This window comes from Pseudogracilibacillus sp. SO30301A (assembly GCF_037072025.1).
GTDB lineage: Bacteria > Bacillota > Bacilli > Bacillales > Amphibacillaceae > Pseudogracilibacillus.
On sequence record NZ_JAXHDD010000026.1, the window covers coordinates 1 to 57,671 of the forward strand.

Sequence of the window (57,671 nt, forward strand, 5' to 3'; positions counted from 1 at the left end):
AGAATACTTTCAATTACACTAATTTTGCAAATAGATTTTTCTCGACTTTTTACTGAAAATACATTTGTTTCGGATGACCCTCAATGTCTTTGCCTAAAATGCTTACCAATATACAAAAAAGTTGAGTGGTGCGGATAGGATAGAATGAGCCAGCTGTGTAAAGTTTTGAGGCACTGCTTGAGGACATTATTGCCAGTAAGTGCAGGAGAGAACCTCTATTAAGCATTAAAGTGTCTACCTCTACATATTTTAGGTAAAAAGGATAGTAACATGATGTGTTCACCATGTTACTATCCAATATCAAATAAGTTTCACTCCCCATACCCCGGTTTCCCCAGCATCTCAAACATATTCTGCTTATATGCTTCCACCCCTGGTTGGTCAAATGGATTAACACCAAGTAAATACCCACTTACTGCACAGGCTTTTTCAAAGAAATACACCATATACCCAAATGTGTACGCGTCGATGATTGGCAAATCAATCACTAGGTTTGGAACTCCACCATCGATATGTGCCTTTAATGTTGCTTCGCTTGCGGTTATATTTATTTCATGTAACGATTTTCCAACGAGATAATTGAGGCCATCGAGATCGTTTTCTTCCCGTTCTACATAAAGATCTTTTTCTTCGAACTGTACTCGTAATACCGTTTCAAACAAATTCCGTCGTCCTTCTTGGATGTATTGTCCTAAGGAATGCAAGTCGGTTGTAAAGGTAGCGGCTGTTGGAAAAATGCCTTTTCCTTCTTTCCCTTCACTTTCTCCGAATAACTGCACCCACCAATCGGAAAAGAAGCGCAACTTCGGATCATAGTTTGCTAGAATCTCTGTTGTAAAGCCTTTTTCATATAAAATATTTCGAATCGCCGCATATTGATAAGCAGGATTCTCGGAAAGCTCAGACACACTCAAATCCTCCGTCGCTTCCTTTGCGCCTCTTAAAACATCATCAATCGCAATGCCACTCACAGACATTGGTAATAGACCTACAGGCGTGAGGACAGAATAGCGTCCTCCAATATCGTCAGGGATAACAAACGTTTCATACCCTTCCTCATCTGCGAGTGTCTTTAAGGCACCTTTTTCTTTATCTGTTGTCGCATAAATTCGTTTACTTGCCTCTTCTTTTCCGTACTTCTCTTCCAAAAATTTACGGAAGATCCGAAAGGCAATTGCCGGTTCCGTTGTTGTCCCACTTTTTGAAATGACGTTAATGGAAACATCTTTATCCTTAATGACCGATAATAATTCTTGTTTATATGTAGCACTTATATGTTGACCAACGAAAAATACATGTGGTGTTTTTCGTTCTTCTTTTGACAGCATATCACTAAATGAATGGGTTAACATTTGAATCGCTGCTTGAGCCCCTAAATAAGATCCGCCAATTCCGATCACAATTAAAACATCCGAATCTTGTTGAATTTTTTCTGTAGCCGCCTTAATCCGCTTTAGTTCAGCAGGGTCTTGTTCCAAATGTAGCCATCCTAGATACTCATTTCCCTGGCCGGTTTTTTTATGTAACTTTTTATGCGCCTCTAACACACGATTACGATAATTTTCTATTTCTTTTTGTTCGATAAAAGCTGATACACCTTGATACGAAAAAGATAAACCTAACATTATTATTCTCCTTATTTAAACTTCAGTTTAGTTAAGAACTAATACTCCCACTCTTTCCATCACTGCTGCCTGCAACTCTTGCAACGCCTGCTCACTTTCTGCCAGCGATGCTTCTTTTACTCCAAAGTAAAATTTGATCTTAGGTTCAGTTCCTGATGGTCTAATACAGAACCAAGCACCGTTCTCTAACTTATACTTTAACACATTAGATTTTGGCAAAGTAATGGTTTCTGTTCTTTCTTCTTCTAATACTACTCGTTCGCTGCTTAAGTAATCTTCCGTCGCCAACACTTGTTTACCTGCAATTTCTATTGGAGGGTTTTCACGGAAGTCATTTAAAATATACGAAATTTTCTCCACGCCTGCTTTTCCTTCTAACGTAAGTGATGTTAGTCCTTCTTTATAGAAACCATATTTCTTGAAAATTTCATTCAACGCGTCTAACAATGTTTTATTTTTCACTTTATAGAATGCAGCAGCTTCTGCAATTAATAGACATGCTTGGACTGCATCTTTATCACGGACAAAATCACCGATAAGGTATCCATAGCTTTCTTCGTAACCAAGTAAAAATGTCCGATCGCCCGTCTCTTCAAATTCTTTAATTTTTTCACTAATGTATTTAAATCCTGTCAAAACATCTATCGTTTCTATTCCGTGTGCCTCCGCAATGTCTCTTCCCAGTTCAGAGGTTACGATTGTTTTTAGAACCGCCCCATTTTGGGGTAGCTCATTTCTCGCTTGTTTTTGTGTAATTAAATAATGTAGTAAAAGTGCTCCAATTTGATTTCCAGTTAATAATTTATACCCTGTCCCACTTTTCACCGCAACTCCCATTCGGTCCGTATCCGGGTCTGTGGCAAGTAAAATATCGGCATCATTTTTTTCACCATATTTCATCGCCAAGGAAAATGCAGCAGGTTCTTCCGGATTCGGATAATCTACCGTAGAAAAGTTCGGGTCTGGTAATTCCTGTTCTTTTACTATTTGGACATTTGTAAAGCCAATTAATGCTAATCCTTCTCTTACGGGACGATTTCCTGTGCCGTGAATTGGTGTATAAACTATTTTAAAATCTGCAGCTACTTGTTTGATTACTTTTGGATTAGCAACTAATGTTTGTAATTGTTTTAAATACGCCACATCAACAGTTTGTCCAATCATTTTTAAAAGTCCCGCTTCAAGTAAAGCCTCTTCGTCAGCAACTGGAATCTCCAATTCATTTTCAACCTCATTTACCTTCTGAACAATAACATCCGCATCCGCTGAGGCAAACTGTGCACCGTCCGTGCCATATACTTTAAAGCCATTATACTCTGACGGGTTATGACTGGCCGTAATGACAATTCCACTATAGGCATGCAAATATCTTACAGCAAAAGATAATTCAGGTGTTGTGCGCAAACTTTCAAAGACATAAACTTGAATACCATGATAACCTAGCGTTTTTGCTGCTTCCATCGCAAATTCATATGATTTATGTCGTGAATCATACGCAATGACAACCCCACGTGTTTTCGCTTCATCACCGTTAGCCTCGATATATCGTGCTAAACCTTCTGCAGCTTTACGAACCGTATAAATATTCATCCTGTTCGTACCCGGTCCAATGATACCTCTCATTCCACCAGTACCAAATTCTACATGTTTATAAAAGCTATCTTCTAGTTGAATAGGATCATCTTCAAGTTCTTGCAGCTGTTGTTTTAATTCAGCTTCTAAACCGGAAAAACCGTACCATCTTTTATATTCACTTTCCCAATTCACTGTAAAACCCCCACTAACTTAGTAACTCCATTCATTATATATCATAGGCAGCGTTTTTAAAATGCAAAAAACGTAAGATCCATAATCTGATCCCCTAAGCTTTTTAAGGTGAGCTGCCTCTTAATTTAAAACTTATACCTTCATTAAAATATTCTGTATCCAAAAAATCACCCATACTAAGACAGAGTGATTGCATACATCTAGTTATTAAAAAATTCCGCATTGTATTTCATATTTGTTGTCGATCACAAAAAGATCGCATCGACTTTCTTCTTCCAATCCTTCCAAAGGAAATTGTATTTATTAATGTAGCATATTGTAAAAGTGTTCTTAAAATAAATTAGGGAGGTGGATTTGGATTCTATTTCTACTCCAATTCCTGTAAAATTTAAAAATGGATGATATTACTGAAATAATACACATCAATTTCATAAAGATGTATCAGAAATCGATCAATCTTTAAATCTTAAAAAACGTGGTGTATATCACGCCATTGTAACATCATAATTTATAAAAGAACTATCTAATCGCTAACATTATTTCGATTAGATAGTTCTTTTCATTTCCCATTTTCAGCAATTCTCTAAAGAAGAAACGGGCGAGGGAATGCACAACGCACGGATTCATGCTATTACTGGGCGAAGGAGCGCCCAACGAACGGATTCATGAGAGTCCCAATAAATCTGACCTCTTCACCCAACTATACAACTCTTTTAACAACACCCGATCCGCTTTCACTTGCTGAACGGTATAGCTTTTATTTTTATACCGAGACGGGATCTTTTCCCCTGTTGCGTACCTGCTCGCAGATTTACGTAACGTAACCTTACTCCCTACTTTTATTGTATTTACAGTCTTGTCCAGCTTCCTTAGTGCTGTACTTTCTATATCACGAATATGCACCCACGAATATAACTCCTTCAGCAACACCCGATTACTTCCACGCTGCATTACCGTATACGTTTTCCCTTTATACCGAGCAGGAATTCGTTCCCCTGTCGCATAGCGAGTAGCTGAATTTTTTAACACGACTTTATTATTCAGGCTCACACTTGTATTCGACGTTTGATAAGTTGATTTCCCGGCTCCCACCACTTTTTTCACCTTGGCGACATCGGCTTCAGCCCTTACTTTACGGATAAACTTATTCCAATTCATCCCTTTATGCCCCTGTCGCATTAACCTCGGACAATTTTTACCGCTCCAATGATTATGCTGCTTAATCTCTTTAATTGAAGGATACGTTTTCAACAAAAACTTGTACAATTCAATCGTATTGGCAATCGTTTTCAAGTAATCTCCATCCTTATTTACACAACGTTCCACCGCAATCGAATGATAATTGCCACTTCGAGTGCCCGCATGAAACGCCACTTCATCCACTGGTATCGACTGATACACTTCCGGCTCATCATCTACCTGAAAATGCCAACTTGCCTGCCGCCTATTCCCATTCTTCTGTAGCAAAGCATGCGCCCGCGCGTTCGCCCTCACATTCGTATTATCTGTTTCATGATCCGTGATCGACGTCGGCGTCATCTTTATCCCCGGGCGCGTAAACGTATTACTCTTCGGGATAAACATTTGAATAATTTCGATAGACATATAGAAATCCCCTTTCAATTACAATTTCTCCTTCGTTCTATCTATCGAATAAACGCCTACAAACGTGTCATCGTCCTTTGATTTGATTTTCTTTTTTATAAAATTCGCTCCTAACGAAGAACATTATAGAACGATAGAGTAACGCACCATCCAAACTTAATAGAACATTAATTGCCAGCTTAAATTTGAAGGTAAAACGACAGACATAAAAAGATAACATAATACAACCGCTCCCGTACAATGCCAAAAAAACCCTTTTTTCCAATGCTTAAGATGGTTTTCATGTTTTTAAAAAATTTTTTTGAAAGAAGCACTATTATTCCAATCCTGTCCTTATCAATTAACGTTTAAAGTGACGAATCAATTCATGTAATTCCAAGGCCAAGTATCCGTTTTTCGTATATATTCTAAATTAGCCTATCTATTATCTACTTTTTCCGGATACATATCATGCTTGAACATTCTTTCTCTCGCCATCTCTTCATAAATAGTATTTGGCTTTCCATAGTTGCAATAAGGATCAATAGAAATTCCACCACGAGGTGTAAACTTAGCCCAAACTTCGATATATTTTGGATCTAATAATCTAATTAAATCTTTCATGATCGTGTTAGCACAATCTTCATGATAACCCCCATAATTTCGAAAACTTACCATATACAGCTTTAACGACTTACTTTCTACCATTTTCACATCTGGAATATACGAAAGATAAATCGTAGCAAAATCGGGCTGTCCTGTTAGTGGGCATAGACTTGTAAATTCGGGAATATTGAATTTTACAAAATAATCATATTCCGGATGCTGATTCTCAAATGTTTCCAAAATATTGGGATTGTATTGATAATTGTAGCTAGTACCTTGATTTCCCAGTAATGTTAAATTCTTTGTGTCACTTTCTCGCATGTTTTATTCTCCTCCCATTTAATGTCTGTAATATTTGGTTCATAAAGATCCATTTTAATAACGACTTGTCTGATTCCACCAGCAACTACTAATTGCATCACTACTTTAGCAACCCATTGTCCTATAATGGCGTATGGCACTAATCCCCAGGGGACAAACGCTAGTCCAAGAGGACCAATTCCAATGATGACAAAAACTGCTGAGTCCAAAAATCCCGCTACGACTCCTGAATACATTACTCTTTTTACAAACGGGAATTTAAATCGTGTGTAAATTTCTGTATCAGCTGTCTCTGAAATAATAAAACTTAACATACTTGCAAATACGACCCATAATGGATCACCTAATAAATAACTAGAAAGCGCAGATAATATAAGCGCTAGTCCAATTAATAAATATGTTCTCAATCTACCAAATCTATTTTGCACCATGTCTCTCATGACAAGTGTTAACCCAATGAGCAAAGTACCATAAGGAATGATAAGTGGTCCTAGTTCTAAGGGAGCAAATCTTGCTGTAATAACGTTAGCTAAAATAATAGATAATAAATAGATTGCTATTCTAATCATAAAACATGCCCCCTTAAATAAGTTTGTAACCCTTCATTTCTTAGCTTACAAGCAGGGCATGTACCACAACCGTCTCCAATAATACCGTTATAGCAAGTCAACGTGTTTTCTCTAATATACTCTAGACGTCCCATCTGATCTGCCATTTCCCAAACCTCTGATTTGTCTTTCCACATGAGTGGCGTAATCAGTTTAAATTGCTCAGCCATTGCCAGATTTAATGTTTCGTTTAATGACTGAATAAATCCATTTCGGCAATCAGGATATCCACTGAATTCCGTTTCACTAACTCCTATAATAATATTTTTTATACCGATTGTTTTTGCATAAATAGCAGCAAAAGAAAGAAAAATATGATTCCTTCCTTCTACATATGTATTCGGAACTTCTCCTTCTTCAATTTCCATTTCCTTTCTTGTCAAAGCATTTTCAGTTAATTGATTCAGCAGATCCATCTGAATAATTTTCTGATTGACACCGAGGTCTTTTGCTATTTTTCCGGCACATTCGACCTCCAATTTATGTCTTTGACCATACAAAAAAGTGACGGTTTCTATCTTCTTGAATTCTTCCAATGCCCATAACAAGCATGTGGTTGAATCCTGCCCGCCACTAAATACAACTATTGCTTTTTCCATTATACATTCCTCCATAGTTTTTATTTAAGAGGGGATGGTTTCGAACCCTCTATGCGGAAATTAAGTGAATCCTAAATAGTAGATACTCCTATTAAGAAATCAACATTTTTATTCCAGCTAAAAATATACACGTAAAAGCTTATCTTTTCAAATCATTGCTTTATATTTTCGTTTAACTTTATTATATTATATTTCAAATATACTCAAACCCTTAGTATTTTAAAACTCGGAAATCTTTGACAAATTATTTAACTCTAGTTTTCTTCGTAATATTTCTTTTTTCAACATCAATTGAAAATCATCGTCTAGTTTAAGTTCAATCGCTTTATTATACGCTTCAATTATTAAGTCATTAGATAAGTTTTCCACGTTATACAATTCTCCTATTCTGATCATTTTTCTATAAAAAAACATTGTTTTTAACAATTATGTACTATTTCGTTGTAAAATTCAGATAATTGTCTTTAAATACTTACTTATTTTTACAGATCACATCCCTATTAACAAATAAATGATATTGTTATGTTATATAATGATACTATTTGTTATTTTTTCACTAACTAACACATTAACTGCATTATATATAAGTATTTATTCTTAATGTTAAATTACAAGTATTAATTGTTTTTATATTCTATAAACAATGTTTAGTTGTATAATTCCCCTATACAGTGAGGTTGTTGTAAATGCATTCATTTGGAGAAAGACTTAAAGAGTTGCGTGATGAATTTGGCTATGACCAAAAAGACATGGGGCAAAAACTAAATATGACTGCAAGTGCTTATGGTTATTATGAACAAGAGCGTAGTGAACCTTCTTTGGAAACGCTTGTTAAAATAGCCAATATTTTTAATGTTTCAACCGATTATCTACTTGGCTTGTCAAATATACGTAAATATCCAGTCCATCATTCAAAATCTGACAAACTATCATTTTCTGATGCAGAAATTGAGACGATACAAAAAATGATGGATATATCACTTCTTGAAGAACTAAGTAAAGATCCTTCCAGTAATGTTGCTCGTATTCACCGCTGTTGGCAATTTGTTAATCGTGAGCTGAAAATCCAAAACTAAAATTGGTAACTACAACACGACCACTATGTAATTAGATAGAAATAAAATCACAGTTAAGTGACAGAGAAGATACGGTTCTCATGCTTCGCAATCTGCACTTTATTTTCCAAAGAAACTTTAAACTTATTAGGGTTTTTACATCCAAAAAGACCGGCTCTACTAGTTGCACCACGCTAATAGAACCAGTCTTCACCTTTTCCTGAAGCATATCCATTCTTTTTATCTACCGATAAAGCTCCCTCATCACCGATTGCTGCCTCTTGCTGTATGGTGTAAACATTTCTTTGAAAACTTCCCCGAATCCGTTCACCTATCGCATTAACTTAAAAAAAGTGTTACCGCTAGCATGATACTAATGTTTTATCCCTTTGAAGGTGAGTTTTTTACAAAACTTAGACAATTCGAAATAGATTAATACTTTTCCAGCTCATCATCAAGTCGAAAATTCCATAAGCCCGTCCAACCGGTTAATCTCTTTTAATTTTGGCAATGCCGGTATTCCACCTTTTTTAGTAGTTGTCAAAGCGCCTGCAGCGTTTACAAAACGAATATACTTGAATAAACTAGTGCTATTTAGATCATTTAAAGACTTAGCATGCTTGATATCTTATAAATAATAGAACCAAAAAACTGTCTCCTGCAGCGGTAGTATCCACTACATTAACTTGATAAATTGGAACAACCCCCGTTTCATCATTAAATCTAAAGAAACACCCCTTATTTCCTACCGTTACGAATATTAGATTAATCCCGTATTTCTCATTTAACAAATTTGATCCTTCTTTAAACTCATTAGTTTTTGTTAATAAATAGTGTTCTTCTTCTGATAATTTCAAGATATCTGTATAATATAAACCTTTTTCTATTTGCTTCTTCGCTGACAGTCTGTCATCCCATAGACTCTGACGAAAATTTGGATCATAAGAAATTATTTTCTTTAGACAGCGATAAAAATTTCCCTGGGATTCTCTTTGAAATGAACTTAAATTAGACAAGGTAAAAGATTGGCTGTGGTGGGGAGCCGGCGAAGGGTATGGATCGAAATTCCGGTATCAAAGCGAAATTGATTATACGTCGCCTTTACTGTGAACGCTGTCATGAAATTCATCATGAATTACCGGATGTGTTAGTTCCTTATAAGCGTTACGGGGTAGGAAGTATGGAACAGGTTCTCGATGATAGGGTGGCAGATGTATCGGCAGATGAATCGACATTGAGGCGCTGGCGTGAATGATTTGGAATTTAGGGACCTTATGCAGTAAGGTCTTCATTTCAATGGTCGAGCGCTTTCAATTGGACATATCTGTGGGGTGCACGTCCAATCCTCCACGGACCGTACTCCAACGAATCAGACGTAAAGGTAAGTCAATAGGAGGATGGCTGGCAAAAGTTGTCCATCCCATTGTGAATGTTCTTTTATGAATACAGACCCGTTCTGCATTCCTGTCCAACAGCTCTTGAGATAGACTCATGTTAATTCGATGAAATGAGGATTATTTAACATGAGGGATCAAAAGAAAGCACAGGAAATCGCTGCTAAACGGTACAATTACTGTCCCCATTGTTGGCAGATAGCTTAGATGCTGCCAAAGCCAGACAAATCAGAAGGCAAATTTGTGAGACAAGCGGATTATCAGAACGAACGATTCGAATGTACTTGGCACAATATCGTAAAGCTGGCTTTGAAGGACTAAAACCAAAAGGAAAAGGCACAAAATCAAAAGAACATATTGTATCTAATTTATTTTAATAGATCATAACCCCTTAATAAACCAATATAAATCATATCTAACTATTGTTAAGAATTACATAAACTTTTGTGAAGAAACTGTAGATGTTATTACTCATTTTATCATAGGTACAAAAGATAAAAACGAAGCTATGAATAGTTTCCTAAACGAGACAATAAAGGAAAACTTTCAATTTCGTCTTTTGGTACAAGTTCCCTCTCCCTATGGTACATTGAATTAAAAAGGGGGTTTCTAAGATGAAGCAATCAAGCAGATTTTTGAAATTTATAGGTGGCCGTGATTTATTTTACATATTAGCATTTTTAATACTGATCGGTATTACCATTGCTATTTATAGGAATATTTCATTCATCTTTCATCCAATTGAAGTAATCTTTTCAACTGTTGCTCCACCAGTTATTTTAGCTTTTATTGCCTATTATCTGTTGAATCCAATTGTAAATCTCTTTGAGCACTGGCGCATTAAGCGTTTATGGGGAATTACCATTATCATTTTAGGTATAAGTGGGCTTTTGACTGGGATCATTCTACTTACTGCCCCGGCAATTGAAACGCAATCAAAAGACTTAATAAGCAACTTCCCGAACTATTTAAGTCAACTGGGGGCAGATATAACTTCATGGTTTCAAAACTCATTCCTCGGACCTTACTATGATGAAGGTTATAATTGGTTGGTAAGTACCTTAGGCGATATACTGCAAGTCATCGGAACTCATATAGATGGCGGATTTCAGGGAGTAAAAAATGTAGCGAACATTATTACAAGTATAGTAGTTGTAATCATTACATTTCCCATTATATTGTTCTTTCTCTTAAAGGATGGAAAAAAATTCAAAAGCTTTTCTTTGAAATTATTACCTCCTAAATTTAGAAAGGATGCAAAGGAAATTCTGGATACTATGGATACTCAGGTTGGTTCCTATATCCGGGGCCAAATCGTCGTGGCGACAGTTATTGGAATTCTTCTGTATATCGGTTATTTAATCATTGGCCTGGAATATGCCATTACACTTTCGGTCATTGCTGCCGTTACTAGTGTTGTCCCTTATCTTGGACCGACAATAGCTATTATTCCAGCAATTATCATTGCAATTATCGACTCCCCCTTTATGCTAGTTAAATTAGCTATAGTCTGGGCGGCAGTCCAATTTCTAGAAGGGAATTTCGTTTCACCAAATATTATGGGGAAAACCATGAAAATCCACCCATTGACCATTATTATCGTTTTACTAGTGGCAGGGAATTTATTTGGTATTGTTGGAGTTATACTTGGTATACCTGGCTATGCCATTTTGAAAGTGATCATTACCTATCTATTTGACAAGTTTAAGAGAAGCTATAACAAATATTATGGCGAAGATGAAGGTCCTTATGAGCTTTCAGAAAAGGGAATGAATGAGGAATGACGAGACGTTTGGAATAACTTCCCTGCGTCTAACCTTTTTCTAGTAACTGTTTTCGGTGTTTGTGATAGGTATCGTTTGTTTTGATTCGTAGTTCATCCATCATTATTTCAGCGCAAGGAAAGGCGCTTCTTTTCCCATCCTTTCCTACTCCTGCGAATGAACAAATGTATACGTAAATACGGCATACATAACGAAAATAAATCAGATAATTACCGTTCTAGACCTTAAATATCAGTTGCATTGTTTTTTTCCTCAGCAGTGTCTGCAGGGGAATTGCCTGTGGTTGGCAAATGTACTTCTTGTAGTTTTTTATTCTCTAACATAAGTGTTTGGTTTTTAGTGGTGAGACTTTTAATCTGTTTATTGAGATTAAATTGTTTTACAAGGGCAATCATTGTTGCTATTATTGCTCCAAATGCCGTTGTAATAATAATGATTAGAGCCAAGGAGATTTCATACTGTGTGAAAAAGACTGTCACAGGGACTGCTGCAGCGTTTGTAACCGCAAAAATCACTACTATAATTGAAACTATTAGAGATAAAATAAAGTATTTTTGCATAGACTCATCAACCTTCCTTATATATTTTCTTAATTTAATTAATTATGACCGTTTCTAGTTTTTAAATTCCCCTGGTTTTCTCTCTTATAATTACCTCTTTTCATTCATATTCCTCTAATCGGCAAAAGTATCTTTTTCCCTTTAATTATACTTAGCAAAACTACAATTCACCGCACGCAATTACGAAAAGAATATGGATTAATCCGCCCATTGTATATGCAGTATCTACGCCAAGAAGCCATAAGACTATGAATATTATAGTTATTGCCCATAAACATGTTTCAACATGCTCCCTTTAATTATGAATGTCCAGCAAGTGCGGCTTGCTGGACAAAATAGTCTATGAATTCCAGGTGCTATGTGGTGCACAAACCATAAAAGGTATTAGAACCTGTAATTAATGAAATTTCCTTTGTGGGTTTCTTATTTCACAGATCTTTTAAGTTCTTTCAATTATTCTTAGCAGTTTTATGAATATCCTCTGTGATTTCAACGTAACCGTCCTTAATGTCCTCTTTTACATCATCCGTTTTTCCCTGAACGTTTTTGATGACATCATTTACTTTCTCTTCAACATGTGCTTCGGAATCTTTCACTGTTTCAGCAATAATTACTGCGGTATCCTTTACCTTCTCTACAACATGACCTGCGGAATCTTTCACCTTGCCTGCAGTTTGTGCCACCGAATCCTTCACCGTCTCTGCGTTTTTCTGGATTGTATCCTTAATTGTTTCTACAGTGTTTACAGCTTTCTTTTTTAAATCTTGTCGTGTCTCCTTTCCTGATTTTCGTGCAATAAGAACTCCAGATATTACACCTGCAGCGGCTATGGCTACAGCTACGGTTGCAATACCCATTCCAGCTACTAATATCTGCGCTACTTTTACCTTCTCTATCTCTCCAGTTTCTTTACTACTTAAACCGTCTTGTTCATTTTTCAAAGTCATTAAAAAAACCTCCTCATTTAAACCCCGTAATTTTAACCAACACGGGCTCTATTTGCTTTTCACCAATTCAGAGCTGATATGCTAGTTTAATATAAAAAAAAGGGTGTTAACTCTAATATAAGTGTTCACCCTTTGATTTTACTAATTAATTCTAATGTGCTGTGATTTATACTATTTCCTTCGTTTTCTAATGACTCAATAATCTTTGCAATATCTTTCTCGTCAAGACTTTTCAGATACTCAATAAACACTGAAAGCTTTTTATATTCAGTAATAGAAAACAATACTGCATCCGGTTGGTTATTTTTCAAAATAAATATCTTACCTAAACCTTCTGCTTTTTCCCTGCAAGCTTTATAATTCTTTATCATTTCAGAGTTAGAGACGATTGCTTTAGTTGAAATATTCATTTTAATATCCCTAGCCTTTTCTTTAGTATAGTTATATCATATAATAATATTAACTATTTGTCAAATTATAATTAGAATAATAATTGGAGTGAAAGTTGGAACAAATATACTTTAAAACATCTTAATTTTTAACGAAACATCTTTATTGTCATCAAACAACCAAAAAAGGAAAAGTATGCCATTTTTATTTACCATTACATTTGCGATGTGGAAAAAATTGAGCGTAAGTTCAACATCTAGTTTGCTTAGCGTATGCTTACGCTTTTTGTTGGTACAACCCCAATTACTTCTCCAGTATCTGATACACCAATTATTATGTAGCAATCCCTGTCATGAACTGTATTTACAAAACAAAGAATATCATGTAAGGGACTTTCATTGTCTTTGTGCCATTCTTGCTTGGAACCCCAACAATTACACGAAAGGATAATTTTAACATTATCTAATCATTTTTGTAGTTTAAAAATTATATGATACAATAAACTAATAATTATTCAGTACATGGAGTTATTAATAGATACAAAAAGGGAGGCAAGCAATGAAAAGATTAGTACTCTTATTTTCCACGTTCTTGCTAACAGTATTTATTGTTAGTGCATGTGGAGACAATAAAAAGGAAATAACAGAACAAGCAGATCAATCCGAAGCGAACGATGCGGAAAATAATACCTCAGAAGGAAATACGTATAATGGTTACCCAGACTTGATCACTTATATGGAAAAAGAACTAGAAGGAAAAGCGAACATGCTTTATGAAAATAGCGAAGCCCAAACACATGAAATGGAAGATGTTACAGTCACATTAGATTCTTATGTATTAGTCGAATTAAATGACTTTAACAATACAAACGCTGATGCCTTTGATGGTGAAAATGATGGGGCTGTCATTATCGCTCATTATACAATTGAAAATGAGCTAGATCATGACACATATTATATGCCACATCCTTATATGGAAATTCACGGTGCAGATCAAACATATAGCGATTATTATAAACTGCTGCCGGAGGAGGAACGATTAACCGAAAAGCTAAGTGACGAAAACGATTATTTAATAAAAGCGGGAGAAACAATTAGTGGTTATTATGGCTATGCATTTGGAAAAGAAACGTTAGATAAAGCTTTAGATTTATCAACAGTAACCGTTTATATTGGCGAACCACACTCCGAAAAAGGGAATGAAGTTGATTCCGTCTTTGGCAAACCGACTCAATTTACATTAAGTGTAAATGAGGATGGCGCAAAAAAGACTACCCAATGAAGTGTTTTATCATTATAAAGTAATAGTTGATGGCATGGGTGAAAAAACAATGCTGAAGGAAAAAAAGGATATTCATCTAAGTGAGCAGTTTGATGAAGTCACCGTTACATTAGACGGATATCAATTTACAGTATTCACTCCGAATTCAAGGATAGAAGATCATTTCACATCCTTTGACAATGGTATTGTTCTATTAACCGTAATATTTTTGATTGATAATGCTGGAAAAGAAGAAATGGGATTAGCCTCCATTAATTCACGGATCCATATAGGCGATGGCTCTGCCTGTGAGCTTAGTGATGGCTTCCTCCTATAACTTGGTGCACGTGACATTGTAAAGGTTAAAGAATCCAGTGAATTATTACAACTATTTGAAGGAGATATTGCTGCAAAATAGATCAAAATGGAATAGAGGAAATGTCAATAATGATAGGGGGTTGGATAAAAAGAATGGATAGAAAAACCTCCATTCTTTGGGATGCGAAACTTAAGTAAGTTTATAATAAGCAAGTTACCTTTTGTCAACATTTTCTAATAATTATTTATCTGAATTTACTTACTAAAATCTAAAGCGTTACCTCTTCCCCACTCTCCAGCCAAACCTTCTCTCCAAAATGCCGAATTTCGAGGCCATCTCCCTCGATAATCAAATAAGTCACACTATCCCTATCCAGATGGACTTTTAGTAATCTTCCCCGAAACTGTATCTTAAACTCTAATGAATTCCATTGTTCAGGTAAGGATGGAGCGAGTGATAAGCCGTCTTCCTTCACCCGCACTCCTGCAAACCCATAAACAATTGCAAGCCATGTACCGCCCATATTTGCCATATGAAGGCCATCTTTTGTGTTCCCATGTGTATTATCTAAATCAAGCCGAGCAGTCTCTAAGAAATAATCATATGCTTTTTCTTTATAGCCGAGCTTCGATGCCATAATACTAAACGCACAATGAGAAAGTGAGGAATCATGCGTTGTTATTTCCTCATAATAATCGTAGGATCTTTTCATTGTTTCGAAATCCTGTTCATCCTCCAGCAAGAAATGAGCTAGGACAGTATCCGCTTGCTTGCAAACTTGATAGCGATATAATGTTAGTGGATGATAATTTAATAGTAATGGAAATTTATCTGCTGGCGTGTTCTCTAAAACCCAACGCTGCTTTTGTAAAAAGGTATCATCCTGTGCATTGATTTTTAATTGCTCATCATATGGCAGATACATTTTCTCGCCCGCTTCCTGCCACTCCCCTGCTTCTTTTTGCGATATGTCCAGTTGCTCAACAAGCTTAGCCAAAACAACCGGCTCCGTTTCCTCAAGCAGATTGTACACCTTTGAAGCCCATATTAAATTATGCTTCGCCATTACATTTGTATAATAATTATTGTTCACAATACATGTATACTCATCCGGCCCGGTTACATCATCTATACGGAACTGACCATCCAGCATATGCCCTGTATCCATCCACAATCTTGCTGTTTCGAATAAAACCTCTGCCATATTATCCTTTAGAAAGGCTTCATCCTTCGTTACTAAATAATACTGAATATAGCTATAAGCAATATCAGCACTAATATGATACTGGGCGGTGCCTGCCGGGAAAAATGCAGAGCTCTCTGGTCCAGTAATTGTACGCCATGGGAATAATGCGCCTTTATTATGTCCCATCTCACGTGCTCTTTTGCGGGCACTATCCAGAAGAGAGTAACGATGTAGTAAGAGATTTTTGGCAATCTCCGCATCTGTCATTAGGAAAACTGGAAAAATATAAATTTCCGTATCCCAGAAATAATGACCTTCATAGCCTTCTCCTGAAAGTCCTTTGGCTGAGATATTGCTGTAAGAATCCTTCCCGACAGACTGTAGCAGCTGATAAATATTAAAACGGATGCCACTTTGGAGAGCCGTGTCTCCATCAATTAATATATCCGCCTTTTTCCAGAATTGATCCAGATAAGCTTGCTGTGCTTGCAATAAATCTGCGAAATTTTTACCTTCAATTTGCCGATGAATAGCAATCGCTTCTTCAATTAATGTGTCGCCATGACGGAATGTATCTGTATAAACATTATATTTTGTAAAGCGAATCGTGCCACATGCAGTATAAGTTTCCTTTATGCTGCTGTTCGTTTGTGTTGTATGGCAGGTGAATGATGAAGCTTCTATTACAGAGGAGGAAACACATGCAACCTCTAGCTTTGTTCCAGTTGTTCTATTTTTGATGATACTCAAATGTTCTTCTTTCTTTATATCCGCAACCTCTAACCGCTTCGCATGTCCGGAAGATATACGAGGATCATTTGGGTCGACAAAGTTTTTTACGTCACCAGCTAGTGTAGAAACAATTTTAATCTCATCTATCACACTAATTGGCTCTACCTTTAAATCAATTGCAAATAATTCTCTCGTCACGAAAGAAACGATTCTTCTGAAATGCAGTTTCACTTCTTTTCCATTAGGGGATTTCCAGTGAATCATCCGTTCCGCAAATCCTTTATCCATATGTAAATTACGCTCAAATGCAAGTACTTCACCAGAGAATAAATCAAATCGTTCTCCATCAAGATAAACTTCAATCGTTTGTCCATCTAAAATGTTAACAATTTTTTGCTGTTTCTCAGGAAACGCATATAATTTTTCCCCATAACTGATTTCTGTTTCATCATGAAACGCATTAATATATGTACCCCGAATAGATTTGAATGCAGCATCATAGCCTTCTTCAAAGTTTCCTCTCACTCCGAGATATCCATTTCCTAAAGAGAAAAGACTTTCATTGGTGAGCAAATTTTCATTGTCGAGCTCTGATTTTGTCAGTTTCCAGGTCATCCTTCTACCTCCTTATACTGCCATCCATTGCTGATATTTCCTGATAATCTCTGAAAAATTGAGCTGGGAGGTATCACGTACAACATAATCCGCTTCTCCTAAATATGCCACATCTCCGACACCAACCGAAAACATTGCTGCTTGGTTTAATGCCTCAACCCCTGAAGCGGCATCTTCAATACCAACGCATTGATCGTAAGGGATATTAAAATAATCTGCAGCAGTTGTAAACGTTTCAGGATTCGGTTTCCCTTTCGTTACTTTCGCTGCATCAACGAGATAATCAAAATATTGGATTAGACCGAGCTGCTCCAGGACAGCTTTCGCATTTCTACTTGAAGATCCAAGTGCAATTTTGATATTATTTGCTCTTATTTCTTTTAATAATGTCTCAATCCCCGGTAAAATATTTGCAGAACCGAGTGAATTGATTAATTCCTGATAATGCATATTCTTTCTTGTCGCTAAAGCTTCCAGCTCATCTGCTGTTCGTTGTTTGTTCGTTTGATCAAGCTCTAGAATTCGGTTCAATGACTCGATTCTGCCAATACCTTTTAATTGTTCATTAAAGTTCCGGTCAATTTGAATCCCAATTTCACTCGCCAGTTTTTTCCACGCTAAATAATGAAATTCTGAAGTGTCGGTAATGACACCATCTAAATCAAATATAAAAACTTTTGGGTCATCTGCCACCATTCTTAATCATCCCTTGCTTCACTTTATTCATTGCTGCTTTTTTCGCTCGCTTCGTAGGTCCAATGCTCTCACACTTTCTCGAATCATTAGTTTATGACCAACAAATACATGACGGTTCTCAACATTATTTTCCATCAATTTCTGCAATAAAATTGCAGACTCCCGCCCGATTTCTTCAAAGTCCTGATACACAGTCGTCAGCTTCGGATTTGAATAGTTGCTGAAAACAAGATCATCAAAGCCAGTAACTGAAATATCAGCTGGTATAGACAGGCCAACCTCTTTAATTGCTTTCATGACACCAAAAGCCATTAAATCACTAAAACAGAGAAAAGCGGTAGGACGTTTATCCTGTAGTATTTTTTTTGCTTGCTCATATGCCTTTTCCTCGGAAAAATCTGCATAGTGCACTGCTTCGTCCTCGAGCTCTCGCTGGTAGGAAGCAAAAGCCTTCTTCACGCCTTTCATTCGTTCTACATTAACATAGGTTTCTTTTACTCCTGCCATCACCACGATGTCACGGTGATTTCTCTCTAATAAATAAATAGCTATCTCCTTACTGGCCTTCACATTATCAATCGAAACACTTCCGATAAACTGGTTCTCTCTAGCTGTTACAATATCAACATAAACAACAGGCATATTTGTATCGATTAATTCTTTAAAATAGGGATCATCTGTACGAATCCCTTGCAAAATTGCCCCGCCTATATTTCTTTCACGGCAAAATTGTGCATAGCTCTTTTGCTTTTGCTTCTGGCTGTCAATCAGGAAAATGGATAATTCATATTGGTTCTCTTCAGCAGCAGTATATACGCCTTTAAAAATATCTAACGCATTTGTATCTTTTTCATTATTATTCAAAACCCCTGAGGAAATTAATCCAATCGTTCGCTGTTTTTTGGATGATAAATTTTTTGCTACGATATTTGGTGTATAGTTTAATTCTTTTGCAATCTTAAAAATACGCATGCGTGTTTTCTCATTTATATCTGTATAATTATTAAAAGCTTTTGAAACAACACTTACGGATACCCCAGCTTTTTTTGCAACATCTTTAATTGTAGCCAATCTTTTTACCTCTCCCTAAAATCAATTATTCTTTTCTATTAAAATCAACCTTGACTCTCTACAGTTTTTCGTTGAATTTTCAAAGCAAAACGATAAAATACATAGAATGAAAGCATAGCACTGGCAGTCCCTAGGAAAAACGGTAATAAAAACCATATCTCAACTATCGACGTAATTAGTATAAAATGAATAATCAATATAGAAAGGCATAATAATGGACTACCAATTGTAACAAAAAAAGCATGTTTAAAATAATCCTTTACTTTCATATGATAGTGAGTAAATATAGAAAAATAGTTGATATTCATTATAAATAAGCCAATACCACCGATTGCGAAAAGGATGATTAACAATTCATTTTTTCCATAGAAATATACAATGTCAATCATCCATACAAACCAAATGATTGCCCAAGCTATACCTGATAGTAAACTCTCTTTATAATTATCTTTAAAATAAGTAAAATAACTTTTTATTATTGATGGCTGTTCCTGCCTCATTATCCAATCACGTACAGTTGCATACATGGCAATCGTGCTAGGAAACAGCAGCAAAGGGAAAAATAATAGTGCTGGTAATGAATAAAGGAGGTTTCCAGTAAAATATTCATGCTGCAAGGCACTTATCACAATAATGAAGATTGGTAAATTCATGATAAACCATATTATATTTATTATTGTCAGCCGCATAAACCAATTTGCAAGTCTATGAAGTCCTCCCATAAAGCCTGATGATAACCCCATCTTTTTTATCCCTCCCTGTCGTCAGAATCCTTCAAACAAATGATGCTTTCACAAGGTTATTTCACTGCACCTTCTCCAATTCCTTCAATTATATGTCTTTGTGCTGATGCGTAAAAAATTACAATCGGAATAATCGTCAGCATCAATCCGGCCATCGCTAAATTCCATTGAATCGTAAATTCTCCAAAGAAATAAAAAGTTGATAATGGAATTGTTCGGAGTGCCGTATCACGCAAAACTAATGAAGGCAATAGATAGTCATTCCAAATACTGATGACATTGATAATTAAAACAGTCACAGTAATTGGCTTTAATATTGGAAAAATAACCCTCCAAAAGATGCCGAATTTCGATGCCCCATCGATTGTCGCCGCTTCTTCCAATGAAATCGGAATCGACTTAACAAAACCATGATACAGAAAAACAGAAATTGCCGAATTAAAGCCGACATGCATAAATATTAACCCCTCACGGCTATTGAGCATTGGGATACCTGTCGCACCCATAATATTATTCATCAGTTGAATTAATGGCATCATAATTGTCTGGAACGGGATAAGCATGGTAGCAATAAAACCCATAAAAATAATTCTGCTCAGAATATTATCATTTCTCGCTAACATCCAGGCTGTCATAGAAGACAAAATTACAATGATAATTACGGAAATAATTGTAATATAGAGCGAATTGCCAAGTGCACTCATAAAGTTCATTTTTTCCATTGCTTGTGCGTAATATTCTAAGCTGAATGAATCAGGAAATGCCAGCACATTTTCGTATAAACTCTGACGATCTTTAAATGAGTTTACGATAATGATATAGATAGGAGATAAAAATAGAAGTGCAACGATGAAGAGTAATACTTCTTGTGAAATTTTCCCTGCTCTTTTCATTGCATTTCTACCTCCCGTTTCTTCGTTATATATACCTGTGTCAGAGAAATAACCGCAATAATGATAAAGAAGATAACCGCTTTAGCCTGACCATATCCATAATTGGCATATCCAAAGATTTCATTATAAATATTCATTGCAAATAACTCTGTAGCATTTGCTGGTCCCCCACCAGTTAGCGATAGGTTCGTATCATAGATTTTAAATCCCAGAGATAATGTAAGGAATAAACTAATCGTAAACGATGGCATTAATAATGGGAAAATAATTCTGCGATTACGCTGCCAGAGACTGGCGCCATCAATTTTAGCCGCTTCAATCACTTCACCAGGAATACTTTGGATTCCGGCAATATAAATGATCATAATATACCCAGCCATCTGCCATGTAAATACAATTACGAGTGCATACAAGGCATAGTCCGGATGCATTAGCCAGTTGAAAAATATTGTATCTAAACCAGTCCATTCGCCTATCATTACAAATACATCAGAAAAGACAAATTTCCAAATATAACCTAATAGCAATCCACCGATTAAATAAGGCATGAAAACAAACGTGCGAGCAATATTCGCTGTTCGCAACTTTGAAGTTACAAGTAATGCAAAGGTAAGTCCAACAACGTTAACAGCAATTACTGCGAGAACTGTAAATTTAATTGTAATCCATGCTGAATCCAAAAAGCGGGAATCACTAAATAATTGAATATAATTTTCGATCCCGACAGGCATCATAGGATTACTTCTAATTCCATCCCATTCAAAAAAGGAATAAAAAATACCTATGATAAACGGCACAATAACAACAGTTACAAAGATTACTAGAAGCGGTACAACAAATAATGCATACCAGCCCCAATTTTTTCTTTTAGCCACGTCAAAACCTTCCTTCTCATAGTTTGAATCCGGAAATAATGGACGCGCCACCTGATGCGGGTGGCGTGTCCTGTGATTGAACTACTTTATTTTACTGATTTTTGCCATGCCACATCGAGGTTTTCAATAAATTCCTGTCCTGTCATTTCTTCATTTAAGAAGAAATCTTGTGCCGCAGGAGTCATATCATTTGGAACGACGTTCGCTGGATAATAGTTTTGCGCCCATGGAATGGTTTCTCCACTATTTGATGCTTCAAAAACTGCTTGTGACAATGGATCTAAATCATTTGCTTCGATGTTTGTCATTGCTGGTACGAAACCAAACTCTTCAACAATATAGCGTTGGCCAACCTCACTGGATACTAACCAATTTATAAAGTCGCTTGCCGCTTGAATTTCTGACTCATCTTTCGTACCGTTAATCGCCCAGTTATTACCAACACCAACAGCTAATTTATCATTTCCATTAAGGGGGAAAGGAAGCATGCCTACTTCAAAATCTAAATCATATTCTTCAAGCATTCCATATGCCCAGTTTCCTTGATGAATCATTGCTGTTTTTCCTGTTGCAAAGTCACCAATTTCTTCATCATATGTGACATCTAAAGGATTTTTTGTGTTTGCTTTAATTGCATCGAAAAATTCACCAAACTCCTGGAATTCTGGTGTCTCAGCCATTGTTACTTCTCCAGCTGATAATTGATCGATAAATTCAAAGTGATCGTCTTGTATAGAGAATGGATAGTTACTAATGTGGCCAATTAAAAAATAGGCATCTTGCGCAAGACCCAATCCATTAATTCCTTCATCATTAAGCTTTTCTAATGTACTTACAAATGAATCTAAATCTGCTACATCTTCCGGACTTACTAAATCCTTGTTATACACTAAACCAAAGCCCTCTACACCATATGGTACACCAACAACTTTTCCATCAAGTGCTAATTCCATGTTTGGTGCAATGTTTGCTACATAGTCTTCATCACTCATATCATAAAGATAAGATTCCAGCTTTTCTGCTTCTTTCACATGCTGCAGACTAAAAATAGATGGACCTTGATCCGTGTTCAATTGAATTTGCAGTTGTTGGAAGTAATCATCACCTGTTGTACCGACAACCTCTACTTCAACACCTGTTTCCTCAGTATATTCCTTTGCTAATGCCTGTAACTGATCAGATATTTCTACTTTACTTTGGAAAATCGTAATTTTATTTGCTGAACCTTCTTCAGCACCTTCATTATTTCCGTTGACACTATCATCTCCGCCACAAGCTGCCAAAATCAATAAAAATCCAATTACAATCAAGCTTGCTAATGTTTTCTTACTTGCCTTCATTTTAATGCCCCCTATCTTTAAATTTATAGTAAATAAAATGTATACCATTTTATAACTAATGAAATTCATTTATTACTATTTCAATAGAATCTGTGCATTGATATGCTGTGCCAAAAACCTCAAATTCTATTTTTTCATTACTTTCAACAGTTACCGTTAATAATGTTTTTGTAATAAACAATGTAAGCAGCTGTCCCTGCCATACAATCGTGAGCTTCATTTGCTCCCAATGTGCTGGAAGATGCGGATTTATTCGCAACCTTCCATTTGCCAGGCGAACACCTGCAAAGCCAAACACTGCAGCTTGCCAGACACCGCCAATTGCAGCGGCATGTATTCCTTCATCTGAGGTATTCATATCAGGCCCCAAATCAATTTCAGCTGCTTTTCTAAACAGTGTGTATGCTAACTCCTTTTCGCCTAGATCACTTGCTAATACTGCATGAGTTGCAAGACTTAAACTGGAATCATGCAATGTTCTCGGTTCGTAATAATAGAAATTGGCACGCATCACTGCTTCATTAAAACGCGGGTCATTTTGTAAAAATGTTTGCTCGAATAGATAGAACAAGATCAATGTATCTGCTTGTTTCGTTACTTGAATTTCATTTATTTGTTCTGGATTATAGTCACGATAAATGCTTCGAATCATTTCCTGCTCTTTATATTTCGTTAAATCAATCTCTTTCAAGCTTAAGTACGTATCATCCTGGGGAATAACAAGATCTTCCTCACGCGGATCTGGCAAATAAAGCTTATTCGCTTTTTCGTTGATTGCTTTAATTGGAATATCCAGTTTTTCACTAAGTGATTCTAGTAAGCTAGGATTCTCACTTGCCAATTTTTCATAGTAACGCAGTGCCAGCTGCATATTGAAATACGCCATATAATTTGTAAAAGCATTATTGTTTACATGCTCTTTATACTCATCCGGGCCAATAACCCCATTGATATGGTATAATCCTTCTTTTTCATTCCATTCAACCCTGCTTGCCCAAAACTTTGCAGTATCAAAAATAATTTCGTAACCGGATTTGTCCATAAATGCCTTATCAGCTGTAACTTGATGATATTGGTAAACAGCAAAGGCAATATCTGCCGTAATATGCTGTTCAATAAAACCTGACCAGATTTTTGTCTGTTCTCCTGTTACAACATCGACATCACCATAAAGTGGCGTTACTTCCCCGTCAGTCGGCCAGGCTACCTCCCAAGGATACATTGCTCCTTCAAATCCATTGTCTATTGCTTTTTTTCTGGCTCCAGCTAAACCATGATAACGATAAGTTAAGAGTGATCTTGCAACTTCTGGGTTTGAATAAGTAAAAAACGGCAGAATAAATAGTTCTGTATCCCAGAAGGAATGTCCCTTATAACCTTCTCCACTTAATGCCTTCGCGGCAATTCCCATACGATCATCATGTTTTGGGGTCATCACGGTTAAATGATAGAGTGCAAATCGAATAGCCAGTTCATCGAAGGCGCTTTCACTTTTGATTTCAAAGTTATACTTATCCCAGACTTGATGCATCCACGCTTCTTGGTGTCGCTGAAATAAACGATCATAGCCCATGATTGCGATTGTCTGTAAATCTTCCAAGGAATGCTTTTTTAATTGCTCTAGTGAATAATTTGAATGGTCAAATGTCTTATCTCTGCTTGTATACACGGTTGTCAGCTTTTCAAAGCTTAAATGATCGTTTGGTTCCAGATCGAAATGGTAAGTGAGCCAGACTTTTCGGCATTCCATATTCATAATCGGTTCTTCCTCGAGTATCTCACTGTTTACCGATATGTTATGTGTCGTATTAATAACCGCGTCAATGCCGGATTCATTTGTTGTTTGGATGAGCTGGATATATTTCTTATCAAAAATTCGTCGCTCCCCTTCCAGAAAGTGCTGGGAGCCCGAATTGCTCATTTGCGCATTTATACCAGAATCGATTGAAATTTGCACTGGATGTGTCAGGCTTTCAATGCTTACTTTCATTCCAATTAAATGAAGGTTATCAAGTGAAACAAACCTCCTGAAATGGAACTTCAATTCTTTTCCCTGCGGAGAAGTCCAATAAATCTCTCGACTTAGCTCTGCTGTATTCAAATTGAGCTGGCGTATGTACCCTTTCGTTTCTCCTAATTCCAAACTAAATCTTTCGCCATCAACCCGAATATCCAACCTTGTAACATCGGCTAAATTCGCAAGCTCTGTTACTTCATTTTGCTGTGCTTTATTAAACGTTCCGCTAACGAATAAATTTCTTGTTTCGTTTATATAAGGCTCTTCCGTAGCAGAACGGAGCCCCATATACCCGTTACCGAGATACATAATTGCTTCACATTTCCCGAGTTGATCCGATGAAAATTCAGTTTCAGAGACAATCCAATTTTTAAATTCTCCATCTCCCATAAAATAATTCATCATTGCATGCCCCTCCTTTCCAATTGAAAGATATAATTACGAAAACGTTTTTGTTGTTAATAAAAATAAATACGTTTTGGCGGCATTATCATTGTATTACTGAAAACCGAAAACGTTTTAGAAAATAAATAAAAAAAATAAGAGCGCTTACACTGATAGTATAGGACGATAAAATAAGGATGTCAAGAGCCTAACCTATGATTTGTTAAGCATATTTGAGACTCCCACGGCTAAAGCCGCTAGCTCCAAACCTAAAGATTTGAACGAGTGGGATTCTTGCATGACTTACCAATCCAATTCTGTTTTGAACAGCTTGCAAGTTAAGGAGCATCTCATTTCCCCGCCCCGTCTTGTTAACCAATCTTGATAGGCGTGTACCAAAACAGGCGGTGTCGCTATTACCACGACACTAATTGTTTTTCGTCTCCTCGACAGATAGTCCGCTCACTACTTTCGATATTAATGGCGGCGTTTACATCTGCGTGGCTCCGATAGCCACACTTTTTACAACAAAAATCATCTATGTTCCGGTTTCTTTTATCAACATGGCCACATTTGTGAGGTGTAAGTTGGATTAACATACTCAACCAAGATTCCTGCCATTTGTGCTTTGTATACAATAAACTGTTGCAATAGATAATGACAAAAGGGAACATTTGCACTATTTTAAAACATTGCTTTCATGCATGTCTCAAGAAAAAATACTTGAAGTGGTACAAACCTTCTTATTTTATACCACTCCGTATTGGTCCTCACTTTCATCCCACGTCTAAGGACAGAGGGCTTTCCCGTTCGGAAAATATATATAGCTTTTAGAATCAACTTCCTTACCACATTCCGACATGAATGATTCTCACATTTTTTCATAGTACCCACCTTCCTTTTATATAACAAAGTTTAATCGTTATTTGTGTTATATAAAATCGCTACGATTCCCAAAAATAATGCAATACCTTTTTATAAAAATTCGAAAATTTATTATTGAATAATACGAGAGAGGCGTGAAATGATTGATATTAAAGCAGATTCTTTTTATATGAACTGGTGTATCCTTGTAAAATATTTTTTGTATAATTTTCTTTTCTATTTTGTGTAGCGATTTGCATAGGAGCTTGCGACAAATGATTCCGGCTTTATTTTTGGTTCAATGCCTAATGACTCCATTCTTGAAACCATTTCACTAACAAATATTCTTGTTTTATTTTTCCTGCCATACCCAATATCAATGTGACCTTCAATGCTAAAGGAGGCGCCCCTGTATATATTTGGCAAGATAACGGCAATCAGCTGCTCCTTCATCTCTTCGCTAAACATCGATACAACTTCTTCCGTTAACGTTGTTTCATAAGAAATCCGTTCATGTAAATTGATCATTTTTCTAGGGATAATTACTTTTCGTATACATGCCCAAGCACCTTTTGTTTCGCGCTGTATAACAATTCCGGTAATGAAGCGTGTATAGGACGGATGCACTTGCGAATCTGTCCCAAACATTAATTTATAATTTCCATTCGGGTCGCTCTCCATAAAGTTTAAAATATGCTGGAACACCTCAGAAAAAGACATATCTTTTCGGGTTAGGTTATGAAATGAAAAATTATATATATTTAAATCAGCCATGTGATAATTTTTCTCCCTTCAAAGTTGAAGATTTCTTTACCAGATAGAATTCAAAACCTTAATCCTTCTATATTATTAATTATAACCATTTTGGGTTGTGAATAATTTAAAGTAAACACAAATTTTTTTTACTTTATTATAAGATTAACCATTTAAATTGTGAGGATCTACACTCCAACTCTTGAACTTGGCAGTTATTTAATTTCAATACTCAGCTATAAGTGCGTGTTCAAAAAGGAGGATAAAAAGGACCAAGAAGTTCGAGGCGGTGCGTTTCGAGCAGCGGAATGTATGCATTTAGATACATGAGTAGCGGAGAAACAAGCCAACGGAGAAACAAGCCAACGAAGAAATTCGCAGTGTCATTTTTACCGGACTTTTTGAACATCCTCTATAATGCTATAATTAAATAAATATCATTTATGATCAAGGAGTAAAGTAATGGCAAAGAAAAAATATTATGTAGTATGGGCAGGTAGGAAACCTGGGATTTATTCAACCTGGACAGAATGCCAAGCACAGACGAATAACTTTAAACAAGCAAAATTCAAATCATTTGAAAGTCGGGAACAAGCGGAAAAGGCTTATCGTGAAGGCTGGGAGGCTCATTGGGGAAATCGAAGTTCCCAAAAAGCTTTAAAAAATCAACTGAAGAAAAATGAAGCCTCAAATACATCAACCTCTAACGAAATTGATTATAACAGTATTTCTGTTGATGTCGGTACACGAGGAAATCCGGGTCCTGTAGAATATCAAGGTGTCGATACAAGAACAGGAGAAGTCCTTTTTTCATATGGACCAATCAGTAAAGGCACTAATAATTTAGGGGAATTCCTTGCAATTGTTCATGCATTAGCATACTTGAATAAAATCGGAAGCAATAAAACGATTTATACAGATTCACAAAATGCCATGAAATGGGTAAGAGAAAAAAAAGTATCAACAACACTTAAAAGAGATAAAACCACTGCTGAAATATGGCATTTAATTGACCGTGCTCTTGACTGGCTTCACACTCACTCCTATGAAAATAAAATACTAAAATGGGAGACAAAGAAATGGGGAGAAATTAAAGCGGATTATGGCCGAAAATAGAAGAGGAAATAAAGCCACAAGTGCGACTAATTCTCTGACAAAGCCAATCGACAAGTTTTCTATATCAATAGTTGCATTCACTATTTATATCACTCCTCTTTAATATCTGCTTATTAACATTAATAGAGGATGTTCAAAAAGGCCGGTAAAAATGACATTTCGAATTTCGCACGAATGCTTGCTTTTCGTATCCTTGGAAAAGCAAGCATTCCTGTGTGATAAAACATCATAGCTCGGTTAACTTGATTCAAGACCTTCACCATTTTTTTTATAATTTATTTCAATTATTCGTCCATCGGGATATTTCTTTAACAGAGCCATTTTCTGTTTCATAAATAATGTAAGTCTCATTTGCTTTTGCATCAATTTTTGCTCTTTCTCCAGTCATTTTAACCCACTTATCAATCCAGGCGAATTTTCGTTCATGAAAACTATCCTCTTCTTTTCTGTCTTTATGCATAAAAACACCGCCTTTTTATTTCCATTATAGCATATCAAAAATGCTTAAACCCTCTTGTTTTATTATTGGCTAACTACATACTATGTATGATTCCCATTCCAAACCTAGTCAAAAAGGACTTACACTTGATGATAAGCACCCAATTTCAAAATTTCTTCGACTGTCAGTAAAGGAAATACTCTGCGTCCTTCCGCAATGAATAATTCCACGCTCCACTATATATTTAGAGTTTTTTTTAAAGCAGATTCATTTAAATTCCATTATATTCGACAATACATTTTCATAATCCCCCATTTCTTATTTACCGTTCAACATTTTCTCCTTGTTTCGACAGATAAATCGTTAAATTATACCCCGCTAGTTCAAGAGTTCGTTTACATTGTTCATTGATATTATCCGGAAGAAAGCGAAGTATCACTCCATTTTGTTGGATGTATATGATTTTAATTTTTTGAAGTTCTTTCAGTAATACTTGACCTTTATAGGTTTGGAGAACACATCATGTTAACAATAGAAATCTCCCAAAAACTTGGGAAGATTATTGGTACATCATTAAAGTTCGCAAAAGTTGCTTTGTTAGGCTCAGTAACCTCCATACCGAAATAGGGCGTATTATAATGGTCACTTATTTGAAAATCAAAACCAATCCCTTCTACATTTTTTATTTCCAAGCTAAATAAACTGCCTAACATTTTGCTAGGCAGTTTTTTCTGATTAATCATTAAGCGCTCCCACTTCTTCATAATACTTTTTTGCACCAGAATGTAGAGGACCAACTAAATTTTTTGTTGCATTTTCCAATGTGTAATAGTCAAGTGACCCATGAATATTTGGAAGTTGGTCGATATTATCATTAATTGCTTTTGTAATCTGATAAACTGTTTCATCGTCTAATTCACTATTAACTGTTAAAACATTACCCATGGATGCGGTTGGGATTTCTTCATCACCATTGACAACATCACTGTATGTGCCTGCAGGAATTGGATTTTCTTCTAAGCCGAATTCTGTTAAATAGCTAATAAGCTCTTCAGACATCGGCAAAATTTTAATGTCCTTATTGACAGAAACTTCTGTGATTGCAGCAGCTGGTAAAGCTAATTGAGAAAAAATGGCTGTTGCGTTACCGTTTCTTAAAGCATCTGATTGCTCATCATAACTACCATGGCTCACTTTTCCGCCGGCATCTTTAATATCATCATAATTTGTGTCGTAAAAATCTAGTATTTTTCTAAACACCCATTCATCAGAGTTGTTAACTGGAGTAACTACAATATTTAACTTTTCTTTATTCTCAAAAAGATCATCAACTGTATCAGCTTCAAGAGAAGCATCTACGACAAAGTGAAAGTGGTTTGTTCCGAATCCGTTACCGATGATAGATACATTTTCAAACTTTTCTTCAAATGGATCTTCTCCATTTAATCCCGCACTAATAAATGGTGGTTGCATCCATGCTAATTGTGCTTCATTTGTTGCCACAAAAGGCATGTTTTGTAAGGAACCACCTGGAATCGTACTAATACCCTTTCGGTAAATAAATGATAACTGATTATTTTAGATATAAATAATCCTATGAACTAATTAATGCAATCTAGAGATATTTCTTAAATATAATAAATTGCTGAAAAGAGCAAGATTAGAACTAAACTGGGTAATAGATTAGGAACTCTAATTTTTACCACTTCTAATAGATTAAGTCCAACAGCAATTACAAGAATTCCACCAACTCCCGCAAATTCGGAAATAAATAGATTTAATAGTCCCTCAGAAATTACATTTGAAAATAATGCGGCTAATATTGTGAGTGCTCCTTGGACAATTAATACTAAAAACCCTGATAATATTACCCCATTACCTACTGTAACAGTCAAAAAAATTGCACTAATCCCGTCCATTATTGACTTAGTAAAAAAAAGTGTATGATCGTTTCTAATACCACTATCAACGGCACCAACTATTGCCATTGCACCGCCTAAATAAAATACAGAAGCCATCAGAAATGATTCCATTGTTCTTTGGCCGTCTATTAATTTAATTTTTGATTCTACTGAGGTTAATAACTTCATAATTCTCTTTTCAATATCAAAGTACTCGCCAATCATTGCACCAATTAGTAAACTTAATAGGGCTAATATTATTTGATTGCTGTTTAAAACCATTTCAACGCCAATCATAACTACTACTAAAGCAATGACTTGGAGAATTGACTGTTTAATTTTTTCTGGTATATTACCACAAAATACACCAATAATTCCACCGACAATAATAGCAATTGCATTTACAATAGCTCCTAATAAGATCATCTTGTCACCTTTTTTCAAAAGATAAGTTAGTGAAACAGTTCAGTCCCACTAACCTATCAAAATATAACTTATTTAGCTAATCTTCCACCATCTACGTTGTAGTGTGCACCTGTGACGAATGAAGATCTGTCAGATGCTAAGAATAATACTACTTGTCCTACTTCTTCTGGTTGACCGTAACGCTTCATAGGGATTTTACTCTCATAGATTTTTCTAGCTGCTTCTGGATCTCCTGTACCTTCTTCTAAAGATCTCATTAGGCGACTGTTAATAGAAGAAGGGCAGATCGCGTTAACACGTACTCCAGAATCCTCACACTCTAATGCAGCTGTTTTCGTTAATCCAATAACCGCGTGCTTAGATGCAACATATGCTCCTAAACCTTGAGCACTGCCAATGCCTGCATCAGAGGCTGTGTTAATGATTGATCCTGACCCTTGTTTTAACATTACACGTAGAGCATGTTTTAATCCTAAGAATACCCCTACTACGTTAACATCTAATACGTTATTCATATTTTCTATAGTTGTATCTACTAGATCAGTTACTTCTCCTTCGATACCAGCATTGTTGAATAATACATCAATGCGACCGAATTTTTCAACTGCTTTACTAATAACATTCTCAACATCAGCTTCAACTGTAACGTTTGCTGTTAATAATAAATGATTTTCTTCTTCTAATCCGATTGAGCTTGCTACTTCTTTTAAACTATCTAAATTTAAATCTACAAGTACTAATTTAGCTCCTTCTTCCTTAAAAAGTTTTGATGTTGCTTTTCCAATAATTCCTGATGCTCCAGTAATAATTATTACTTTATCTTTTAAGTTCATAATATTTCCTCCTTGAATTTATTAACAATTATTTAAATACTTGGTTTTGTTCCTATCTTGTCAGTTTTACTTTCTAGCTTTTTAGTCATTTTACTTACAATTAATATTAATAACGTTGATATGATGAAAGCGGGAACTAACTCATAAACATAATTATTTAATGGAGTGCTTACCCAAATAATAATGACTAAAGTTCCCGAAATCATTCCGGCAATTGCACCTTGTTTTGTAACAATATTTGTATATAAACTTAAGAATAGTAGCGGTCCAAAACTAGCTGCAAGTCCTCCCCAAGCATATAATACGAGTAAAAATACTGTTTGAATATTTAAAAGTGCGATTAACGTTGCTATGACCCCTAATAAAACCATTGTAATTCTACTAATTTTAATAATTTGCTCATTAGAATATTCTTTCTTAGTGAGTGCTTTCAATAAATCACTAGCAATCGCTTGAGTTGTTAAAATTAGTTGAGCTGAGAATGTCGATTGAATTGCAGCAAAGATTGCAGCTAATACAATACCCGCAAAAATTGGGTGGAACAATTCAAATGACATTGTTGGGAAAACATATTCCGGGTCTTCCAAATTTGGAAATATAATTCTTCCCATAATTCCAAGCAAGTTACTACTAGTCATCATAACTGTAACCCATACAACCGCAATAATCGATCCACTGTTAATTGTTTTTAAATCTTTTGCTGTTAAGAATCTTTGACTTATATGCGGTTGTCCAGGTATGCCCAAACCGAATAAAACATAACCAAGAATCATACCGATTGCTGCAGAACCAACTGCACCTGCTGTACTAGTACCTAATAAAGGGTCAATTGCTATCGCCTGCTCCCAGAAAGAACCCCATCCGCCTAATTTAAAGAAAATCATATATGCAGGGAATACAATTAAAATGGCTAACATGATTAGTCCTTGAATGAAGTCTGTCATCATAACAGAACGATATCCACCAATTACTGCATATCCAACTACAAACGCAGCACATAGTACTAATCCCATTTCGTAGTTGAAGTTTAATAGAACGTCTACTGTTTTTCCTGCTGCAGTTAATTGAGATGCCATATATGCAACGAAGAAAACTACAATGATAATACTTGCAATAATTTTTAGTACACTAGATTTGTCATTATATCTTTTTTCAAAATAATCAGCTAAACTAAGAACGTTATTTTTTACTCCGTATTCATGTAATTTTGGAGCAAATACAAACCAGTTTAAATAGTATCCAATTATGAAACCTGGTAACATCCACATTGTAGATGCACCAAAAACATATGCTGTACCAGCCGCTCCGATAAATACCCATCCACTCGAGTCAGTGGCACCGGCACTAATCGCTGTAACCCATGTACCGAAACTTCGATCTCCTAAGAAGTAACCTTCTTCACTTTTACTAATAAACCTCTCAGCTGTGACCCCAATGATGAAAACTGCTATTAAATAAATAAAAAAGGTTATTAACATTTTACCGTTCTCCTTTCACCTCACAAAAAAGTAATTCGGCCAAGATTATTTATTTTCATATTTGTTTTTAACGAACATTGCAGTAGTAGCAGTTATTACAATACCGACAATTGGTATCACTACATAAAAGATCCAAATAAATGAATTTATATTTCCCATAATAGTAAGCTCCCCTCACTTGTATTACCTTCAGAATAAAGTTAAGAGTTAATTCTTAACTTTATTCATCATTTACGTCAATTGTAATTGTTCGTACATCAGACATTTCTAAGATAGCGGATTTTCCACCGACTCTTCCGATACCACTAGACTTTCCTGAAACCCCACCAAAAGGAATGTGTGGTTCCCAATAGTCACTGTTATCATTAATATTAACTAATCCTGAGGGAATTTCTTCAGCTAATGTAAACGCTCGATTGATTTGATTAGTAAATATTGATGCAGTTAAACCCCATTTATTTTCCTTAAACATTTCTAACAATTCTTCAGTTGTTGAAAAAGTAAATAATGGAGCTATTGGTCCAAACGTTTCTTCCGTATAGTATAAGCTGTCTTTTGTAACATTTGTTACTACAGTCGGCATGAAATAAAGGCCTGATTCAACATCGTCTACTTTATTTCCACCTAATAAGAATGTTGCTCCTTTTTCTTTACTATCATTTGCATGCTCGATATTCTTTGCAAATACCACTTCGTTATTTAATGGCCCCATCATCGTACTTTCTTTGAATGGATCACCAACAACGATATTGTTTGCAATATTCGTAAGTTTTTCCGCTAATAAATCATGTACACTTTCATGTACAAAAATTCTCTCAGTCGCTGAACAAATTTGACCTGCATTAGTAAAACTAGCTTTTGCAATAGATTCAGCTACTTGATCAATGTTTGCATCTTCAAAAACTATTGTCGGTCCATTACCGCCTAATTCGATTAACAATGGCTTTCCAGCACCTCTTTGTGCGATTATATTTCCAGTCACTGTACTTCCACAAAATGCAATAGCATCTGTACCTTCATTTGAAACGATTTCATCTCCTACTACATTCCCCATACCAGTTATTAAGTTAATTACTCCATCCGGTACACCAGCTTCAGCAAAGCATTCCATTAATTTTACAGCTGTTACTGAAGTGGATGGAGCTGGAACCCATATGATAGTATTACCTGCTGCAAGTCCAGGTGCAATAAATTCTGTTGGCATCATATAAGGATAATTCCATGGCGTAATTACTGCATAAACACCTTTTGGGTTATAATAGGTAAAAACTCTTTTATTAGGGGCTTTAACTGGAATTACTGAAGACTCAAGCCATTTAATTTGCTCTGCTGTTTCGCGAAAAGTTCTAATTACTGAATCAACTTCTCTTTTCGCTTCTGTGTGGAATGGTTTACCTTGGTCTAGAGTTAAATAATGAGCTAATTCTTCTTGTTTATCCTCTACAACATTTGCAATGTTTTGTAGTAATTCAGCTCTTTCCCATACGCCCCATTTTCTAAATGTCTCAGAAGCGACTCTAGCTTCTTTAATTGCTTTTTGAGCATCTCCACGTGTTCCTTTAGTTACTTCCGCAATAACTTCTCCTGTTGATGGACTAAATGCTTCAAAATATTCAGTTTTCTCTGAGTCAATCCACGAACCACCAATAAATAATTTTAACTTGTCCATTTTATTACCCTTTCTGTGTTATTAATATTTTTTTCGATACAAGTAATATTAAAATTCATCGATCACTGTTCCATAAGTTAAAGTAAAGTCTCCAACAATAAACTGTCCACCAATTACTTCAACTGGACCAAGTTCCGCTATTGGATCATCTTTTGAAAATTCAAAAGATGCCGAAGCGCTACCTGTTACCTTATTATGAATTACAGATCCTTCAAATTCGTTTTTAATTACTTGATCTATGTCTGTACCGTATTCATTAGCTTTTGGAACTCTTTTCACTTGTAATCTAGGAAATAAATTTAGAGATGTAACTTTCTTATTATCTTTATTAAGTTTAATATCAATAATTTTCTTTCCTTTACGAGTAATTGTTCCGTGTACCGTTTCATTCGTTTCTTCAAATGTAACTATTCCTAATTTTTTAGGGTATCCCCATATTTCTCTTCCTGCACATAATGAGTCATCAGTATCCACATACTCAAACGCCATGTAAGCACCATCAATTCCTTTATAACTGCAAGGAATAACAACACCACCTTCTGAGTACGGATCGAGACCACTAACTTCATCATTTCGCAATACGAATACTTCAAAGACATCTGATAAATATTCGAATCTGCTCGGTAAAAATTTTCTAATTGCTTCTTCATTACCACGACAATATACACTCACTTTGCGATAATTTTTGTAATGATAAGGCAACTTTGGAAATAATGGTGCATATTCTGGTAAGATAGTGTACTCATTGTTTGACATTAATATTCTCTCCTTTTTTTAATTTTTTTCTTTTTGTTACAATTTAATTTCTGCTAAATCACTTAATAACCTTACTGATTTTGCTCCTGCTGCTGTTAATAGTTTTTGTTTTTCTTTCGCTGTTTCTGATTCATTTTCAATGATAGCACCAGCATGTCCCATTCTTTTTCCTTGCGGTGCATGTAATCCTGCGATAAAGGAATAAACTGGTTTAGACATTTGCTTAATGACTTCAGCTGAGTACACTTCGTCATTTCCGCCAATTTCACCTACATAAACAATTGCTTTTGTGTCTGGGTCTTCTTCAAATTTTTGTAATACATCATAATGCTGTAATCCAACAATTGGATCACCACCCAAGCAAACGATGGTACTTGTACCTAAATTTTGTTGTTTTAACATTTCAATTACTTCATACGTCAATGTTCCACTTCTGGAAACGATACCAATATTTCCAGGTTTTAATATAGAATCATGAATATCGCTCATATTTGCTTTTTCTGGTGAAACGATCCCAGCTGAGTTAGGTCCTAGTAACGTTACTTGATGTAGTTTCGCATAATGAACCATTTCTAAACTATCATGAACTGGAACGCCTTCTGAATAAATAACGATCACTTTTATTCCTGCATCGATTGCTTCAAAAACAGCCTGTTTCACAAAAAACGGTCGAACACTAATGAAGGAACAGTCAGCTCCAGTCCGTTTTACAGCTTCTTCCACTGTATTGAGAACTGGTAAACCATAGACTCGTTCGCCACCTTTTCCTGGGGTCACTCCACCGACAATTGGTGTATTGTAATCTAACATTCTTTTTGCAAATGATTGTCCAATATTTCCCGTTATTCCTTGAATAATAATGTTAGATTTTTCATTAATTATGATAGCCATTAGCTTGTAACACCCCTAACTAGATTACGAGTAAGTGTACATGCAGTTTTAATTTTATCTGTGATATGAATATTTTCGTATTTAGATAATATCGCAGCAGCCTCTTCCTCGTCTTGTCCTTTTAAACGAATGACTATGGGGATATCAGTATTACCTAGCTGTTTTTCAATGGCTTTTGCTAGAACAAGGCTACTTGCAACTTGGAAATAGAAGTTAAATAGGAATGCTTTTGGTTGTAACGATCTGATTTCAGTAATTAAATTTTTTGCAATTTCTTCATCATGGATGGCATGTCCACCTAGATCTACAAGTGTTTTTACTGTTAAGTCATTACTTGACACCATATCAAATGTTGCCATTCCAAGCCCTGCACCGCTTGTAATGAGGGCTACTTCTCCGTCCAATTCGACACCAACCGTATTTAACGCTGCACATTTTGCTTCATAATTATCTTTATTTCTTTTAATGAGGGTTGGGTCAGATGAACGATTTGCACTACCATCTAAAATAACTTTTGCATCCCCTGCAACATAGCCATCTTCTAAAATGAACAATGGATTAATCTCAATAAGTTCCGCTTGTTCCCTCATAAACATCGTCCAAATGTTTTGAATTAATTCTGAAATAAACGGATCTTTATTATTTAAAAACATTTCCACTTTACGAATCATATAAAGTTGTAAACCAAGTAACGGGTTGATCGGAATAAATAGGATGTTGTCTTTTGGTACGTCTTCGATATTTACGCCACCTTGATCACTTACAATCAAAACAGGAGATTTTTTATTGCGGTCGATGACAATGGAAACATAATATTCTTGTTTGAAATCAACCATTTCTTCCACATAAAGAGCGGCTACTTTCTCGTCTTTGATCGTCATTTTGGCTAAATTTTCTGCTTGTCTCTCAAGTTCATTTTTAGTTTGTACCTTTTGAATTCCACCTAATTTACCCCTGCCACCGGTTAGTACTTGTGTTTTTACGATTAATGGAAAAGAAGATTCTTCCGGTAAGTCGTTTAGCAACCAACCTTTTGCAGTGTTGATACCGTATTTGTAAAACAGTTTTTTGCCTTCAAATTCATATAGCTTCATGATTATCCCTCTAATTTGGTTTATTTAGCTTTGGCTCTTTTTTCAAAAAATTCTTTCATCGCTTGTTGTGGCTCCCCTGAACCATATCCGATTGTATGTGCTTCTACAGCATAATTCATACAATTATTGAATTCTATTTCACTTAATTGATTGAATCTACGTTTATTAATCGCAATGGCGGTTGGTGGTTTCGAAGCTAGTTCTTTTGCCAGTTCAAACGCTTTTTCGTGTAGTTCATCATCATTTACAATCCGTGTAATAAGGTTATACTCTTTTGCTTCTTCGGCACTGATTAATCTACCAGTTAAGATGAGATCGATTGTTTTTGATCTACCCATTGTTTCCCAAAACATAGTCGCTCCAATTACACAAGGTAAACCAACATTTACTTCGGTCATACCATATTTTGCTGATTTATTGGAAATTCTGATGTCAGCTAAAAGTGCTAACTGAAGTCCAGAACCAACAGAGAAGCCATTTATCGCAGCGATGATAGGTTTTTTCACTTTACGGATAACACGATATAAATGATCAAACTCGTCTATCCAATTTTCGGCTGCGCCTTCATCTAAATCTTTACTTTCTGCTAAATCTTGTCCGGAACAAAAGGACTTATCTCCAGCACCTGTAATTATAATAGCTTTTACATCAGGATTAGTATCCGCTTTCATAAAAGCGTCGGCTAAATCTATTTTTGTTTGTGTGCTTAATGAATTATATGAATCAGACCGATTAATTGTAATAGTTAATACATTTTCCTCTAAACTTGTAATAATATTTTGTTTATTCACATTTAACAATCCTTTCTATAAATTTAAATTTATTTGAACTTATAATACCAAGTATACTAAGCTTTGTCAATATTATTTTTTTAAATTCTAAATAATTAATTTTATGAATGAATTTTAAAACCATCATTATATTGACTAGTTTTCGGAAATGTACTACTCTTAATTTAACTGAAGTTGTTATTACAAGTCATCGTTTAGTTTATTTAAAAATTCTTTATAGAATGGGGGCAAAAATATGATTACTAAACCTTCTTACAAGATTATTTATAAGGCTATTAAAAATGATATCCTGCAAAAAAAATATTCAATTGGTAGTATGCTACCTTCTGAAGCTGAGTTAGAAAAAATGTTTACTGTTAGCAGAACGCCAGTACGCCAAGCTTTAAAGCAATTAGAAAATGATGGATATATTTATCGGCAACAGGGGAGGGGCTCTTTTGTTGCTAATTTTAAGCCAAAAGAAAAATGGATTAGCATGACGGGATTTAAGAGGCAATATATCTATGATTGGGATAAAATAACTGCGAAAACGCTAGAAATAAGTACAATCCAGTCAGAGGCATATGCAAAAGCTCTAAAGTTAAATAAAGATGCTAAGTTAATTTTCTTAAAGAGATTACGTTATTTAGATCAAAAACCAATTTTTTATATGGAACATATTATCTCTCCAATTGTTCCGATTGAAATATTTATGGAAGATGATTCATTTACATCAATTCAGCAATTATTAAGTGAAAAAGCTCATATTGAATTAATGATTGCAGAAGATACAATTGAAGCAGTTAATGCGGAGACTTATATCGCGGACTATTTAAAAATACCACATCTTTCCGCAGTATTAAAGGGAAATAGAATTTCATACTCAACTGAAAACAAACCAATTAATTTAGACGTCTTCTATACAAATACAACGAAGTGGAAGTACTTTTCATCATATCGATATAAAGATGATGTGATATAAAAAGATCCGGTAATTTGTGAGTTTATAAATTATCGGAAGAGGACGGTATAAACGTGAACATAAATATAAAAGTAGGTAAAAGTTTACGAGCTACTTTTACCTACTTTTGTACCTTACATTAATTCCATGCTGTTCCAATTCCTTAGAAATTACATCACGAATCGCAGTCTGCTCGTTGATGTACCAGTTACTTTTTAGATGATCGATCACTTCTTGGCGGAATTTTTCAAAAGATGTCTTTTTGCCATTTATCTGCCTCTCTAGTTGTAAGTTTTGCCAATAAAATATCCTACCAATCCATCATTCTTTCACATCATATTTTTCCAATATACCTTCTTTGGATAAATATATCGCCGTTTCATCTTCATTAAAAAATACGGTTGGACGCACATTTGTTACTTCCTCTTCTATTACTAATGTTCCGATTGGATTCTCATCCGTCAAATCTGCAATATAGACGTTCAACTTATAATCATTTTCTTCTACCTCACCATCAACGACTGGGAGGATAAACATGCCATTATCTGCTACCTGGATTTGTTCCGTGTCTAGCTCTTTAAAAGACATGACACGAATCTCATCTTTTCCAAATTCCAAGTCTTCCAGTTTCATTTCTTTCAGTTCACTTTTTACAACATCTCCTCCGTACAGATTAGTTAATAACATTGTATCTTCATCTTCTGCTTCTTCTATCGCAAAGAAATACTTAAAATACCCATCCTCCGAATAAGGCCCCTCTTCTAGCCCCAATTCCGCTGCTCTAGCATTAAGATCATGATACATATCGTCATCTTCAATTGGTTCTTTTGGTGTAACTTTTTCTATTGTTTCTCTATCACTTTTTATTTCTAAGTTATTCAAATCTAACACTTTAACAGAACCATCATCAAGATGATTTAACCCCATAGCAGCCCAATAATCGTTCGTCATTAAATAATAGATGTCTCCATGTTTTTCGATAAGGTGTGGGGCAAAAATATCGTATGGATCCCACTCCTCTGTTTTTTCAACTAGATGTACTTCTCTATTTTCCACATCATACACACTAATTTCAAGATCATCGAGATGTCCTCTCCATGTTACAAACCGCCCGTCTTCCGATACGGACAGTTCATCGGAATGCAAATGATGTTTCGGTGCAGCCTCTTCAGCATGAATGATTTCCTCCCCTTCAACGATAATCACATAATCATCAAAGGCCAATAATTTAATATTACCATCTCCAGAAAAATCAGCAGCCAATACTTGATCATCAAAAGGTAATTCAATGGATCCGTCCTCTGAAATAGTAATCTGCTCACCAATATAATCTTTTACACCCGCACTTTCTTCCTCTTTCTTGGATACTTGTTCCCCCTCTGTTTCTTTTCCTTCTGAACAAGCAACTAAGAACAACATTCCTGCAAGTATTACATATAACCAAATTATTTTCTTCAACCCATATTTTCCTTTCTGCTCCGTATTTATGTCATGATAAAAAGACTATTATTCTTTAAAGATAAAAAATCAGTGTGTTAAATAAGCTAACACACTGATTTTCATCTCTTTTAAAATTTTTCCACATTAGAATAATATATATTTATTCTATATGATTTTACAATCACAGTAAATCTAAACGTTATAATTTAATGTAAAACAAATAGGTCTAGATATTCTTATCGTGCATGCAACTATAACGATCGCACACAGCGCTCCATAATGGGCGAACAAAAAACCCCTTCATCCAATTTTTTTTGAATAAAGGGACTTTATGTTCCACTAACTTTTACTTCTCACTTCCCATACCCCGGTTTCCCCAGCATCTCAAACATATTCTGCTTATATGCTTCCACCCCTGATTGGTCAAATGGATTAACACCAAGTAAATACCCACTTACTGCACAGGCTTTTTCAAAGAAATACACCATATACCCAAATGTGTACGCGTCGATGATAGGCAAATCAATTACTAGGTTTGGAACTCCACCATCGATATGTGCTTTTAATGTTGCTTCGCTTGCGGTGATATTTATTTCATGTAACGATTTTCCAACGAGATAATTGAGGCCATCGAGATCGTTTTCTTCCTGTTCTACATAAAGATCTTTTTCTTCGAACTGTACTCGTAATACCGTTTCAAACAAATTCCGTCGTCCTTCTTGGATGTATTGTCCTAAGGAATGCAAGTCGGTTGTAAAGGTAGCGGCTGTTGGAAAAATGCCTTTTCCTTCTTTCCCTTCACTTTCTCCGAATAACTGCACCCACCAATCGGAAAAGAAGCGCAACTTTGGATCATAGTTTGCTAGAATCTCTGTTGTAAAGCCTTTTTCATATAAAATATTTCGAATCGCCGCATATTGATACGCAGGATTCTCGGAAAACTCGGACACACTCAAATCCTCCGTCGCTTCCTTTGCGCCCGCCAACACGTCATCGACGGCGATCCCACTCACAGCCATTGGTAATAGACCTACAGGCGTGAGGACAGAATAGCGTCCTCCAATATCGTCAGGGATAACAAACGTTTCATACCCTTCCTCATCTGCGAGTGTCTTTAAGGCACCTTTTTCTTTATCTGTTGTTGCATAAATTCGTTTACTTGCCTCTTCTTTTCCGTACTTCTCTTCCAAAAATTTACGGAAGATCCGAAAGGCAATTGCCGGTTCCGTTGTTGTCCCACTTTTTGAAATGACGTTAATGGAAACATCTTTATCCTTAATGACCGATAATAATTCTTGTTTATATGTAGCACTTATATGTTGACCAACGAAAAATACATGTGGTGTTTTTCGTTCTTCTTTTGACAGCAAATCACTAAATGAATGGGTTAACATTTGAATCGCTGCTTGAGCCCCTAAATAAGATCCACCAATTCCGATCACAATTAAAACATCCGAATCTTGTTGAATTTTTTCTGCAGCCATCTTAATCCGCTTTAGTTCAGCAGGGTCTTGTTCCAAATATAACCATCCAAGATACTCATTTCCCTGCCCAGTTTTTTTATGTAACTTTTCATGCGCCTCTAACACACGATTACGATAATCTGCTATTTCTTTTTGTTCGATAAAAGCTGATACACCTTCATATGTAAAAGATAAATGAGTCATCGAATTTCTCCTTTAATATGTAATATAAAAACTCCCTAAAATTATTTTCAGGGAGTAAATCGCAAATTTATTACTTTTCTTTCGGATAACCAATAGCTCCGTAGTGACCACAAGTAATCGCTGCTGATTCAGTAGCCTTACGTAATGCCAATTTAGGATCATAGCTTTCCCCATAACTTGTTAAAAACCCAGCTATAAATGAATCACCCGCTCCCATTGTATCAACTAATTTTGTTGGAAGTGGATCTTGCTTATAAATTTCTCCTTCAATTGAAAATATCGCTGTCTTTTCCCCACGTGTGACACCAACAACGTGCACATCAAATTGTTGTACATAATTTATTAACGAAAATATTTCTTCGTCCTCAAGATCACTACCCGAAAAGAAGGCATATGTTATGTGTGGTGCAATATTTTCAATAATTTCTTTATCCCATTTTCTTTTATCAGAAAAATCATAAGAAATAGCTTTATGGGAGATTTTTTTAAGTTCTGTTTCTACTTTGCTGTTTACACTTGTGTGTACAATATCAAATTCATTGATATACTCTAAATCGTCTTCTTGGAGATTAATTCTTAATAATGATTCAATTCTCGTTCTGCGGTTTGAGCCTATAAACACTCTATCTCCATCTTCAATAGAAATAGTCGCTTCACCACATTCTCCAATTGCATGTCTGCTCCGGGATATATCAATTTTCTCTTCTTCTAAACAAGAAATAACATGATTAGAGGGGACATCACTTCCGAAAATCCCCAAGAATGCAGCTTTCTCTGCTCCATTTCTTTTTCCTATTACTGCTACATTTAAAGCATTTCCACCAGGGTAGATAAGACCTTGATGTTTATAATAATCAACTACATTGTCACCAATTCCAATAATTTTCAAATCACCACTCCTATCTTGAAATAGGATCCACCTTACTTATTATCAGCTCGATACTTTTTTGTGGCTTCCAAATCTACCGCTTCTAAATCCTGAGATATAATTACACCATAGTCATGCTTCGCTGAAGAGACGGAGACTTTTCCTTCTTTGACATCCTGTAACACTTTTTCGACCGGTCTGTCCATAGGATTTCCATAACCTCCTGCTCCAGGAGTATGTACGGTAATTAAATCATCCTTTTTTAAACTTATATCCGATACTTTTGAATTAAGTTTTTCTTTATCTTGGCCATCTTTTTCTAACCAAAAACTTCCTGGTGCACCGTTTTTTCCCTCTGAAATTCCCCAAGGAGAAAATACATGTCTTTCACCTAATCCAGTATAATTCAAGTTGTCTCCTAACATTCTAAATTGTCTTTCTAACCCAAGGCCACCTCGATGATATCCTGGACCACCTGAATCTTCTGCAAATTTATACGTTTCTACCATAATAGGATATTCACGTTCTAATGCCTCAACAGGAAGGTTAGAAGTATTAGTCATGTGCACTTGAACCCCGCTTAACCCATCGTTTTTTTGATGAGCACCTGAGCCACCTGCGATTGTTTCCAAATAAACAAAATAATTGTTTGTTTCAGGATTAACTCCTGAGAATATCGCTGATGTTACCGAACTATTACATGCAGCGATAACTCGTTCAGGTGTTGCTTTTGCTAATGCTCCAAAAATAACATCTGCAATCCTTTGAGCAGCATCAATTCTAACTCCAACCGGTGCAGGTGTTGAACAATTTACGATTGAATTTTCCGGTGCTTTCACCTGGATAGCACGATAGATTCCTTCATTAGCAAAAATTGTTGGACCAGCGATAGCTTTAAAACAATAAAAGACAGTAGTAAGCGTTCCTGATAAAACTAAATTTAATGGCCCTTTTACTTGTGGACTAGAACCATCAAAATCAACAATTGCTTTATCATCTTTTATCGTTATTTTCACTTTAATTGGCACTGGTTTATTTAAATCTACTCCGTCATCATCTAAATAATCTTCAAAAGAATATTCACCATCCGGTAAATTCTTTATTCCTACACGCATCAAATTTTCTGCATAATTTAAAAGTCCATCCGTATATAAAGAAAACTTTTCTACACCATACTTATTAATAACTTCTTTCATTCGCTTAGTCCCCGCTTTATTACAGGAAATTTGAGCGAATAAATCACCTTTTCTTTCTTCCGCCGTACGGGTGTTATTTAAAATAAATTCAATCGATTCATCTACAATTTCACCTTTACGGCATATTTTCACTAAAGGTATACGGATACCTTCTTGGAAAATACTTTCTGCATCAGCGGACGTACTACCAGGAACTTTTCCGCCAATATCGGAATGATGGGCAATATTGGCAACAAAGGCTGCTATTTTCCCCTCAACAAAAACTGGCTCTACCATTGTAATATCAGGTAGATGTGTTCCACCGCCTGTATAAGGATCATTTGTTATAAACATATCGCCTGGTTCAATAGTATCAACAGGGAATTTCTTTAAAATTTCTGTAACTACACTTAACATTGATCCTAAATGCATCGGAACATGTTCAGCCTGTGCGATCATACGTCCTTTTCCATCAAAAATCGCAGTGGAAGCATCTTTTCTTTCTTTTATATTTGTTGAATAAGCTGTCTTAACTAAAATTACTCCCATTTCTTCAGCAACCGACAAAATTAAATTCCCCATAATTTCTAAAGTTATTGGACTAATTTCATTTTTCGTCATCATTATTCACCCCATTCGATGCATTGATAATCAAATTTTGATATGGGTCAACAAAGGCAGTTTGATCAGGTAATATTAAAATAGTTGTATCTAATTGTTCAACAATTGCCGGGCCGATGATTCGATCTCCCGCATTAAGTTCGGTTCGTTGAAAAATATCTGTATCATAATACTTTGGTTCTTCCACTTCTGCAAAATAAACTTTTCTTTTTGTTTTGGATGAAACTACTTCTTCATTGGTTATCGTTTCTTTATTCAAATCAACCTTTGGTAATTCTCCACATGCCGTTAGACGGTAATTAACAAATTCTACTGTTGCTAATTTATCCGAATATCCATACGCTTTTTCATGAATTTCATGGAACTTATTAATTACTTTATCAATGTTTTCTTTCTTTAAATCTTCTAATTCTATTGGAACAGATAATTCATAATTCTGTCCTTTAAAACGAATATCAATCGAGCGCTGAAATACTCTTTTATCGTTGTCTATTTTTTCAGATACTAATAGTTTTGTTCCCTCTTCTTCCATTTCTTTAAAATGATCTTGAATAGTAACTAAGTTTTGTTCAATTGGTTCAAGTAACTCCGTTTTCACATAGTCCGATTTTATATCAGTTACTAGTAATCCCATGGAGCTAAATGTCCCAGGAGATGGTGGTACGATCAATGTAGAAATATTTAATTCTTTTGCTAAAGAACCACAATGAAGGCCTCCACCTCCACCAAATGATACGAGAGAAAACTCACTTGGAGAATAACCTTTCTCAACAGAAATTAGCCTTACTCCACGTGTCATATTTGCATTAACAACAGAAAGAATACCACTTGCAGCTTCGATTAAAGAAAGGTTCGTTTTTTTACAAATATGTTCTTCGATTGCTCTTTTAGAAGCTTCTACATCCAAATCCATTTTACCATCTAAAATACCATTCGGATTTAATCTTCCTAAAACAACGTTAGCATCCGTTACGGTAGGTAATGTCCCACCTCTTCCATATGCAGCTGGTCCAGGAACAGCCCCAGCACTTTCTGGACCTACTTTTAAAGCACCACCATCATCTAACCAGGCAATTGAGCCTCCTCCAGCACCATATGTATGAATATCTAACATTGGTATTCTTGCCGGGAATCCTTCTATTTCTCTATCCATAGAAACTTTCGGCTCTCCATTTTCAATTAAACTAAAATCGGCTGACGTTCCACCCATATCAAAAGTAATTAAATTTTTATATCCAGTTAATTCAGCAACATGCGATGCAGCTACTACTCCTGCAGCTGGACCAGATAAAGCAGTTTTTACTGGGCTTGAAACAGACTCTTGAATGGAAATAATTCCTCCATTCGATTGAGTTATATATGGTTCAACAGGTATATTCGCTTTTTTCACAGAAGCCCTAAAGTTTTCCATATATGTTTGCATCACCGGTCCAAGATAGGCATTCATCGTTGTCGTAGTTAGCCTCGGGTATTCTCTAAACTCAGGAACAATTTGGTGTGAGGCAGACACAAAAGCAGACGGATATAATTTTTTGATTTCCTCTACCGCAATTTGCTCATGAATTGGATTGTTAAATGAAAATAGAAAACATACTGCAATAGATTGAATGCCTTTACTTTTTATTTCTTCAATAATAGCTCTTAATTGTTCCTTATTAATTGGCGTTCTTATTGAACCATTTGCATACAATCTTTCTTCTACTTCAAATCGTAAATCTCCAGCTATCATTGGTTCAGGCTTTTCTTGAAACAAATCATATAAATTCGGTCTTGTTTGGCGAGCAATTTCTAATAAATCTTTAAAACCTTCTGTCACTATGAGTGCAGTTTGGGCTCCCTTTCTTTCAATCAAGGCGTTTGTTGCCACAGTTGTTCCATGTGCAAGATATGTCACTTCTTCATTTGAAACATTCTGTAGCTCAAGTAATTCGTTAATACCATTCATAATTGCTTTTGAAGGATCTTGAGGTGTAGAAGGTAATTTATGATTTTCAACATTTCCAGACTTTGAGTCTACCATCGTTACATCTGTAAATGTTCCTCCTACATCAACACCAACCATATATCGCATGCTAACTCCTCCTTTTCTAGGCTGTAATTCTGAAAAATCAACTCCTATTTTATAAACAATAGGAGTCGATTAAACAAGTCTATCCGATACACAAGTACTAATTAATATTCTACTTTATGCATATATCTTCTTGTATCTAACGGATGATTACGCACTTTAGCAAACTCTCTTGAAAGAGCACGTAGTACATATAAATGAATTACAGATGCTACTTCACCATGAATAGACTCTTCAACTTTTGATAGATCGAATTCCTTCGCATCTAAAATAAACGTTTTTTCTGCGTACGTATTTAAAAACTTCAAAGCTCTTTCTTCCATAAATCTTGTTTCATCTAAGCCAAGTAATAAAACAAATGGTGTTTCTTTATCGACAATTTCAAAAGGACCGTGGAAGAACTCTCCAGCATGGATTGCATGTGAGTTGATCCATTGTGCCTCCATTAATATACAAATAGCAAATGTATATGCAACACCAAAGTTACTACCGCTAGCCATTGTATAGATCATTTTTTCATTTTGATATTTTTCTGCATACTCTGTAGCTCTTTTTGCATATGTTTCAATTGCTTTATCTACTGTATATTGTAAACTAGGCAAACTTGAAACCAAAGCATCATATTTAGTGTGACCTTCTTTAATTTTTAATAACCCTAATGTAAGTTGAATAATTTGAATATTTCTAGAATCAGCTGGGTTTACTTGCGGTCCATACTGATAATCGATTCTGTAATCAGATGCTTTTGCAAGCGGAGAATCAGCTTCATAAGTAAATGATACAACAGTAGCTCCTTTATCTCTTGCAAATTCTGCAGCCGCAGTAGTTTCAGGTGTGTTACCTAAATGTGAAATAGCAATTACAAGTGAATCTTCGTCTAATTTAGCTGGATTGCGATAGATAAATTCATTTGAATTATAAGCTTCCGCAGTCATCGTTTTAGAATCACGATCAATTATGTATTTACTTGAATATGTTAATGCGGATGAACCCCCACACGCTACATAAAATACTCTCTTAATCGTTTTATTTTTTAGAGCCTCTAAAGTCCTTTCAAGCGCTTCTTGTCCAGTATAGTTTTTTAACATTTTACTCCTCCTATAACAACATCTTATGTTTCGTTACATATTATAACGTTATATAACGTATTAGTCAAATTTCTAAAAAAATTAATCTTCAGTTATTTATCATGAAGATACAGAGAAATATAATGAAATTATCAGGGGGAATTGTAATAATACCCCCTCCAAACTCACAAAAGCTTCTAATTTCATATGTATTTACTTATTCTTTCACAGTAAAAGTAAACGTTACCTTTGATGCCAGAAAAAGTGAATTAGATACATGAACTACTTCATCCTTTTTATCGAACGCTGTCTTTTTTAATAAATATAAAACTGAGTTTGTATCACATTCAAAAATCTCAGATTGCTCGGGATTCGATAGTTTTACGTCTAATGTTTTCTCAGCCTTAACGATCTCCACATCATAATTTTCTCTTAATATTTTATACGTAGATTGATTGCTAGTTATATATGTTTCCAAATTAGGAAATCGTGATATTGGATAATGTGAAGTTTCTATAATAAACGGTTCATCATTAATGCTTAAGAGACGTCTCAACTCTAAAACATCTTCGTCTCTACTTATCGTTAATAATTTACATAATTCTTTGCTAGGTTTCTTAATTTTAGTTCCCAAGATTTGCGTACTAGGTTCTTTTCCAGATTCAGTTGTAATATCAGAGAAACTTCCAATTGATATTAACTCTCTTTCTATCTTTGCCTCACTGACGAAAGTTCCTTTTCCTTGTTTTCGGTACAAAACTTTTTCATCAACAAGATCTGATATTGCTCTTCTTACCGTGATTCTACTGACACTATAATAGTCACATAATTCAATTTCTGTTGGTAATTGTTCACCAACCTCGTATTTCCCACTCTCAACATCTTCTATTATAATTTGTTTTAATTGATGATACAGTGGTATTTGACTAGCAGTATTTAATTTTTCCATCTAAAACTAACCCTCCTAGGTATATTCACATTAATGTTATATTAGTGATGCATAATAATCAATATTCATTAGAATGATTTTTAATTTTTCTGAAGTATATAATAATTTTTATTATTCATCATTAAATTTTTTTGTTATATAGATGTTCCAGAGCACAGTTCAATAAATAATGTTTTAACTAAGAAGGTTAGTTATAGTTTTTATACACTACGTAACTTATTTTTATTTCACAGTAACCTCATCTAATGTAATTCCAGACTGGAATGACAGAAATCCAGGTAAATTTTTAAATCCTTCTACATCATTAGACATTCCATAACTCTGTTCACGCCATGTTAAATAAACGAACGGACTAAGTTCTAACGATCTTTCAATAAGCTCATCATAAATTTCTTCTCTCTTTTGCTCATCCGTTTCAGTTCTACCCTCGTTAAGTAATTCATCAATTTTTTCATCTTTAAAATAAGCGGAGTTATTCAGTCTTACGTCACCACTTGTGTAGAAGTTGCTCAACCAATCCGCATCGGTAATGTCACCCGACGTACCAGCTACGAGAAAATCATAATCCCCTTCCGTATTCTTATTAATTCTTGATGCCCAGTCAGGAAGGTCTAACTCTATTTCAATACCGATTTTCTCTAATTCCGATTTAACAGCTACAGCTGTTTGTTCATGGAATGTGTATTGTGAAGTAGCCAATAGTCTAGCACTGAATCCATCTGGATAACCAGCTTCAGCTAATAACTCTTTTGCTTTTTCAACATCATGTTCAAAATAATTTGCGTATTCTTCACTATATCCCATATATCCTTCTGGAATTGCAATCCCATAAATTTCTTCGCCTCGTCCACTAAAAGCAGTATTAAGTATTGTAGCTCTATCTATGGCGTAAGATATTGCTTGTCTTACTTTAGGATCATTAAATGGTTCAAACTCTGTATTAAATTGTAATTTCATGAAAGGACCGTTAACACTATCTAGTTTCAAGTTAGGGTCATTTTCCATCGATTCTACGTCCTTCCAAGGCACTGTTTCAATTAAATCTACATCTCCTGCTCTTAATGCATTACTTCTTGTGTTTTCATCAGGATAAAAGACAAATCTAATTTCATCCAACTTTGGTTTTTCGGATATATAAAATTCGTCAAATTTTTCAACAATAAATTGTTGTCCTTTTTTCCACTCTACAAACTTAAATGGACCTGCTCCCATGGGGTCAGCATTTTCCCCATGTTCTTCTATCCAGCTTTTTGAAACAATCACTGATTCAGGAATAGCTAAATAGTGTAGTAGTGGTGCAGATGGCTCAGTTAAATTAAATTCTACTGTTTTCTCATCCACAACCTTAACATTATCAATCACAGATAATTCAGTAGCAAATGTTGCTTTACTTCCTTTTTCTAAAATTCGATCAAATGTATATTTTACGTCTTCTGCAGTTACAGCATCGCCATTATGGAATTTTGCATCCCGTAGATTGAAAGTATAAATTTTGCCATCATCTGAGACCGAATAATCCTCTGCAAGTTCTGGTTGCAACTCTCCCTCTTTGTTATAGTTAAATAAACCACGATAAATTGCTAGCTTAATAGTTCTTCCGTGTGTCCCATTTTGGACGAGCGGATCCATCGTATCAGGTTCAGCAGCTAAACCAAATTTTAATTCTCCCCCTGAGGTAGTCTCACCATTTTCGTCGTTGCCATCATTCACAGAGTCCGATGATGAGCAGGCACTAATAAGAATAATGACACTTAATAAACTAACAAAGAATAATAAACTCTTTCTTTTCATTTTCTCAACTCCTATTTTTTTATTTTATTTTCAACTTTGGATCTAGAATATCTCTTAAACTATCTCCCAATAAATTTATAGATAGAATCGTTAATCCAAGTAGCAATGAAGGCCAAATGACATACATAGGATAAGAGAAGATATAACCTCTAGCTTCTCCGATCATTTGTCCCCATGATGGATCTGGAGGTATTATTCCAAGTCCGAGGAAACTGAGACCAGATTCCAATAATATTGCTGCAGCCATCGTTAAACTACATTGAATAATAAGAGGAGAAAGGATATTCGGAAATATAACTTTCAATAATACTCGAACATGAGAAGCTCCTAATAGAATTTCACTTTGCACATATTCCAATCCTTTAACTTGGATGGTTGAAGAATAAGCAAGACGTGCAAAATATGGTATATAAACAATTCCAATTATTATTATTAAATTTTTAACTCCTCCTCCCCAGAATCCGACAACTAGTAAAGCTAATAGAATGGGAGGAAAACTTAATATAATATCAGCTCCTCTCATTATCAGTTTTTCAGGCAAAGCTCTTAAATATCCAGCAATCATTCCCAATAAAGACCCAAAGAAAAACGCGATAAATGTTGCTCCCAATGCTACAGTTATCGTAGGTCTTATACCTAATAGTAATCTGCTAAAAATATCCCTTCCAAATTCATCGGTTCCAAGGATGTTTTCAGAATCTCCAGGTTGCAGTACTTTATTAGAATTAATTTCTAATGGATCTTGCGGAGCTAACCAAGGACCAATCACAGAAAGAACAATGATAACGATAAATAATAGAAAACATACAACAAATACTTTATTTTTCAACATCTTTTTGATCAATTTTCTCCCCCCTTTAACCTTTCTACTGTTGTTTTCTAGTCCTTGGATCCATTACACCATAAAGGATTTCAACAAACAGATTAATTAATATATATAATGTTGCTATAAACACAATTGAACCCTGTATTAAAGGATAATCTCGATTATCAATAGACTGAATCAACAATGAACTTAGGCCGGGGTAATTAAATAGATATTCTATTAGCACTGTACCACCTATAAGATTCCCAAGTTCCAAACCTATTACTGTAATCACTGAAATAATTGCATTTCTGAATGCATGTTTAAAAATGACTTTGTTCTCATTAAGACCTTTCGCACGCAATGTTTGAATAAAATCTTTATTTAGAACTTCCAACATCGATGAACGAGTCATTCTTGCAATCGTAGAAGCTAGACCTAGAGAAAGAGTAAGAGCTGGTAATGCCATTTTTTGTAAATGTTCTAGCGGGTTATCGGAAAATGAAACATACCCACTTGCAGGTAACAGGTTTAGCTTAAAACTTAACAACAATATTAAAAAGGTTCCGATAATATAGACAGGAAAAGATATTCCTACCGCCGCGAATGTGGTTACAATAGAATCCGCAATACTTCCTCGCTTAAGAGCCGCTGCAATCCCCAACGGAACACCAATGAATGTAGCAAGCAGCATTGCTAGAAATGCAAGTTCTAATGTTTTTGGGAGCCTTTCCATTATACTTTCCGTAACATCCGTTCCAGTAAAGATAGATTGTCCAAAATCAAGTGTGACTGCATTTTTCATCCAATCAAAATATTGTGTGAAAAAAGGTTGATTTAAACCTAAAGTTTCCCTCATCTCAGCAACAGCTTCCGGATCAGCACCCTTTTCCGTACCTAGAACTAACACAGCAGGATCTCCAGGCATAAATCTGATTGCAGAAAAAACAATGCTTGCCACAATAATAATTTGAACAATAATTATAAGTATTCTTTTTATTAAATCTTGTCCCATTGTAATCCCTCCTTATAAAACCTTACTTTCTTTTAATTCAGAATTTGTAGAGTAAAGATGACATGCTACATTATGGTCCTTTTCTATTTCATCTAACTCCGGTTCTTGTTCATGGCAAATCGGCATTACAAAAGGACATCTTGTACAGAGATTACATCCTTTAGGAGGATTTACGGGACTTGGTATATCTCCTTTAAGCTCAATAGGATTCTTTTCGTATTCAGTATCCGGTTCTGGAATTGGTATTGAAGATAGCAATGCTTGCGTATAAGGGTGTTTTGGATCTTTATATAACTCTTCTGCTTCAGCTACTTCAACAATTTTACCTAAGTACATAACAGCTATTCGATGACTTACATTTTTTATCACAGACAGATCATGCGATATAAATAAATATGTAAGATTAAATTCTTCTTGTATATCATTAAGCAAGTTTAAAATTTGAGATTGAACCGATACATCCAAAGCTGATACGGATTCATCACAAATAATAAATTTAGGATTAAGAGCTATAGCCCTAGCAATTCCTATTCTTTGTCTTTGTCCTCCAGATAGTTCATGTGGGTATCTAGATAAAAACTTAGAATCTAAACCAACTTTTTCTATAAGAGTTTCTACTTTCTTTCGTCTTTCCTCTCCTTTTTCCATTCTATGGATATCAAAGGAAGCACCAATTATATCTTCAATCTTCATTCTAGGATTTAATGATTCAAACGGATTTTGAAAAACCATTTGAATCTTTTGTCGTTCTTTTCTTAAAGCTTTTCCCTTTAATTTAAGAAAGTCTTGTCCATCAAAGATAACTTCTCCCTCATCGGGTTCTATTAATCTAGTTATTAATCTTGATAATGTACTTTTTCCACATCCGGACTCTCCTACAAGGCCAAATGTTTCGCCTTTTTTTATACTAAGATTTATACCATCTACCGCTTTCACATAGTCGGTCGGTTTAGAAAATAAACCTTTTTTGCTGATAGGGAAATGTTTTTTTATGTTATTTATTTCTAATATTGTTTCATTCTCCACTATCATTCATCCTCTCGTCATCCATTAACCAGCAGCGTACTTTTCGGTGTTCACCGACATTAAAAGCTGGTGGTTCTTTTTTAAAACAATTTGCAAATGCCTTAGAACATCTTGGGTTAAACTTGCATCCTACAGGCATTTCAGTAATACTCGGAACAGATCCTTTAATACTGTAGAACCTCTCACTCTTCACATTTAACTTTGGAATAGACTTTAGCAAGCCTTCTGTATATGGATGCTGTGGATTATTAAATATTGATTTTACATCTCCTTCTTCGACAATCCTTCCAGCGTACATAACAGCTACCCGATCGGCAATTTCTGCTACTACACCTAAATCATGAGTAATAAACATAATACTAGTATTAAAATCTTTACGAATTTGCTTCAACAGTTTAAGTATTTGAGATTGAACAGTTACATCCAAAGCAGTTGTCGGTTCATCTGCAATAAGTAGTTTTGGTTCACAAGAAAGAGCCATAGCAATCATTACCCTTTGACACATCCCACCAGATAATTCATAAGGATAAGCGTTAACAATTGTGTCGGGATGAGCAATCCCTACTTTTTTTAAAAGTTCTTTTGCTTTTTCTAGTGCCTGTTCTTTAGTAACATCTTTTTTATGTGTTCTTATTGTTTCAACAATTTGATGACCACATGTGAAAAGCGGATCTAGTGATGACATAGCATCTTGAAATATCATCGATACACTATTACCTCTTATACCAGACATTTCTTTTTTATTTAAAGCTAATAAATTTTGTTCCTTAAACCATATCTCTCCGGAGGAAACGTTTGCAATTGAAGGCAATATTTGCATTATCGATAAGGATGTTATTGTTTTTCCGCTTCCGCTTTCTCCAACTATACACATTATTTCTCCCTGTTTAATACTTAGATTGATATCATTAACAGCAGGAAAAAGTCCATTCTCTGTCTTAAACTCTATAGTTAAATCTTGTATATCAAGCATATTATGTTGCAAACTTACTCCCCCCTGATAATAATAATTAAATTATATTACAATATAAATAGGATTAAGATATTATATAACGTTATATTATATATTAATATCTTAATATGTTTTAGTCAATAATAATTTTTATTTTCCTAGTCTATTAAAATATTCTAAAGTTAAGTTAATTCACATTTCCGTCATTTTTGATATTCAGTAAGCCTATACATTGCCTTTCATTTTTAAAACAAAAATCCCCTAATCCAAAAAAGTTTTGAATTAAGGAATCAAATATTCACTATTCACTTCCCATACCCCGGCTTCCCAAACATCTCAAACATATTTTACTTATAGGTTTCCACCCGGACTGGTCAATTGAAGACCAGCTAAATCAGCATGGGCTTGCTGTGACATGTTTTTAGTTTTACTTAATCTTCGTAATTGATTTTCTAAGAGGCCACTTCAATACAACAGCACGAATTCCTTCAAATTGATTTAATTCAAACGTAAAGAGACTTTCAGCTTTTTCCATTGCAAATGAATGTCGACCAGCTTGATAATGATCATGGCTTAAAATAGAACCACCTACAATTGGTAAATCTGCATTGGATCCTATGAAATAATGAGGATACTTTTCAACAAATAATAACAACCGTTCAAAAGTATCTCGATCAATCTTCATATCGCGATGGGTTTCGCACAGTAGAATACTATGTTCATTTTAATAAATATAAGGTGAATATTGTAAATACCAATTTTCATCCAAAAGAGGTATTTTAATTATTCGATGATTTGCACGAGCCGGATAGCCAGTTCGTCCTTCATATCCTTCATTTTCAACACATAATAAACATTTAGGATATTCAATCTGCAAACGTGTCATTTCACGTTCTCTTTTTATTTGTTCCGGATCTTTTTTCAAATCCATTTGATAGGAAGCTAATCCAATAGAATCATCGACCGCAGTTTTGTGTTAAGATATTTAATTAGTGAAACAGAATTAGAAACCCTGAAGAGATTTGGCACTGTTAAGTGTGGTTCAGTTAAATTTATTTGATGGGATTGGAGTGTAAGTTAATGGCACGTAATACTATTGTAGTTCTTTTAACAACAAGTGATCCTGAAGAAAAGGATAATGTATTAAGTGCCACAATTGAAAAAGGCACAACAAAGCTTCACAAAGAAACTTATGTGCTATGTTCTCAACCATATACTATTCCCAGAAGTGTTTTCGATAGCAGTACTGTATGGTGTGCTGGAAAACTTAGCGCAGAAGTAATGGATGAGGTAGATGAAGCCTTATATCTTATCATCTGGATTAACCATTTTTCTTATATCGTTACTTGGTGTCTTTTTCCTCAAATTTTTATATTCATCTTTTGTAATACCATCACCCGCGCCCTTATTTCCCTTCCCAATCCCTTTCACATCTTCAATCTTTGCTCTAAAAAAGTTTTCTGCTGAATGCGTGTTTTCTACTTTGCTTCCTGAAACTATCGCTCCATCAGGGGTTGCTAGCTGGGGGTTGGGGAGTGCGGATTCTCTGAATCGATTAAAGGCGGTAACTCCTTTATCGATTCCTTTTGCAGTATCAATGATATCTTTCTCTAGTTTCTTCCCTACCGCTACTGCTCGGCCTTTGGCGAAGTCTTTTACCTGATTCATCCGCTTCATGCCTTCTAAGCGTGCTGTATGAACCGACCCTTTCACCGTATCTTTCAGTCTCATTGCCGGAGATGTTTTCAAACTTATCGTGGCAGCTTGTTTCAATTTTCCGGCTCTGCCAAGGACTGCAAACTTTTTCACAGAACTTACACCTGGAATGAGATCTAGTGGTGCCAATCCACCTCTAAACCATCGTTCTCCCGTCCCAACTTCGCGTCTAGATACCCAATCTTTTCCTGTGACGGCAGTAGATAATTCCAATGTACCATAAATTGCTCCAAGTGCAATACCTGCTGGAGGAAAAATGAGCGCAGCACCTACTATGACTACTAGGGCCGCAATACTGACCCAGAACTCTTTATTGGCAGTAAGAAAGTAATCACTTTCTTACTGCATAAGTGCAACTAAGGCAGCCGAAATCTCGGCCGCCTAGTTTTCTAATATTACTGATCTTTTATCGAGGTGTATTCAAACGCATGAGTGTTTAGTGCTACTTGCCTGTATTCTTCTAAGGTGAATTCTTGGTCAGGGTGCATTTCTTTTATCTGTTCATATTCAAGTTTAATTTGATCTACGTAAAAGTTTTCACCGCCGAAAAGATCATCCAGCGTGATTTACATCATACCTCACATAAAAGACCCTAGAATTAGATTTGTGATCTAACTCTAGGGGTATATTTGGAAATCAGGTGCTTTCTTTTTTGCTGGATTAGATAAAATTCATTTTTTGTATTAATATATTCTTTAATTAGCTCAACATCACTTTCCCTCTTTGCGTCAGGGGAAATGCCTAATTTTTCATACTTCCATATAATTAATCTCTCATAATGGTTATAATTATTTTCTTTCTCCAATAAAGTATAATCAAATTCAACATCAAACTTCCCAGAAGAATACAACTCGAATGTTAAATTAGTCCAAGGTTCCTGCTTATTCTTTTAAACTCTGCCCATAACTCTCTTAAGATACTGTCAAGAAGATTTAATTGAACCTCAGTCTCGTCCTCATCAATCCTCTCCATATCCTCAATATCCAAACTATATATCGGTTGCTGCTCATTTTTGGGATAGTAGAAAAATACCGTCGAATCACTATATTCATCAACTTCTGAACATACCAATACTTTTTCCCATGGTTCTGGAATAATATTGTTTAACTGCATAGCTATTTTTTGATATTGTGTACTTACCCTTGTTGAAATATTCGCCACTAAACAAAATGCTATCTTTTCAGTCTCA

54 protein-coding genes and 4 pseudogenes (1 of these 58 running past the window's edge) are annotated in these 57,671 nt (G+C 35.3%); 9 read left to right on the forward strand and 49 right to left on the reverse strand.

Annotated elements, in window-relative coordinates; all coding sequences use genetic code 11:
• Nucleotides 1-311: 311 nt before the first annotated feature.
• The 7 genes from SPD89_RS13115 to sda form a co-directional block, all read right to left on the reverse strand.
• Nucleotides 312-1,628, reverse strand: a complete 1,317-nt coding sequence (locus SPD89_RS13115) for a glucose-6-phosphate isomerase (protein WP_442961157.1) — start codon at nt 1,626-1,628, stop codon at nt 312-314.
• Nucleotides 1,629-1,652: 24 nt separating this feature from the next.
• Nucleotides 1,653-3,392, reverse strand: a complete 1,740-nt coding sequence (locus SPD89_RS13120; protein ID WP_336262402.1) for a phospho-sugar mutase — start codon at nt 3,390-3,392, stop codon at nt 1,653-1,655.
• Nucleotides 3,393-4,055: 663 nt separating this feature from the next.
• Nucleotides 4,056-4,997, reverse strand: a complete 942-nt coding sequence (locus SPD89_RS13125) for a peptidoglycan recognition protein family protein (protein WP_336262403.1) — start codon at nt 4,995-4,997, stop codon at nt 4,056-4,058.
• Nucleotides 4,998-5,414: 417 nt separating this feature from the next.
• Nucleotides 5,415-5,903 (reverse strand): preQ(1) synthase, encoded by a 489-nt coding sequence (gene queF / locus SPD89_RS13130; protein WP_336262404.1) that lies wholly within the window; start codon nt 5,901-5,903, stop codon nt 5,415-5,417.
• Nucleotides 5,876-6,469 (reverse strand): VUT family protein, encoded by a 594-nt coding sequence (locus SPD89_RS13135; protein ID WP_336262454.1) that lies wholly within the window; start codon nt 6,467-6,469, stop codon nt 5,876-5,878. Before SPD89_RS13135 ends, queF begins: the two co-directional genes overlap by 28 nt.
• On the reverse strand, nt 6,469-7,125 hold the full coding sequence (gene queC, locus SPD89_RS13140; RefSeq protein WP_336262406.1) for a 7-cyano-7-deazaguanine synthase QueC: 657 nt from the start codon (nt 7,123-7,125) through the stop codon (nt 6,469-6,471). Before queC ends, SPD89_RS13135 begins: the two co-directional genes overlap by 1 nt.
• A 204-nt stretch (nt 7,126-7,329) precedes the next feature.
• Nucleotides 7,330-7,479 carry a sporulation histidine kinase inhibitor Sda gene (gene sda, locus SPD89_RS13145; RefSeq protein ID WP_336262407.1) on the reverse strand — a complete coding sequence of 50 codons (150 nt, stop codon included), beginning with the start codon at nt 7,477-7,479 and terminating at the stop codon, nt 7,330-7,332.
• A gap of 317 nt (nt 7,480-7,796) precedes the next feature.
• On the opposite strand from sda, the gene SPD89_RS13150 reads away from it, so the two are divergent.
• Nucleotides 7,797-8,186 carry a helix-turn-helix domain-containing protein gene (locus SPD89_RS13150; RefSeq protein ID WP_336262408.1) on the forward strand — a complete coding sequence of 130 codons (390 nt, stop codon included), beginning with the start codon at nt 7,797-7,799 and terminating at the stop codon, nt 8,184-8,186.
• A 590-nt stretch (nt 8,187-8,776) separates the two neighbouring features.
• Here SPD89_RS13150 and SPD89_RS23095 read toward each other — a convergent pair.
• Nucleotides 8,777-9,181, reverse strand: a complete 405-nt coding sequence (locus tag SPD89_RS23095) for a PfkB family carbohydrate kinase (RefSeq protein WP_442961154.1) — start codon at nt 9,179-9,181, stop codon at nt 8,777-8,779.
• A gap of 38 nt (nt 9,182-9,219) precedes the next feature.
• On the opposite strand from SPD89_RS23095, the gene SPD89_RS13155 reads away from it, so the two are divergent.
• The 3 genes from SPD89_RS13155 (at nt 9,220) to SPD89_RS13165 (ending at nt 11,343) form a co-directional block, all read left to right on the forward strand.
• A complete protein-coding gene (locus SPD89_RS13155) occupies nt 9,220-9,420 on the forward strand; it encodes a DUF6431 domain-containing protein (RefSeq protein ID WP_336262409.1) in 201 nt (66 codons plus the stop codon).
• Between the two features lie 330 nt (nt 9,421-9,750).
• Nucleotides 9,751-9,936, forward strand: a complete 186-nt coding sequence (locus SPD89_RS13160; RefSeq protein WP_336262410.1) for a helix-turn-helix domain-containing protein — start codon at nt 9,751-9,753, stop codon at nt 9,934-9,936.
• Nucleotides 9,937-10,173: 237 nt separating this feature from the next.
• Complete coding sequence (locus SPD89_RS13165) at nt 10,174-11,343, forward strand: AI-2E family transporter (protein ID WP_336262411.1); 1,170 nt, start codon at nt 10,174-10,176, stop codon at nt 11,341-11,343.
• A gap of 224 nt (nt 11,344-11,567) precedes the next feature.
• Here SPD89_RS13165 and SPD89_RS13170 read toward each other — a convergent pair whose 3' ends face one another.
• The 4 genes from SPD89_RS13170 to SPD89_RS13185 all read right to left on the reverse strand — a co-directional run bounded on the left by SPD89_RS13170 (nt 11,568) and on the right by SPD89_RS13185 (nt 13,260).
• Nucleotides 11,568-11,903, reverse strand: a complete 336-nt coding sequence (locus SPD89_RS13170; RefSeq protein WP_336262412.1) for a LapA family protein — start codon at nt 11,901-11,903, stop codon at nt 11,568-11,570.
• A 160-nt stretch (nt 11,904-12,063) separates the two neighbouring features.
• Complete coding sequence (locus SPD89_RS13175; RefSeq protein ID WP_336262455.1) at nt 12,064-12,168, reverse strand: lmo0937 family membrane protein; 105 nt, start codon at nt 12,166-12,168, stop codon at nt 12,064-12,066.
• Between the two features lie 184 nt (nt 12,169-12,352).
• The gene (locus tag SPD89_RS13180) at nt 12,353-12,850 is read right to left on the reverse strand and encodes a YtxH domain-containing protein (RefSeq protein WP_336262413.1); all 498 of its coding nucleotides are present in this window, start codon (nt 12,848-12,850) and stop codon (nt 12,353-12,355) included.
• 125 nt (nt 12,851-12,975) lie between these two features.
• Nucleotides 12,976-13,260 (reverse strand): hypothetical protein, encoded by a 285-nt coding sequence (locus SPD89_RS13185; protein ID WP_336262414.1) that lies wholly within the window; start codon nt 13,258-13,260, stop codon nt 12,976-12,978.
• A gap of 538 nt (nt 13,261-13,798) precedes the next feature.
• On the opposite strand from SPD89_RS13185, the gene SPD89_RS13190 reads away from it, so the two are divergent.
• A complete protein-coding gene (locus SPD89_RS13190) occupies nt 13,799-14,521 on the forward strand; it encodes a DUF5068 domain-containing protein (protein WP_336262415.1) in 723 nt (240 codons plus the stop codon).
• Nucleotides 14,496-14,837, forward strand: coding sequence for a hypothetical protein (locus SPD89_RS13195; protein ID WP_336262416.1), 342 nt, complete (start codon nt 14,496-14,498; stop codon nt 14,835-14,837). Before SPD89_RS13190 ends, SPD89_RS13195 begins: the two co-directional genes overlap by 26 nt.
• 250 nt (nt 14,838-15,087) lie before the next feature.
• Here SPD89_RS13195 and SPD89_RS13200 read toward each other — a convergent pair whose 3' ends face one another.
• The 10 genes and pseudogenes from SPD89_RS13200 to SPD89_RS13245 all read right to left on the reverse strand — a co-directional run bounded on the left by SPD89_RS13200 (nt 15,088) and on the right by SPD89_RS13245 (nt 27,009).
• Entirely contained in the window at nt 15,088-17,352 is a 2,265-nt protein-coding gene (locus SPD89_RS13200) for a glycoside hydrolase family 65 protein (RefSeq protein ID WP_336262417.1), read from the reverse strand.
• Between the two features lie 12 nt (nt 17,353-17,364).
• Nucleotides 17,365-18,048, reverse strand: coding sequence for a beta-phosphoglucomutase (pgmB, locus tag SPD89_RS13205; RefSeq protein ID WP_336262418.1), 684 nt, complete (start codon nt 18,046-18,048; stop codon nt 17,365-17,367).
• 27 nt (nt 18,049-18,075) lie between these two features.
• Nucleotides 18,076-19,119 carry a LacI family DNA-binding transcriptional regulator gene (locus SPD89_RS13210; protein ID WP_336262419.1) on the reverse strand — a complete coding sequence of 348 codons (1,044 nt, stop codon included), beginning with the start codon at nt 19,117-19,119 and terminating at the stop codon, nt 18,076-18,078.
• 44 nt (nt 19,120-19,163) lie between these two features.
• Nucleotides 19,164-19,862 (reverse strand): YesL family protein, encoded by a 699-nt coding sequence (locus SPD89_RS13215; RefSeq protein ID WP_336262420.1) that lies wholly within the window; start codon nt 19,860-19,862, stop codon nt 19,164-19,166.
• 56 nt (nt 19,863-19,918) lie between these two features.
• Complete coding sequence (locus SPD89_RS13220) at nt 19,919-20,755, reverse strand: carbohydrate ABC transporter permease (protein WP_336262421.1); 837 nt, start codon at nt 20,753-20,755, stop codon at nt 19,919-19,921.
• Complete coding sequence (locus SPD89_RS13225; RefSeq protein ID WP_336262422.1) at nt 20,752-21,630, reverse strand: carbohydrate ABC transporter permease; 879 nt, start codon at nt 21,628-21,630, stop codon at nt 20,752-20,754. Before SPD89_RS13225 ends, SPD89_RS13220 begins: the two co-directional genes overlap by 4 nt.
• Before the next feature lie 86 nt (nt 21,631-21,716).
• Complete coding sequence (locus SPD89_RS13230) at nt 21,717-22,970, reverse strand: sugar ABC transporter substrate-binding protein (protein ID WP_336262423.1); 1,254 nt, start codon at nt 22,968-22,970, stop codon at nt 21,717-21,719.
• A gap of 55 nt (nt 22,971-23,025) precedes the next feature.
• Nucleotides 23,026-25,392: a glycoside hydrolase family 65 protein gene (locus tag SPD89_RS13235; RefSeq protein ID WP_336262424.1), complete on the reverse strand. Its 2,367-nt coding sequence runs from the start codon at nt 25,390-25,392 to the stop codon at nt 23,026-23,028.
• A 395-nt stretch (nt 25,393-25,787) separates the two neighbouring features.
• A pseudogene (locus SPD89_RS13240) lies at nt 25,788-25,992 on the reverse strand (zinc ribbon domain-containing protein).
• A gap of 480 nt (nt 25,993-26,472) precedes the next feature.
• Nucleotides 26,473-27,009 carry a ribonuclease H-like YkuK family protein gene (locus SPD89_RS13245; protein ID WP_336262425.1) on the reverse strand — a complete coding sequence of 179 codons (537 nt, stop codon included), beginning with the start codon at nt 27,007-27,009 and terminating at the stop codon, nt 26,473-26,475.
• A gap of 441 nt (nt 27,010-27,450) precedes the next feature.
• Between SPD89_RS13245 and rnhA the strand changes: the two genes are divergently transcribed.
• On the forward strand, nt 27,451-28,104 hold the full coding sequence (gene rnhA, locus SPD89_RS13250) for a ribonuclease H (RefSeq protein ID WP_336262426.1): 654 nt from the start codon (nt 27,451-27,453) through the stop codon (nt 28,102-28,104).
• Between the two features lie 280 nt (nt 28,105-28,384).
• On the opposite strand, the gene SPD89_RS13255 is transcribed toward rnhA, so the two are convergent.
• From SPD89_RS13255 to SPD89_RS13305, 11 genes are all read right to left on the reverse strand, one after another.
• On the reverse strand, nt 28,385-28,564 hold the full coding sequence (locus SPD89_RS13255) for a hypothetical protein (RefSeq protein WP_336262427.1): 180 nt from the start codon (nt 28,562-28,564) through the stop codon (nt 28,385-28,387).
• 479 nt (nt 28,565-29,043) lie between these two features.
• Nucleotides 29,044-29,286 carry a hypothetical protein gene (locus SPD89_RS13260; protein WP_336262428.1) on the reverse strand — a complete coding sequence of 81 codons (243 nt, stop codon included), beginning with the start codon at nt 29,284-29,286 and terminating at the stop codon, nt 29,044-29,046.
• Nucleotides 29,279-30,103 (reverse strand): TAXI family TRAP transporter solute-binding subunit, encoded by an 825-nt coding sequence (locus SPD89_RS13265; protein ID WP_336262456.1) that lies wholly within the window; start codon nt 30,101-30,103, stop codon nt 29,279-29,281. The genes SPD89_RS13260 and SPD89_RS13265 overlap by 8 nt, the downstream gene beginning before the upstream one ends.
• Before the next feature lie 68 nt (nt 30,104-30,171).
• The gene (locus SPD89_RS13270; RefSeq protein ID WP_336262429.1) at nt 30,172-30,870 is read right to left on the reverse strand and encodes a DUF554 family protein; all 699 of its coding nucleotides are present in this window, start codon (nt 30,868-30,870) and stop codon (nt 30,172-30,174) included.
• Nucleotides 30,871-30,938: 68 nt separating this feature from the next.
• Entirely contained in the window at nt 30,939-31,703 is a 765-nt protein-coding gene (locus SPD89_RS13275) for an SDR family NAD(P)-dependent oxidoreductase (RefSeq protein WP_336262430.1), read from the reverse strand.
• A 32-nt stretch (nt 31,704-31,735) separates the two neighbouring features.
• Nucleotides 31,736-33,181 carry a sodium/proline symporter gene (locus tag SPD89_RS13280; protein ID WP_336262431.1) on the reverse strand — a complete coding sequence of 482 codons (1,446 nt, stop codon included), beginning with the start codon at nt 33,179-33,181 and terminating at the stop codon, nt 31,736-31,738.
• 220 nt (nt 33,182-33,401) lie between these two features.
• Nucleotides 33,402-34,850 (reverse strand): aldehyde dehydrogenase family protein, encoded by a 1,449-nt coding sequence (locus SPD89_RS13285; RefSeq protein WP_336262432.1) that lies wholly within the window; start codon nt 34,848-34,850, stop codon nt 33,402-33,404.
• A gap of 48 nt (nt 34,851-34,898) precedes the next feature.
• Complete coding sequence (locus SPD89_RS13290) at nt 34,899-35,606, reverse strand: acetoacetate decarboxylase family protein (RefSeq protein WP_336262434.1); 708 nt, start codon at nt 35,604-35,606, stop codon at nt 34,899-34,901.
• 36 nt (nt 35,607-35,642) lie between these two features.
• Entirely contained in the window at nt 35,643-36,497 is an 855-nt protein-coding gene (gene sucD / locus SPD89_RS13295) for a succinate--CoA ligase subunit alpha (protein ID WP_336262435.1), read from the reverse strand.
• Nucleotides 36,497-37,591: an ATP-grasp domain-containing protein gene (locus tag SPD89_RS13300; protein ID WP_336262436.1), complete on the reverse strand. Its 1,095-nt coding sequence runs from the start codon at nt 37,589-37,591 to the stop codon at nt 36,497-36,499. The genes sucD and SPD89_RS13300 overlap by 1 nt, the downstream gene beginning before the upstream one ends.
• 20 nt (nt 37,592-37,611) lie before the next feature.
• Nucleotides 37,612-38,382 carry an enoyl-CoA hydratase/isomerase family protein gene (locus SPD89_RS13305; protein WP_336262437.1) on the reverse strand — a complete coding sequence of 257 codons (771 nt, stop codon included), beginning with the start codon at nt 38,380-38,382 and terminating at the stop codon, nt 37,612-37,614.
• 235 nt (nt 38,383-38,617) lie between these two features.
• Here SPD89_RS13305 and SPD89_RS13310 point away from each other — a divergent pair, with 235 nt between their 5' ends.
• Complete coding sequence (locus SPD89_RS13310; protein ID WP_336262438.1) at nt 38,618-39,343, forward strand: GntR family transcriptional regulator; 726 nt, start codon at nt 38,618-38,620, stop codon at nt 39,341-39,343.
• Nucleotides 39,344-39,643: 300 nt separating this feature from the next.
• Here SPD89_RS13310 and SPD89_RS13315 read toward each other — a convergent pair whose 3' ends face one another.
• The 13 genes and pseudogenes from SPD89_RS13315 to SPD89_RS13375 all read right to left on the reverse strand — a co-directional run.
• Nucleotides 39,644-40,780: a hypothetical protein gene (locus SPD89_RS13315; RefSeq protein WP_336262439.1), complete on the reverse strand. Its 1,137-nt coding sequence runs from the start codon at nt 40,778-40,780 to the stop codon at nt 39,644-39,646.
• Between the two features lie 335 nt (nt 40,781-41,115).
• Nucleotides 41,116-42,429 (reverse strand): glucose-6-phosphate isomerase, encoded by a 1,314-nt coding sequence (locus SPD89_RS13320; protein ID WP_336262440.1) that lies wholly within the window; start codon nt 42,427-42,429, stop codon nt 41,116-41,118.
• Nucleotides 42,430-42,499: 70 nt separating this feature from the next.
• A complete protein-coding gene (locus SPD89_RS13325) occupies nt 42,500-43,318 on the reverse strand; it encodes a PfkB family carbohydrate kinase (RefSeq protein WP_336262441.1) in 819 nt (272 codons plus the stop codon).
• A gap of 32 nt (nt 43,319-43,350) precedes the next feature.
• Nucleotides 43,351-45,093, reverse strand: coding sequence for a hydantoinase B/oxoprolinase family protein (locus SPD89_RS13330; RefSeq protein WP_336262442.1), 1,743 nt, complete (start codon nt 45,091-45,093; stop codon nt 43,351-43,353).
• Nucleotides 45,080-47,164: a hydantoinase/oxoprolinase family protein gene (locus tag SPD89_RS13335; protein ID WP_336262443.1), complete on the reverse strand. Its 2,085-nt coding sequence runs from the start codon at nt 47,162-47,164 to the stop codon at nt 45,080-45,082. Before SPD89_RS13335 ends, SPD89_RS13330 begins: the two co-directional genes overlap by 14 nt.
• A gap of 101 nt (nt 47,165-47,265) precedes the next feature.
• On the reverse strand, nt 47,266-48,249 hold the full coding sequence (locus SPD89_RS13340; RefSeq protein WP_336262444.1) for an SIS domain-containing protein: 984 nt from the start codon (nt 48,247-48,249) through the stop codon (nt 47,266-47,268).
• Between the two features lie 196 nt (nt 48,250-48,445).
• Nucleotides 48,446-49,177, reverse strand: a complete 732-nt coding sequence (locus SPD89_RS13345; RefSeq protein WP_336262445.1) for a UTRA domain-containing protein — start codon at nt 49,175-49,177, stop codon at nt 48,446-48,448.
• A 222-nt stretch (nt 49,178-49,399) separates the two neighbouring features.
• Nucleotides 49,400-50,968 (reverse strand): ABC transporter substrate-binding protein, encoded by a 1,569-nt coding sequence (locus tag SPD89_RS13350; RefSeq protein WP_336262446.1) that lies wholly within the window; start codon nt 50,966-50,968, stop codon nt 49,400-49,402.
• A 19-nt stretch (nt 50,969-50,987) separates the two neighbouring features.
• Nucleotides 50,988-51,812, reverse strand: coding sequence for an ABC transporter permease (locus SPD89_RS13355; RefSeq protein WP_336262447.1), 825 nt, complete (start codon nt 51,810-51,812; stop codon nt 50,988-50,990).
• 22 nt (nt 51,813-51,834) lie between these two features.
• The gene (locus SPD89_RS13360) at nt 51,835-52,788 is read right to left on the reverse strand and encodes an ABC transporter permease (protein ID WP_336262448.1); all 954 of its coding nucleotides are present in this window, start codon (nt 52,786-52,788) and stop codon (nt 51,835-51,837) included.
• A gap of 12 nt (nt 52,789-52,800) precedes the next feature.
• Nucleotides 52,801-53,820, reverse strand: a complete 1,020-nt coding sequence (locus SPD89_RS13365) for an ABC transporter ATP-binding protein (RefSeq protein WP_336262449.1) — start codon at nt 53,818-53,820, stop codon at nt 52,801-52,803.
• On the reverse strand, nt 53,804-54,799 hold the full coding sequence (locus tag SPD89_RS13370) for an ABC transporter ATP-binding protein (protein ID WP_336262450.1): 996 nt from the start codon (nt 54,797-54,799) through the stop codon (nt 53,804-53,806). The genes SPD89_RS13365 and SPD89_RS13370 overlap by 17 nt, the downstream gene beginning before the upstream one ends.
• Nucleotides 54,800-55,196: 397 nt before the next feature.
• Nucleotides 55,197-55,688: pseudogene (locus SPD89_RS13375) on the reverse strand (UDP-glucose--hexose-1-phosphate uridylyltransferase); the annotation flags it as partial.
• A gap of 158 nt (nt 55,689-55,846) precedes the next feature.
• On the opposite strand from SPD89_RS13375, the pseudogene SPD89_RS23100 reads away from it, so the two are divergent.
• Nucleotides 55,847-56,020: pseudogene (locus SPD89_RS23100) on the forward strand (hypothetical protein); the annotation flags it as partial.
• A gap of 48 nt (nt 56,021-56,068) precedes the next feature.
• Here the strand turns inward: SPD89_RS23100 and SPD89_RS13380 are convergent.
• The 3 genes and pseudogenes from SPD89_RS13380 to SPD89_RS13390 all read right to left on the reverse strand — a co-directional run.
• Entirely contained in the window at nt 56,069-56,695 is a 627-nt protein-coding gene (locus SPD89_RS13380; RefSeq protein ID WP_336262451.1) for a hypothetical protein, read from the reverse strand.
• A 463-nt stretch (nt 56,696-57,158) separates the two neighbouring features.
• Nucleotides 57,159-57,595: pseudogene (locus tag SPD89_RS13385) on the reverse strand (immunity protein YezG family protein); the annotation flags it as partial.
• 59 nt (nt 57,596-57,654) lie between these two features.
• A protein-coding gene (locus tag SPD89_RS13390) for a SecY-interacting protein Syd (RefSeq protein WP_336262457.1) crosses the window boundary here: on the reverse strand, nt 57,655-57,671 show its 3' end. The gene runs 502 nt beyond the window's last position; only the last 17 of its 519 coding nucleotides appear in the window; its start codon lies off the right edge, out of view; it ends in the stop codon at nt 57,655-57,657.

Excerpts from the sequence above, each read along its gene's own strand:
- SPD89_RS13125 (WP_336262403.1), bottom strand. The coding sequence starts at position 4,997 with ATGTCTATCGAAATTATTCAAATGTTTATCCCGAAGAGTAATACGTTT.
- SPD89_RS13235 (WP_336262424.1), bottom strand. The coding sequence starts at position 25,392 with ATGATGAATTATTTTATGGGAGATGGAGAATTTAAAAATTGGATTGTC.
- SPD89_RS13170 (WP_336262412.1), bottom strand. The coding sequence starts at position 11,903 with ATGCAAAAATACTTTATTTTATCTCTAATAGTTTCAATTATAGTAGTG.
- SPD89_RS13190 (WP_336262415.1), top strand. The coding sequence starts at position 13,799 with ATGAAAAGATTAGTACTCTTATTTTCCACGTTCTTGCTAACAGTATTT.
- SPD89_RS13220 (WP_336262421.1), bottom strand. The coding sequence starts at position 20,755 with ATGAAAAGAGCAGGGAAAATTTCACAAGAAGTATTACTCTTCATCGTT.
- SPD89_RS13230 (WP_336262423.1), bottom strand. The coding sequence starts at position 22,970 with ATGAAGGCAAGTAAGAAAACATTAGCAAGCTTGATTGTAATTGGATTT.
- queC (WP_336262406.1), bottom strand. The coding sequence starts at position 7,125 with ATGGAGGAATGTATAATGGAAAAAGCAATAGTTGTATTTAGTGGCGGG.
- SPD89_RS13195 (WP_336262416.1), top strand. The coding sequence starts at position 14,496 with ATGGCGCAAAAAAGACTACCCAATGAAGTGTTTTATCATTATAAAGTA.
- SPD89_RS13350 (WP_336262446.1), bottom strand. The coding sequence starts at position 50,968 with ATGAAAAGAAAGAGTTTATTATTCTTTGTTAGTTTATTAAGTGTCATT.
- queF (WP_336262404.1), bottom strand. The coding sequence starts at position 5,903 with ATGCGAGAAAGTGACACAAAGAATTTAACATTACTGGGAAATCAAGGT.
- SPD89_RS13285 (WP_336262432.1), bottom strand. The coding sequence starts at position 34,850 with ATGGACAAGTTAAAATTATTTATTGGTGGTTCGTGGATTGACTCAGAG.
- SPD89_RS13365 (WP_336262449.1), bottom strand. The coding sequence starts at position 53,820 with ATGATAGTGGAGAATGAAACAATATTAGAAATAAATAACATAAAAAAA.
- SPD89_RS13215 (WP_336262420.1), bottom strand. The coding sequence starts at position 19,862 with ATGGGGTTATCATCAGGCTTTATGGGAGGACTTCATAGACTTGCAAAT.
- SPD89_RS13155 (WP_336262409.1), top strand. The coding sequence starts at position 9,220 with ATGGATCGAAATTCCGGTATCAAAGCGAAATTGATTATACGTCGCCTT.
- SPD89_RS13275 (WP_336262430.1), bottom strand. The coding sequence starts at position 31,703 with ATGAACTTAAAAGATAAAGTAATAATTATTACTGGAGCATCAGGAATT.
- SPD89_RS13320 (WP_336262440.1), bottom strand. The coding sequence starts at position 42,429 with ATGACTCATTTATCTTTTACATATGAAGGTGTATCAGCTTTTATCGAA.
- SPD89_RS13165 (WP_336262411.1), top strand. The coding sequence starts at position 10,174 with ATGAAGCAATCAAGCAGATTTTTGAAATTTATAGGTGGCCGTGATTTA.
- sucD (WP_336262435.1), bottom strand. The coding sequence starts at position 36,497 with ATGGCTATCATAATTAATGAAAAATCTAACATTATTATTCAAGGAATA.
- SPD89_RS13290 (WP_336262434.1), bottom strand. The coding sequence starts at position 35,606 with ATGTCAAACAATGAGTACACTATCTTACCAGAATATGCACCATTATTT.
- SPD89_RS13330 (WP_336262442.1), bottom strand. The coding sequence starts at position 45,093 with ATGACGAAAAATGAAATTAGTCCAATAACTTTAGAAATTATGGGGAAT.
- SPD89_RS13255 (WP_336262427.1), bottom strand. The coding sequence starts at position 28,564 with ATGCATAAAGACAGAAAAGAAGAGGATAGTTTTCATGAACGAAAATTC.
- SPD89_RS13270 (WP_336262429.1), bottom strand. The coding sequence starts at position 30,870 with ATGATCTTATTAGGAGCTATTGTAAATGCAATTGCTATTATTGTCGGT.
- SPD89_RS13310 (WP_336262438.1), top strand. The coding sequence starts at position 38,618 with ATGATTACTAAACCTTCTTACAAGATTATTTATAAGGCTATTAAAAAT.
- SPD89_RS13340 (WP_336262444.1), bottom strand. The coding sequence starts at position 48,249 with ATGTTAAAAAACTATACTGGACAAGAAGCGCTTGAAAGGACTTTAGAG.
- SPD89_RS13200 (WP_336262417.1), bottom strand. The coding sequence starts at position 17,352 with ATGACCTGGAAACTGACAAAATCAGAGCTCGACAATGAAAATTTGCTC.
- SPD89_RS13185 (WP_336262414.1), bottom strand. The coding sequence starts at position 13,260 with ATGAATATTTCAACTAAAGCAATCGTCTCTAACTCTGAAATGATAAAG.
- SPD89_RS13260 (WP_336262428.1), bottom strand. The coding sequence starts at position 29,286 with ATGATTAATCAGAAAAAACTGCCTAGCAAAATGTTAGGCAGTTTATTT.
- SPD89_RS13345 (WP_336262445.1), bottom strand. The coding sequence starts at position 49,177 with ATGGAAAAATTAAATACTGCTAGTCAAATACCACTGTATCATCAATTA.
- SPD89_RS13280 (WP_336262431.1), bottom strand. The coding sequence starts at position 33,181 with ATGTTAATAACCTTTTTTATTTATTTAATAGCAGTTTTCATCATTGGG.
- SPD89_RS13300 (WP_336262436.1), bottom strand. The coding sequence starts at position 37,591 with ATGAAGCTATATGAATTTGAAGGCAAAAAACTGTTTTACAAATACGGT.
- SPD89_RS13180 (WP_336262413.1), bottom strand. The coding sequence starts at position 12,850 with ATGACTTTGAAAAATGAACAAGACGGTTTAAGTAGTAAAGAAACTGGA.
- rnhA (WP_336262426.1), top strand. The coding sequence starts at position 27,451 with ATGGCAAAGAAAAAATATTATGTAGTATGGGCAGGTAGGAAACCTGGG.
- SPD89_RS13360 (WP_336262448.1), bottom strand. The coding sequence starts at position 52,788 with ATGGGACAAGATTTAATAAAAAGAATACTTATAATTATTGTTCAAATT.
- pgmB (WP_336262418.1), bottom strand. The coding sequence starts at position 18,048 with ATGGTGGCAGATGACCCAAAAGTTTTTATATTTGATTTAGATGGTGTC.
- SPD89_RS13150 (WP_336262408.1), top strand. The coding sequence starts at position 7,797 with ATGCATTCATTTGGAGAAAGACTTAAAGAGTTGCGTGATGAATTTGGC.
- SPD89_RS13335 (WP_336262443.1), bottom strand. The coding sequence starts at position 47,164 with ATGCGATATATGGTTGGTGTTGATGTAGGAGGAACATTTACAGATGTA.
- SPD89_RS13245 (WP_336262425.1), bottom strand. The coding sequence starts at position 27,009 with ATGGCTGATTTAAATATATATAATTTTTCATTTCATAACCTAACCCGA.